We start from the raw sequence: 57,671 nt of genomic DNA, 5'->3' as shown, positions 1-57,671 counted from the left end.
TACCGAGCACCTCATGGCCTCATCTGCGATCCCATTAATTTTCCCCTCGATCAAATTAAAGCAGGGCTACTACGGCGATGGCTCAGTCCATCAATTATCACCATTAAGCAGTCCGATTCATCTTGGTGCCAATAAAATTATGGTGCTTAATTTAGACAGCCCGCATAAGTCAATGAGCAAAGCCATGTCACAGCACCCGTCATCTGCCGATATTGGCGGCCATCTGCTTGATACCATATTCTCAGATACGCTTAATAGTGATTTAGAACGACTGACTCGTGTTAATCAAACCCTCAAATACATGACCAAAGAGCAACAACAAACACATCATTTACGCCCAATTGAAACCCTCGTAATCAAGCCAAGTGAAGATTTGACTGATATAGCAAAACATTATTTTAGCGATATCCCACCTGCAGTACGTTTATTGCTACGCACCATTGGTATTAATAAAAACTCCGATTCCAGTATCATCTCCTATCTATTATTTGAGAAAAATTACACTGGCCAATTGATTGATTTGGGTTACCAAGATGCTATGTGTCAAATTGATGAAATAAAACAATTCTTCGCTATCGGTTAAACACGCTTCAGCGTTATTATTAACCAAAGTATTGTTGAAGGTTGTAAAGGTACTATGAACAATTTTAGCTATGAAAATACCACCAAAATATTTTTTGGTGAGGGTCAGATAAGTCAATTAGCTCAACAGCTAGATAAACAAGCAAATATCTTATTTATTTACGGTGGTGGTTCAATCAAAAGTAATGGCGTCTACCAGCAAGTCACTGATGCCTTAAAAGATCATCATGTTATTGAATTTTCAGGTATTCAGGCGAACCCTCAATACGATACGTTAATGCAAGCCGTTGCATTAATTAAACAACATAACATCGATTATTTATTAGCTGTTGGCGGTGGTTCGGTTGTGGATGGCACTAAATTCATAGCGGCTGCAGCATGTTATCAAGGACAAGATCCATGGGATATTCTAGCTAACCAAGCAGAAGTCGCTCAAGCCCTCCCTATTGGCTGTGTATTAACATTACCAGCAACAGGTTCTGAAACTAATGAGGGTGCGGTAATATCACGCGGCCATACCAAATTGTCATTTATGTCAGCCCATGTGCGTCCACAAATTGCCATTCTTGATCCAAGTACAGGATTTAGTTTATCAAAAACTCAAATCTCTAACGGTGTTGTGGATGCCTTTGTCCATATTTGTGAGCAATACTTAACCTATCCTGTTGATGCAAAAGTGCAAGACCGTTTTGCTGAAGGCTTGCTACTGACTCTTGTCGAAGAAGGTCCTAAAGCTTTAGTCGAACCAACTAACCTTGCGGTACGCAGTAATATTATGTGGGCTGCAACTCAGGCATTAAGTGGCCTAATTGGTGTTGGCGTGCCTCATGATTGGGCCAGTCATGCATTAGGTCATCAACTAACAGGTTTCTACCACATTGACCATGGTAAAAGCTTATCAATCATCTTACCTGCAGTGATGAAAATTAAACGTGAGCAGAAAGCACAAAAGATATTACAGCTAGGCGAGCGAGTATTTGCTATCACACAAGGTACAGATGAACAGCGTATTGATGCCACGATTGCGGCAACTGAAGCATTCTTTAAAGAGATGCAAATGCCAGTGCGTTTGAGTGATGTGGGATTAGCAGAAAAAGATATTGCGCCACTATTAGCTGAGTTGTCACGCCTACACCATACCAACTTAGGTGAACATGGTGATATTGATCTGGCTTGCTCTGAAATAATTTATAAGCAGGCACTTTAGTAAAAAGCACGTCACGACATCAGGTTGTGGCGTGTTAACTTCAAATTTCAGGCATAAAAAAAGCTGGCATAGCCAGCTTTTTATTAACTTTAAGGATAACCTTAAAATTAGATAGCAGTTACGTTAGCTGCTTGTAGGCCTTTTTGACCTTGTTCAGTTTCGAAAGAAACCTTCTGGCCTTCAGCAAGAGTTTTGAAACCGTCAGAAACGATTGCACGGAAGTGAACGAATACGTCAGCGCCGCCATTGTCTTGAGTGATGAAACCGAAACCTTTCTCTTCGTTGAACCACTTAACAGTACCAGTAGATTTAGACATAATAGTCTCCTAGATTTTCAAAAAATAATCCGCAATAATGCGTTTGTAGCCGGAAATAGAATTATTTATTGGAGTGATAACTTATGATAGGAAGGCTTCTGACATTAACTGGTGAAACAGATGTAACAACGAAGTATTTCTAAAACATAAAATATTTACAGCAAATAAATAGGTCTGCTTAACAGGCCGACATGCATAATACCAACAACTCTGGCAATGTCTACAATTTTTTTTAGCTTGCTTTTAGCCGTGGCACAAATCTACCCTTGTAGCAGTATAGATTCAGCTTTTCAATACGTCTAGGCCGTCCCTGCAACAACAATATGTCTCCTTCGTTAAACTGCCAACTCGCATCAGGTGACTCCACCTCTTCGCCAGCACGCCTCACGGCTCTTAATTCAACTCGCATCGTTTGCCATGGAATATCTGCCACCTGTTTATCAACAACATTAGCCCCCTTAGGCAATAACACGGCATGTAGTAACTCAGGCTCATCTCAGTTTCAGTGCCTGAAAAGAAGCCGTGTAAAAACTGGTAGTGATTACGTCGCTCTAATTCAAGTCGCTTCAAAATTCTTGATAATGGCACCCCTGACTTATACAGCACTTGCGAGACCATCATCAAACTCCCCTCTAATCGCTCCGGGATAACTTGGCTAGCACCGGCTAGCTCTAACTCTGCCATATTGACGTCATCATGGGTACGTACCAAATTTTGGTTGCAGGGGCTAACTCTCGACAGATGGCTAACGCATTATCTAAAAAACGAGGCTCATCAATGGTCATCACAATCATACTGGCGTGTTTAATGCCCGCTTGCTTTAAGATTGCACGCTTACAAGCATCACCAAAATAGACGGGTTCTCCTGCTGTACGCGCCTCTGTAACACGAGTTGGATCTAAGTCTAGTGCGACAAAAGGAATCGCTTCTGCTTTTAAAAAGCGGCTGATCGTTTGCCCTACACGGCCATAACCTAAAATAAGTACATGTCCAGCTTGTGGGGTCAACATTGCCGAACTCATTTCATTTGTTACCGTTAAATCTGGACTCGATAATAATTTAGCTAAATTAACACTGTGACGAACTAACCAAGGTGCCAGTGCCATTGAGAGCACTGCAACCATCACAAACATGGTACTTATTTGAGTATCAAGCAATTGATAACTAACGGCTAAAGATAATATTACAAAACTAAATTCACCAACTTGAGCAAGGCTTAAAGCAGTGGCAATGGCAACCACTTTAGGCTCTTTAAATAAGCGTAAAATGAAATAAATTGTCAGCGATTTCCCTAATAACACCACCACCAAAATCGCAATAATTTGCCACCAATAAGCGAGTACTAATTGGAAATCGAGCATCATGCCTATTGAGATAAAAAACAATCCCATGAGTAAATCTCTAAAGGGTCTAATATCCGCTTCTAGCTGGCGTTTATACTGACTTTCACCAAGTAGCATACCTGCCATAAATGCCCCCAGCGCCATTGACAGTCCTAACCACTGCGTCAGTGCGCCCGTAATTAAAGCCACCGCAAGGGTCGATAATACAAACAACTCACTTGAACGCGCGCGCGCCACTTCATCAAAAATTCGAGGTAATGCCCATTTACCGAAAGCCATTAATGCCACAAAAGCGAGGATCCCCTTTAAAGTATCAAACACGATATTATTCAGTTCTACACTGACATGGGTATCTGCCAATAATGGCAGCACAATCAATAACGGCACGACCGCAATATCTTGAAATAACAACACACTGACAGACAACTCACCATGTCTTTGTTTAAGCCAATCAAGCTCATTTAACAATTTTAAGACAATAGCTGTTGAGGATAGAGCAATAGCTGAACCAAGCACCAATGCTTCTGTTAACGTCATTTGTAACATCAACACCACCGCGCCACTAATCACTGCGGTGACAAACACTTGCGCAAAACCAATACCAAATACAGTACGACGCATGGCCCATAAACGAGGTAAGGAGAACTCTAACCCGAGGCTAAACATCAACAACACGACCCCGAGCTCAGCCACTGAATGCATTTGTGCCGCGGTAAACCAATGGAACACACTTGGACCGCTAAGCACGCCAGTAAATAGATAAGCTAAGATGGCGGGCAAACCCACGCGGCGTAGCACTGCGATAGCAACGATAGCGACCAATAACATCAGTAGAATTTGTATTAACGCATTATGTTCCATCTCAGTATAATTACTCTAATCAAATAGGTAGCAGGCAACATATCTACCCAAACAGTTTACATAACATTAACGATAAAGTGAATTTGTAATATCGGCATGTTTTTTGCTAAATTATTAATAATATTAAATTTCATCAAAGGAATGGTGAGTAATCAATGCAATTTCCCGGCAATATTTATGTGGATGATGCCTTAACAACAAATGATAAAATTATGTTTGATAGTGACCGATTAATCGCATTTTCTATATCCTTACACCAGCAACTTTCTGTTGCGGGTGTTTTTCATGCGTTGACCCATATCCTTACCCAGCTCTACCCTTTAGAGGGGATCAAATTTAATTGTAATAACAATGAAATGCTCTGGGGTAAAACCCACCAATTCAATCATACGACCACTTTTGAACTTAACTTTAGCCAAGCTATAATTGAGTTTAATTTTAGGCCATCATTAAATAGTGAGAAGCAAATTTCGCTTGCGAAATTGCAAACGATTTACCAACTTGCATTCAATAATGCAGCAAAATTTGAACAACTTAACCACCAAGCCTTATTTGATGCATTAACGCATTTAGGTAACCGTCATTTTTATCAACAGTCCATCCAACACGCCTTAGCTAAAGCGAATCGTTATCAAGACGAATTATCACTGATTATTATTGATATTGATGATTTCAAACAGTTCAATGACCATTATGGTCATAATACTGGAGACGAGATATTGACAAACTTTGGCCAAATACTGTCAAAGACATGTCGAGATTCAGACCAAATATTTCGTATTGGTGGTGATGAATTTGCCATCATTGTCCGCGGAGATGTGCATGCGGCGCAGCAGCTCTGTAACCGCTTAAAAAATACGATTAAACAAGACAAAATGGCGATGGCATTTGGAGTGCATTGCAGCATGGGTATCGCACAATGGTATATTGGCTTAAGTTACGACGAACTATTTAATCAGGCAGATAAAGCGCTATATCAAGTCAAAGCCAATGGCAAAGATGATTTTAAATATTTTAGCCAAAGCAACCACTGACACAACGCACAAATAGCATACTCACTGAGCAAGCTTAAATTGACATAACCAAGCAGGATCATTGTCATTTACTTGATATGGTTTTTCAACCCAAATACCAGCAGCGCCCACTAATCGCTTGCCGCTCATCAACATAGGTACAATTGGCCTTAACCAGGGCGCAATTGCAAACTCCTGCCATACTTTTTTAAGCTCGCGAGATTTACTACGCTGCACTGGTTGTACTTTCATTTGCCCAGATAATTGATAATCAACAAATAACTCAGTTCCAGCAGCCAATTTCATTCCCTGACCGTAACAAGGGCTAAAGCGCAATTCCCCATGGGGTAAAACAATGGTGAAAGCCTGTCTATCATCGGGCACAGTGAAGGCTTGCGATGACAATTGGTAATCTGTCAGTGTTGAAAAATAAGCGAAATGTTGAAAGCGTCTAATCTGTATTTGACCTAGTACCAGATTTATTTTGGCATCATCTTTAGCATAAAAGAGTTGCTGCAGTACTTGTTCAAGCTGGACCTCACTTGGCGTTGCCATATTGAGCGACTGCATATAACTGCGTACTAACAATTTTTGCCATTGCAGCGACTGCAACGATAACTTATCCAAATCTAATCGCACTAAACCAAATTGACGATCGATATCAATTAAATCAGGTAAGCGCTCTGTTAATTGCTGTTCAATAATTTGCTGCTGCTCAGCGCATAGGCGCGCACTACGACTTGCTGTCGTTGCTATAGCTGGCCAGCGTTGCTTTAGCTTTGGAATAATCTCAAGCCGTAAAAAGTTTCGATCAAAACGGGTATCTTGATTACTTTCATCTTCAATATGACTTAATTGCCAATGCTGAGCATAGCCTTCAATCTCTGTCCGACTACAGTTTAATAATGGTCTAGCTAACCATTTATCAGCATCAAAAGTTTGAATTTTGCCCATTGCAGCTAAACCTTTCGGCCCTAAGCCACGTTTTAACGCTAATAAAACGGTTTCTAATTGATCATCAAGATGGTGAGCAGTCAATAATAAATCGCCAGCTTGCATATGATCTTTAAATGCTTGATAACGAGCATTACGCGCTTCAGCTTCAATACTTAAACGCGCACCACGAGCAACGTTAACCTTTACCACGTCACAAGTTAACCCATATGCCAATGCCTGTTGCTTGCAATGTAACGCCCAGTCATCCGCATTTTTGCTCAAACCATGATGAACATAGATAAGTGTAGCTGCTATGCCTTTTTGTTGTTTCAGCAAGGATAAACCATGTGCAAGAACTTGCGAGTCAACACCGCCACTATAAGCCAAAAATAGCTGCTGTTCGCGGCTAAAACCAGCTTCATCTAATAACTGTACTATCGCTCGATAAACATCAATCACACTCTTATCTATGCTGACTTGGCTCATTTAAAATAAAATCCTAACATTATTTGAACCTAGCATACTCTCTAATGCGAGCATTAGCTCATCAGTTGGATTGACGCGCCAATCATCTGCCAACACAAATTGCCCTTTTGCATGAGCTTGGCTGTAATTAATCATCACTGGCACACTACCACCTCGCCATGGGTTAATCACTTGATAAAATTGATCTAACCATTGCGGATTAACCTGTTCACTAGCAACATCAATTTCAACCCCATGGGCAAAATGGCTACGCGCCTCACCCATGTCAATAATATTGCGTGCCATCATGCGATTGCCGCCAGAGAAATCATCAAAGCTGACCTCTCCCTCACAAATCAGAATACGGTCTTTTTCAAGCAGATGACCAAACTTTTCAAATGCCTCAGTAAACAACATAACTTCTAAGCGCGCACTCTTATCATCTAGAGTTACTAGCCCCATTTTGGCACCACGTTTAGTTAACATCACTCGGGTTGCGACCACGAGTCCTGCCGCTTTAACGGTTTTACCGCGCTCTGTAGGATGAATATCTTTCAATCGACCTGAAGTGTAATGTTTTAATTCCTTCAAATACTGATTAATTGGGTGACCCGTTAAATATAAACCTAATGTTTCACGCTCACCCTCAAGCCACACTTTATCTGGCCACTTGGTGCACTCAACAAACTGCTGCTTGTTATCTTCTGGCTCACTGTTTAATAAACCAAACATATCGCACTGGCCAATCGCTTCGGCTTTGGCATGTTGATCGGCAGCACGAATAGCCTCTGGTAAGGTCGCCATCATTGAAGCGCGATGCGGGCCTAATTTATCCAGTGCCCCCGCAGTAATGAGTTTCTCCATTACCCGCTTGTTTAATTTCTTTAAATCTACTCGGGCACAGAAATCGAATAGGTCAATAAATGGACCGTCTTTACGAGCCTCTAGAATAGATTCAACGGGGCCTTCACCGACCCCTTTAATCGCACCAATACCGTAAACGATATTCAGTTCATCATCGACGTTAAAGTGGAATAGGCCTTATTCACATCAGGTGGAATAATCGGGATCCCCATTCGATCACATTCATCAACTAGGGTCACAATTTTGTCGGTATTATCCATATCAGCCGACATTACCGCAGCCATAAATTGTGATGGATAATGGGTTTTTAACCACAGTGTTTGATATGAAACTAACGCGTATGCCGCTGAGTGAGATTTGTTAAAGCCATAACCCGCAAACTTTTCCACCAAGTCGAAAATTTTCATCGACAATGGACCATCAACACCATTAGCAATAGCACCAGCTTCAAATGTACCACGTTGCTTGGCCATCTCTTCAGGCTTCTTTTTACCCATAGCACGACGCAACATGTCCGCGCCACCAAGGTATAACCAGCAAGCACCTGAGCAATCTGCATCACCTGCTCTTGGTACAAAATAATACCGTAAGTTGGTTCAAGTAATGTCTTTAAAGATTCATGTTGATATTCGCTATCAGGGTACGATACTTCTTCACGACCATGCTTACGCTCAATAAAGTTATCTACCATGCCCGATTGCAATGGACCAGGGCGGAAAAGTGCCACTAATGCAATCATATCTTCAAAACTGTCAGGCTGTAGACGCTTAATCAAATCTTTCATACCGCGCGATTCTAACTGGAATACTGCAGTAGTTTCATAGCGTTGCAACACTCTAAATGAAGCAGGGTCATCAAGTGGGATGGCTGCAATATCAACATCATCTAGATTCTTTTCACGGCGCACACGGTTAACCATCTGTAATGCCCAATCGATGATGGTTAAAGTACGTAAACCCAAGAAGTCGAACTTAACGAGACCCGCCGTTTCTACGTCACTTTTATCAAACTGGGTAACAGGGTTTTTACCCTCGCTATCACAATACAGTGGCGCAAAATCAGTAATTTTGGTCGGTGAAATAACCACACCGCCGGCATGTTTACCTGCGTTACGAGTGACCCCTTCAAGCTTCCGGCACATGTCGATAAGATCTTTAACATCCTCATCACCATCATAGCTCTCTTGTAGACCAGGTTCAGCTTCAAATGCTTTAGCGAGCGTCATACCTGGTTCTGCTGGGATCATTTTTGAAATACGATCGACAAAACCATAAGGATGACCCAAAACACGACCTACATCTCGAATTACCGCCTTTGCCGCCATCGTACCAAACGTGATGATCTGTGAAACCGCATCACGACCATATAACTCTGCCACATGGTCAATCACCTCATCACGGCGATCCATACAGAAGTCGACGTCGAAATCGGGCATGGATACACGTTCTGGGTTCAAGAAACGTTCGAACAGTAGATCAAACTCAAGCGGATCAAGATCGGTAATTTTAAGTGCATAAGCGACTAATGAACCTGCACCCGAACCACGACCAGGTCCCACAGGAATACCGTTATCTTTACCCCACTGAATGAACTCCATTACGATAAGGAAGTAACCAGGGAATCCCATTTGGTTAATCACTTTCAGTTCAATTTCTAAACGCTCATCATATTCAGGACGTTTTTCTGCGCGAACTTGCGGATCGGGAAACAAAAACTCTAAACGTTCTTCTAATCCATCCACTGAAACTTTTACTAAAAAGTCCTCAATAGAAAGATCGCCAGTAGGGAAATTAGGTAAGAAATACTCATGCAAACGAACCGTCACATTACAACGTTTAGCTATTTCTACGGTGTTCGCCAATGCCTCAGGAATATCCTCAAACAAGTCACACATCTCTTGTTCTGTTTTTAGATATTGGTCCGCACTGTACTTTTTTGGTCGACGAGGATCTGCAAGGGTAAAACCATCATGAATCGCCACTCGAATTTCATGGGCATCAAAGTCAGATGCTTGCATAAATACGACTTGGTTGGTCGCAACTACGGGTAATTGATACTGCTCAGCAAGCTCAACCGCCATATGTAAATAGCGCTCTTCATCAGGTCGACCAGTTCGCAGCAGCTCTAAATAATATCGGTCAGCAAAATGCGTTTGGTAAAACTCAACCAACTGCTCAACTTGGCCTTGGTTGCCTTTTAGTAAAGCTTTACCAATATCGCCTTCACGGCCACCTGACAGTAATAAAATACCTTTGTTATATTCCAGCAGCCATTCTTGATCGATAGCAACCCTACCATGGACTTCACCACGTAAATAAGCATGACTAATTAATTGTGTCAGGTTTTGATAACCTTCATTGTCCATCGCCAAAATTGTTAATGCACAAAACTCTTTTTCAAAGCCAGGAACCTGCATAAAAAAGTCTGCACCGATAATGGGCTTAATGCCCTTATCATGACAGCCAGAATAGAACTTAACCAAACCACAAAAATTTGTATGATCCGTTAATGCAAAAGCCGCCATCCCAAGTTCTGCAACTTTTCCTAAAATGGGCTTAACTTTAGCGACACCATCAATCATGGAATAGTCACTATGAATTCTTAAATGGACAAAACGAGGATCGGACATAATATTTTGGATTATCTATGATGAGGTTAACAACAAGAGACTAGCAAAAATGGCGCCTAGCGGCTAGCGCCATCGACTATTTTGAATTAGCTATTTTGTGCGAGCCATTCACGCACTGGCTTAAAACTTTTACGATACTCAGGTAATACGCCGTATTGCGCTAATGCTTCAAAATGGGCTTTGGTTGGGTAGCCTTTATGCTTAGCAAAGCCATACTGAGGGTACAGTGCATCTAACTCAGCCATTTCATGATCACGGGTCACTTTAGCAATAATAGACGCTGCACTGATAGCAGCAATAAGACCATCACCTTTAATCACCGCATCAGCACTAATACCAAACTCGGGAGTACGATTACCGTCAACCAAAATATGGCTAGGCTTAATTGATAAACCAGCTACCGCACGTTGCATAGCAAGCATCGTCGCGTGCAGGATATTGAGTTCATCAATTTCAGCAGGCGAAGCACGTCCCACACTGACCGCTAACGCCTTTTCCATAATTTCAGGATAAAGCAAATCACGTTTTTTCTCTGATAATTTTTTAGAGTCATTCAAACCCGCTATTGGATTATTAGGTCTAAAATAACAGCGCAGGTCACGACATCACCCACTAATGGGCCTCGGCCAACTTCGTCTACACCCGCATAATGACCCACACAAAGCAGCTCTACTTGCTCTGGCGTTATGTTCTTAATTACTGCCACTTGATTATCCTTCAATCAACTTCGTCACGGCATCGGCAGCGCGGGCGCTGGCATCTCGTCGTATCTGTTGATGTAAATCAGTAAAACGTTCAATCATCTCACTGCAATCATTATCCAATTGCTGCATCACCGCCGCCGCAATTTTTTCAGGGGTACAGTCAGTTTGAATAAGCTCAGGTACTAAATCTTCACCAGAAAGCAAATTAGGCAATGAATAACGCTCAATTAGCATCATTCGCTTAGCAATACTGTAAGTAATGGGACTAACTCGGTAAGCCACTACCATTGGTCTTTTAACCAACATAGCTTCTAGCGTTGCCGTACCGGAGGCTAATAAAATGTGATCCGCCGCAGCCATAACCGTTCTAGATTGACCATCAATCATGGTTAATTCAAGATTAGGTGCAAATTCGGCTAAAGCAGTTTCAAATTGATGTTTTCTGGCTTCATTAACCAATGGCACCAGTAGCTTTAGTTGCGGGTGTTTGGCTTTAATTAATTGCGCAGCCTTAATAAAAGGTTCAGCTAATTGCTTAAGCTCACCACCACGCGATCCAGGTAACACCGCAAGATATTGACCTTCAGTATCAAGGCCAAGTTCGACTCTTGCTTTTACCTTGTCAGACACCATCTCAATATCATCAGCTAGTGTATGCCCGACAAAAGTACAAGGTACCTGATGCTCATCATAAAATGCTTTTTCAAATGGCAATAATGACAACACCATATTGGTCGCTTTAGCTATTTTGAAAATACGTTTTGGTCGCCAAGCCCATACTGATGGACTGACATAATGAACAGTTTTAATACCACGTTGTTTTAATTTGAGTTCTACCCCGATATTAAAATCAGGCGCATCAATACCAATAAAACATGCAGGATTTAGTGCGGTAATCTGTTTGACTAAACTGGAGCGGATTTTAAGTAGCGTTGGTAATCGTGATAGCACTTCGGCGATGCCCATTACCGCAAGCTCTTCCATTGGAAACAAAGATTCAAAACCAAGGGCTTGCATTCTAGGGCCGCCGATACCAACGTAACGGGCGTTAGGATATGTCTTTTGCAATGCAGATATTAATCCTGCACCTAAAATATCGCCGGAGATTTCCCCGGCGACTATTGCAAAGACTAAAGAAGTTTCTTTGGTCATTGTTATCGAATAATGCCTCGATTAGATGTGGTCACAAAATCAACCAACATTTTTACGTTTGCGTCATTCTGCGCTTCTTCAGCTAAAGCGGCAACAGCCTCTTCAACGGTTAAGCTACTGCGATAAAGTATCTTGTAAGCACGGCGAAGTGCATGTAAAGATGCCTTTTCAAAGCCACGACGCTTCAAGCCTTCAAGGTTTAACCCTCTAGGTACCGCAGCATGACCTGATGCCATCACAAATGGAGGGACATCTTGCAACACTAATGAACTACCACCAGTAAAGGCATGGGCACCAATGTGCACAAACTGGTGTACCCCAGTCATACCACCAAGAATAGCCCAATCACCTACATGCACATGACCCGCAATAGAGGCATTGTTCGCCATAATGACATTGTTTCCTACCACACAGTCATGTGCAATATGAACATATGCCATAAATAAGTTGTTTGAACCAATACGTGTTTCACACTCATCTTGAGTCGTACCACGATGAATCGTCACTGATTCACGAATAATATTATTGTCGCCAATAATTAATCGAGTAGGTTCGCCAGCATATTTCTTATCTTGACACTCTTCGCCCACTGACGCGAATTGGAAAATGCGGTTATTGTTACCAATCACAGTTGGGCCTTTAACCACCACGTGTGAACTTAACCAACAATCATCGCCAATCACCACATCAGCACCAATATAGCACCAAGGTCCGATAGTGACATTGTTACCAATTTTGGCATCTGGGTGAACAAAAGCTAATTTGTCTATCACTTATTAATCTCTCTGCGAGCACACATGATATCAGCGGAGCATACTACTTCACCGTCAACTTTGGCTACGCCTTGGAATACACCGATACCACGACGCTCTTTAATCATTTTCACTTCAAAATGAATTTGATCACCCGGTTCAACTACACGCTTAAAACGTGCATTATCGATACCAGCAAAATAATACAGAACATCTGGAGATGGCTCTGTACTCATGGTTTTAAATGCAAGTAAACCAGTTGCTTGTGCCATTGCCTCTAAAATCAATACACCAGGCATCACGGGTTGTACTGGGAAATGACCTTGGAAAAAAGGCTCATTAATGGTCACATTTTTAATCGCATGTAAGGTTTCACCAGGAGTGAAATCTAAAACTCGGTCGATTAATAGGAATGGATATCTATGGGGCAGATACTTCAATATTTCATGAATATCCATAGAATTCAGTTGATTAGACAAAATATCATCCTCGACTACTCTTTCGAGTAGTTACTTTTCGTTTTTAATGTTCTTTTCTAGCGATTTCACACGGTCAAAAAGATCATCTAATTGACGTAAGCGAACAGTATTTTTCCGCCATAGGCGATTGTTCGTAGCAACTGTAGCAGAAGAATACACTCCCGGCTCACGAATATTATTCGTAATATTCGTACTTCCAGTCACATGCGTACCGTCACAAATCTTAATATGACCTGAAATCGCACTATTGCCGCCTATTATACAATGTTTACCTATGGTGACACTACCCGCAACGACAGTGCAGCCTGCAATTGCTGTGTTTTCACCAATAATATCATTATGGGCAATCTGAACTTGATTATCGAGAATAACGCCATCGTGAATCTCGGTATGCGCAATGGCACCACGATCTACCGTAGCTCCAGCACCGATTTCAACCCGATCACCTACACGAACACCGCCCGTTTGTGGGATCTTAATCCATTGGCCACGCTCATTAGCATAACCAAAACCATCAGATCCAATAACGGCACCTGAATGTACTAAACACTTCATTCCAAAGTGAACATTATGGTAAACAGTCACATTTGCCCATAGTAGGCTATCACTGCCAATAATGCTGTCTTCGCCAATAAAGCAACCTGCACCAATCTGCACATTATCGCCAATAATTACATTGGCAGAAATTACCGCATTCGCACCAATAGCAACACCTTCACCCAGCTTAGCACTCTCATCAATAACCGCAGTTAGATGAATGTCATAAGCCGCTTTAGGGGTTGAATCAAGTAACTGTGCAATTCGGGCAAATCCTACATAAGGATCTTTAAGAATTAACGCATTACCTTGGTAATCTTCAGCATCTTTAGGGCTCAAGATTACCGCACCAGCTTGAGTTGCCTCAAGCTGGTTACGATACTTACTATTCGCTAAAAAGGTAACCTGATTAGCAGTAGCATTTTCCAATGTGGCAACACTACTGATAATGATAGTGTCATCGCCTTTAACTTCAGCTGACAATAATTGGCTAAGTTCTTTTAACGTATATTGAATCATTTGCTTAGTTGCCTTTGCTTAAGGCTTCAACCACTTTACCGCTGATATCAGAACCAGGCTTAACATAAATAACTGCACCACGTTGTAGCACCATATCTAAGTTGTCTTTTTTAGCAATCTGGTCGATTACTTTCTGAACTTTAGCAAGTAGTTTGTTTTGCTCTTCACCTTGACGACGACGCATGTCTTCATCTAAAGCTTTACCTTTAAGTTGTAATTCTGCTTTAGCTGATTCCATTTTGCGGATTAAATCAGTCTTTTGTGACTCGCTCATTAATGCACCATCACGTTGCTGCTTTTCTAGCATGCCACGTAAATCTTCTTGCATCTTTTGAACTTGAGCAACACGATCACCAAACTCATGCTTAAGTTCTTTACCAATTTGCTCACGCTGTGGAATTTGCTCAAATACTGTTGCCATATCAACTACAGCTAAGTTCTCAGCTTGTGCTGCAATAGGCGCAGCAAAAAGAGCAAGTGCAACGAGTGCGTGATTTACCATTTTGTTCAAAGTAGACTCCTTGTTAAGTCAGCTAATATTGCTTGATTTTATTAAAATTAGAAGGTTTTACCAATATTAAATGAGAAGATCTCGGTCTCATCATCAGCATATTCTTTTAACGGCCATGCTAAGTTAAACACCATTGGTCCCATTGGCGATAGCCACTGCACACTCATACCCCATGAGGCACGAATACGCTTAGGATCACTATAGTCTTGTAACTTATCAAACTGATCCGCAGGAAGCGAACGATATGAGTCATAATTAAACTCAGTATCCCATACGTTACCCGCATCAACGAAGAAACTGGTACGAATAGAATTGCTATAAGCTTCGTCAAGGAACGGCGTTGGAACAATCAGCTCTAAGCTGGCAGTTGCCATTGCGTTACCACCGACAGAGCGACCATCATCAATAAAGACTTCGTTTGGCTCACCCGGTAAGCTACAGCCGTTACCCGTCACACTTGGGCCACATGGCTCACTGCCACGGTTTACGTAGAATGAGCGAGGACCAACTGAGTTAGAGTCAAAGCCACGAATAGAGCCACTACCGCCAGCATAGTAATTTTCCCAGAATGGTAAAATCTGATCATTATCGTGGAACTTACCATAACCATTACCGTAACCAAGACGGGCACGAGTTAACACCACAAAATTATGACTACGTGTCAGTGGAAAATAGAAGCTAGTATCAAAATCAGTCTTAAAATATTGTAAGTCTGAACCTGGAACAGTCATTTTACCGGTTAAACGTTGCGATGAACCCGCTGTAGGGAACGTGCCACGGTTAAGCGTACTGCGGTACCAACCCAAGCTTAATTCGAAATTATCAAAACTTAAGTCAGCATTTGGATCATCACTTTCACGATAAATATTGTAAAAACGCAATGCCTGTTCATACGATGAAATATCTGAAATAGTGTTATGACGATAACCTACACCCGCGTTAATACGGTTATATTCATTAATTGGGAAACCGGTATTTAATGCCACACCATATGAACTATTTTTATAGCGTTCAAGGTTTGCTTCATCTGCATCAAACTCGTTCCAATAGATGCTACCACCTAAGCTTACGCCATCCTTTGTAAAGTAAGGATCGGTATAAGATAAGTTAACATTTTTAGAGTACTTATTGGTACTTAAGCTAATACCAGCTTCATTACCTGTACCAAGGAAGTTACTTTGTTGAACACCAAACTGTAAGCTTAGGCCTGATTCAGTACCATAACCTACGCCTGCATTAAATGAACCAGATGGTTGCTCTTTAACGGTAAAGTCAACATCCACTAAATCATCACTACCTGGTACAGGCACGGTTTGGGTATCAACAGTTTCAAAGAAACCTAAACGATTTAAACGCGCTTTAGACTGCTCGACTTGCGCAGAGTTAAGCCAAGCACCTTCCATTTGACGCATTTCGCGACGTAACACTTGGTCTTTAGTGACTTCATTACCCGTAAAATTAATATTACGCACGTAAACACGTTTACCTGGGTCAATATTAATATTCAGAGTAACTTCTTTAGTCTTGTCGTCAATTTCAGGATAAGTAGTGACTTTTGGATAAGCATAACCAAAGCGACCTAAATATTTGCTATACATCTCTTCAGCAAACGTCACGTCACTACCGTTATACATATCACCAACTTTAATCGGCAAGATCTTCTCTAACAGTTCTTTACGACCCATTAAGTCGCCCGTTAAATTAACAGCTTGAACTTTGTATTGAGCGCCTTCGTCCACATTAATCGTAATATATAAGCCTTTACGATCTGGAGTCATTGCGACTTGAGTAGATGTGATCTTAAAACGAATATAGCCATGATCATGATAGAAAGTTTTGATTGTTTCGAGATCGGCTTGTAGTTTTTGTTTTTGATAACGCTTCTCGCCAAACAGATCCCACCAAGCAACATAATCACTTAGCTCTAACATGCCACGTAATTTAGCATCAGAAAACGCTTCATTACCAACAAAGTTAATTTGTTCAATTTGAGCCGCTAAGCCTTCAGTAAATTTAAACTTAAGCTCAACACGGTTACGCGGTAAATTAACAACTTGTGCTTGAACTTTCGCACCATATTTACCCACACCGTAATAGAAATCTTGTAAGCCTTTTTCAATACCAGTCAACATAGTGCGATCTAAAGATTCACCAATTTTGACCCCTGAACCATTTAAGCTTTCTTGTAACTGCTCATCTTTAATGTCTTTATTACCTTCAAAGGTAATTTGGCTAATTGTTGGTCGTTCTTTTACGTTAACAATTAATACGCCACCTTCATGACTGACTTCGATATTTTCAAAGTTAGTCGATGCATATAGGCTTTTAATTGCTTGTTGCAATTTAACTTGATCAACAACATCACCTACCTTCACAGGCAAGTTTAGCAATGCCGCACCTAGTGCAACACGCTGTAGACCATTGACTTGAATGTCAGTGACCTTAAATGGTTGGAATGTATCAGCCCAAGCTGTCCCTGAAAAAGACGCACCGACTAATAACATCGAGGCAAAAAGTTTATTCAATCTCATAAAGCACTTCTTATTATTTGTCTGTCCTTGCTCAGAGTCGGGCAAAATCGTTAAATATGGCAATACTCATAAAAATAAGTAGCATCGCCGCCCCAAATCTGAATCCAATATCCTGCACCTTCTCAGGTACAGGGCGACCTGTAATCACTTCGATAAAGTAATATAACAGGTGACCACCATCTAACACTGGTAGTGGTAACAGGTTGATAATACCTAAGTTAACACTAATTAATGCTAGAAAACTTAAAAAGTATACAAATCCAATATCGGCACTGTGTCCAGCACCTTGCGCGATTGAAATTGGTCCACTTAAATTTTTAACAGACACATCACCAGTAAAGAGCTTGGCAATCATCTTGCCACTCACACTAATCAATTGCCACGTTTTATCCACAGCCATGGTCGCTGATTCCAACACACCATAACGAATGTCTATTTTTAAATTTTCAGGCCAAGCTAATTGTTTAGGTGCGATACCAATAACACCTTCAACTTGTCCATTACGACCTTCACGGCTTTGAGGCGTAAGCTTAACATTGAATTGCTCGCCATTGCGACGAATTGTCAACTCTAACGGTATATTTGCTGATGCTTTAACCACATCGACAAAAGATTGCCACGTCGTATAAGGCTGACCATTAAGAGCGACTAAAGTATCGCCAACTAAAAGCCCAGCTTTATGACCTGCTCCATCCTCACTCACCAAGGCTAAAACAGGTTCTATTTTAGGTTGAAACGGCACTAAGCCAATGGCGGTGATAGGTAACTGCTTATCTGGATCAAAATTCCAATGACTAATATCTAATTGATAAGTCTTGGCACCAATATCGTCACTGCGATCAAGTGGTGCAACGGTCACACTCACCTGTTTATCACCTATATGGCTGACTAAGGCTAAATTAACCTCTTCCCAGTTTCTAACACTCTGACCACCCACACTGATGATTTGTTGTGGTTGCTTGACTTGAATCGATGCCGCAGGCGTATCCAATTTTGTTTCGGTAATAACAGGCTTAATACTGTTAACCCCAATCAAATACATCACGTATAAAGCAATAATCGCAAAAATAAAATTAGCGATAGGTCCCGCAGCAACAATCGCAATGCGTTGCCATACTGTTTTACGGTTAAAGGCTTGAGATTTTAATTCATCTGGCACATCTTCAACGCGTTCATCAAGCATTTTGACATAGCCACCAAGCGGAATAAGTGCCAGCACATATTCTGTACCGTCTTTACCTACTTTGCGCCAAATTGCTTTACCGAATCCAATAGAGAAACGTTCGACTTTTACGCCACAACGCCTCGCTACATAAAAATGTCCAAATTCATGAGCCGCTATCAAAATGCCTAGGGCAACAACGAATGCAGCAAAATTCCATATAATATCTACCATGCCTCTCCTCGGCGTTAACTTAAGCCATTGACAACTTGAGCAGCTAGTCGACGTGTATCCCTGTCTAACGCTACGATATCTTCAATTGATGTTAATGAATGCTGACTTAACTTAACTAAGCAAGCCTCATTCACACGCGCTATATCAGTAAATTTAATCTGTTGCTGCAAAAAAGCTGCAACAGCAACTTCATTGGCAGCATTAACAACGGTCGTCGCCTCTTGCCCTTGCATACACGCATCAATCGCCAATGCTAAACAAGGAAAGCGATTAAAATCTGGTTCACAGAAGCTTAACTGTCCGACTTTAAAAAAGTCTAAAGGTTCCACACCCGATGAAATTCGTTGTGGATAAGCCATACAATGGGCTATTGGAGTACGCATATCTGGATTGCCCATTTGCGCAATCACAGAACCATCAAGGTACTGCACCATTGAGTGAATTACACTTTGTGGATGAATCACTACTTTAAGTTGCTCTTGAGTCGTATTAAAAAGCCATCTCGCTTCAATAAACTCAAGCCCCTTGTTCATCATCGTCGCTGAGTCAACTGAGATCTTAGGCCCCATTGACCAATTAGGGTGTTTACATGCTTGACTTGGCGTAACTTGCGGAAGTAAAGATAAATCAGTAGTTAAGAATGGACCACCTGAGCCAGTCAATAAAATATGTGACACACCATTTTTGGCAAGATCACAATAACCAATGCTATGCTGGGCATCGACAGGTAATGACTGAAAAATTGCATTATGTTCACTATCAACAGGTAACAATGTCGCACCGCTACGTTTGGCCGCCTCAATAAATAATTGACCAGACATCACCAGCGCTTCTTTGTTAGCAAGTAGTACACGCTTACCAGCGTTAACCGCAGCCATAGTAGGCAATAAACCTGCGGCACCAACAATGGCAGCCATAACCGTATCGACTTCAGTTCTAGCAACTAAATCAACTAACTCATCGACACCTGAAATCACTTCAATCTCAAGCTTACCCTGTAATTGTTGCGCTAGGCTTTTAGCAGCTTGAACATCCATCATATGAGCAACTTGTGGCTGATGCTTTAAGCAAAGTTGCAGCATTTTATCAACACTAGCGTTAGCAGCTAAGGCATACACTTTGTACGCTTGAGGATTACGTTCAATAACATCTAACGTGCTGCTGCCTATTGAGCCAGTAGCACCTAAAATCACCATGTTTTGCATATCGTTACATCCAGAATGCGATATAGATCAAAGTAAAGATGGGTAGCGCGGCAGTTAAACTATCAATGCGATCTAGAACACCACCATGACCCGGTAAAATAGTGCCCGAGTCTTTTATTTTAGCGGCTCGTTTAAACATACTTTCGGTTAAATCACCTAAAGCAGATGCTAAAGCAATAAAAATTGTTACTGCAATCACCAGACCCAATTCCTGTTCTGGCGATGACAACATCACTCCAGCAGCAACAACCATTGTGGTTGCAAGACCACCAAGTAAGCCCTCAAGGGTTTTAGCTGGACTCACATTAGGCATTAATTTAGTTTTGCCGATTGCCTTGCCAACAAAATAAGCACCAGAATCTGCAGCCCATACCACTAGCATAACAAACAATACGAGGCAGCCACCAAAATATGGATCATTGGTCGTACTAAGTGTTTTTAATGAAATCAGGGAGATAAAACAAGGAAGAAGTGTTAGCTGACCGAAAAATGATTTAAGCATTGGGCGGCTTTGCCAAAAGTTAGCACTTTTTGGGTAAAAGATAACTAGCAGTAATGAACATGCCCACCAAGCTGCACCAATGAGAATCGCAGCAAGGAATAGTGGGTGTAGGTGACCGTTTTGCCAAACAATATTAGTTGGCACCAATACATTCATTGCGACCAATAAAATGGCCATGGTTAATGTAAAGCTCCACTGGGTCACATTACATTCACTATCAATAATACGGCCCCACTCTTTAGCCGCAATCAAAAAACAGGGACAAGTGCCCAAGCAAAATATTCATTAGGGAGTAGAAAAATTGCTCCCAAAACTAAGGGGATTAACCAAAGTGCTGTTATAATACGTTGTTTTAGCAAAAAAAATTCCTCTTATCTTATGATAAATTCCGCGCTAACAGATACGTTATACTGGAGTACGTAGCTGTTCAATTTGACTCCCAGTCAAACCAAAGCGGCGCTGGCGGCTTGAAAAAACTTCTACCGCACTTAAAAAAGCAGCCTTATCAAATTCAGGCCAAAGTAGATCAAGAAACACTAATTCCGCATATGCTGCTTGCCACAATATAAAATTACTGATGCGACAATCGCCACCGGTTCTGATCATTAAATCAACTTCTGGTTGATTTTGCATGCTTAATTGTTCACATAATGCTTGTTCTGTAAATTGACTGCTGTTGATTTCACCAGCTTCAACTTTTTGTGCTAATTTTTGCGCAGCCTGTAAAATATCCCAACGGCCACCATAATTAGCGGCCACATTCAAAATCAGCTTATCGTTGTTTGCAGTTTTTTGTTCAGCGATTTGAATTTGTTGTTGTAGTCTGTCTGAAAAGCGGCTGGTATCACCAATGATATTTAGCCTAACACCATTTTGATCAAGCAATTTTATTTCACGGGACAACACCGTAAAGAACAATTGCATAAGTAAAGTCACTTCATGATCCGGACGGCGCCAGTTCTCACTTGAAAAGGCGAATAATGTTAGACTTTGGATACCTAATTCTCGTGCCGTGCTTACCGCACGCCGAACAGCCTTAACACCCGCTCTATGGCCTAAAACTCGAGCTTACCTTTAAGTTGTGCCCAACGACCATTGCCATCCATAATGATAGCCACATGCTTAGGTAATGTCTGATTAACTAAATCAGGCAATAACTCGGAAAATGCATTATTGTCGGCATTATCAGTCGATGTTTGAGATTCAATGTCGGTACTAGATGACATCTGATACAACCCTTAAAATATAGAAACGCCGTGTAGTATAACTCCACACGGCGTCTCAACTCTAGTATTTGCAAACGATGCTTAGATTTCCATCAACTCAGCTTCTTTTGCGACTAGGATTTCATCAATCATCTTGATATGAGCGTCAGTCGCTTTCTGAATTTCATCTTCACTACGACGAACATCATCTTCAGTACACTCTTTTTCTTTCTCAAGAGTCTTAACATCAGAATTAGCATCACGGCGTACATTACGTACTGCAATACGACCATTTTCTGCTTCTGCACGTACAACCTTGATTAAATCACGGCGACGTTCTTCAGTTAGCATTGGTAATGGAATACGGATTGTAGCGCCTGCAGACATAGGGTTTAAACCTAAGTCAGAAGTCATAATTGCTTTTTCAACAGCACTAATCATGGTACGGTCAAAAACAGTAACTGCTAGAGTACGAGCGTCATCAATAGATACGTTAGCAACCTGCTTCAACGGCGTCATTGAGCCATAGTATGAAACATAAATTGTATCTAATAAACTTGGGTGCGCGCGACCTGTGCGTACTTTTGCCATTTGGGTCTTAGTCGCTTCAACGCACTTACCCATACGCTCTTTTGCGTCTTTTTGAATATCATTAATCACGATAACTGTCCTTTTCGGTCACTAAATATTTTTTATGCTTTTATCAGTGTGCCTAACTGCTCACCCATGATGACACGACGAAGTGCCCCTGGTGCATTCATGTTAAACACAAGTATAGGCATGTTATGGTCTCGAGCTAAAGTGAAAGCAGCCAAGTCCATTACTTTTAATTCTTTTTCAAGCACTTCATTGTAACTCATTTGATCGTACTTGACTGCATCTGGGTTTTTCATTGGATCGTCAGAATAAACACCATCAACTTTAGTGCCTTTTAACACAACTTCAGCTTCGATTTCAATACCACGCAAGCAAGCTGCTGAATCTGTTGTACAAAATGGATTACCCGTGCCCGCAGCAAAAATAACTACTCGACCCGTTTTTAATAAACTAATCGCTTCAGCCCAGTTGTAACGATCACATACACCATTTAGTGGGATAGCTGACATTAGACGAGCATTAACGTAAGCACGATGCAGTGCATCACGCATTGCTAAACCGTTCATTACCGTCGCAAGCATACCCATATGATCGCCTACAACACGGTTCATACCAGCTTGTGCTAGGCCTTCACCACGGAATAGGTTACCACCACCAATCACTACGCCGACCTGAATACCCAGTTCAACAAGCTCTTTGATTTCCTGAGCCATACGGTCAAGCACTTTAGGATCGATGCCGAAGCCTTCGGCGCCCATTAAAGCTTCACCACTTAGTTTAAGAAGAATGCGTCGAAATGCAGGTTTTGGATTGGTGCTCATATTTTTATCCTGATTATAACAAGACCGCAGCAAAAGCTGCGGTCTTGGCGGTATATATTAAGCGGCGATTAAGCCTTTTTAGAAGCTGCGATTTGTGCTGCAACTTCAGCTGCAAAATCTTCTTCTTTCTTCTCGATACCTTCACCAACTTCTAGGCGGATGAAGTTAGAAACTGAAGCGCCTTTCTCTTTAAGAATTTCGCCAACAGTTTTCTTAGGCTCCATGATGTAAGCTTGACCAGTAAGAGAGATCTCACCAGTAAACTTCTTCATACGGCCAGCAACCATTTTCTCAGCGATTTCCTGAGGCTTGCCTTCGTTCATTGCGATTTCGATTTGAACTGATTTTTCTTTTTCAACTAGTTCAGCAGGAACGTCAGCAGGAGTAACGAATTCTGGCTTAGAAGCAGCAACGTGCATTGCGATGTGCTTTAGAGTTTCTTCGTCAGCATCACCAGTTACAACAACACCGATACGGTCGCCGTGACGGTAAGAAGCTAAGTTAGTGCCATCGATGTACTCAACACGACGTACGTTGATGTTTTCGCCGATTTTAGCAACTAGTGCAACACGAGCTTCTTCAAACTGTGCTTTTAAATCGTCGATAGTTACTTTAGATGCTGCAGCAACATCTAGTACTTCGTTAGCGAATGCTAGGAAGTTACCGTCTTTAGCAACGAAGTCAGTTTGACAGTTTACTTCTACTAATGCAGCGTAACCTTCGCCATTCTTAATAAGGATTGTACCTTCAGCAGCGATGTTACCCGCTTTTTTAGCAGCCTTAGCAGCACCACTTTTACGCATGTTGTCAATCGCTAATTCGATGTCACCATTTGTTTCAGTTAATGCTTTTTTACAGTCCATCATACCAGCGCCAGTACGATCGCGCAGTTCTTTAACTTGGGCAGCAGTAATTGCCATTGTTAAATCCTCTATTAGATAAGTCGAAAAATTTGTAGATATAAAACAGGGGCCTGATGGCCCCTGTCAACCAATCACTTGGTTAATAAGGGAGATGAAATCATCTACCTTATTAAATTACTTAGCTTCTACGAAACCGTCTTGCTCAGCTTGAACAGCTAGATCTTGACCACGGCCAGATTTAGCAGCAGCAGCTACAGACTGAGTGTACAAACGGATTGCACGCATAGCATCGTCGTTACCAGGGATAACATAGTCAATGCCGTCTGGAGCAGAGTTAGTATCAACAACAGCAACAACTGGAATACCTAGGTTGTTTGCTTCTTTGATAGCGATATGCTCATGGTCAGCACCGATAACGAAGATCACGTCTGGAAGACCAGCCATGTTCTTGATACCACCTAAAGATTTTTCTAACTTCTCAAGCTCGCGAGTACGCATAAGAGCTTCTTTCTTAGTTAGCTTGTCGAAAGTACCGTCGATAGACTGGCTTTCTAGATCTTTAAGACGCTTGATTGATTGACGAACTGTTTTCCAGTTAGTCAACATACCGCCTAACCAGCGGTGATCTACGTAGAACTGATCACAAGAGATAGCAGATTCTTTGATTGCTTCACTTGCAGCACGCTTAGTACCAACAAATAAAACTTTACCTTTTTTAGAAGCAACGTTGCTAATGAAAGCTAATGCTTCATTGAACATTGGCACAGTGTGCTCTAGGTTGATGATGTGTACACCGTTACGAGCGCCGAAGATGAATGGCTTCATCTTTGGGTTCCAGTAACGAGTTTGGTGACCGAAGTGTACACCAGCCTGAAGCATATCGCGCATTGAAACTGTAGTCATTTTAATACCTTAAAAAATTAAAAAGGGGTTAGACCTCCACATATCCCATCACTTCGACCCTAAAACAATGTTTAAAGCACCCCGAAGTATGTGTCGATACGTGTGTGATTTAGTATTTAACAAAATGCCATGTATAATGGCTGTCATCTTTTACTCCAATCGCTCTTTGCATTGCATCGAAACAGATAAGGAGTTAAAACATAACGGCGCGCTTTATACCATATTTAAGAGTAAAGCACAAATTTTTGCATTATTTTAGCGCTTGCTAAATCGCCTAACGTAAGAAGAGAAATACCCATGAGTATTGTCATTAAAACGGCAGAAGAAATTGAAAAAATGCGTGCTGCAGGTCAGCTAGCTGCAGACGTACTAACCATGATTGCCCCCCATGTTAAAGTCGGTGTGAGCACAGATGAACTTGATCGTTTATGTGCAGAGTTTACGGCAAGTCAGGACGCTATTTCAGCACCACTTAATTATCACGGTTTTCCTAAATCGATTTGTACTTCAGTAAACGACGTGATTTGTCACGGTATTCCTGGCGGTTATACCCTTAAAGATGGTGACATTTTAAATATTGATATTACCGTAATCAAAGATGGTTATCATGGTGATACCTCAAAGATGTTTTTAATTGGTGATGTTAGCGCCAAAGATAAGCGTCTTTGCCGTATCGCACAAGAAAGCCTTTATGCCTCAATTCGTAAAGTTCGCCCGGGCATGAAACTCGGTGAAATTGGTACCATTATTGAAAAGTGTGTCAAAGCCAGCAAATCTGGTTTAGAAAAATACACTATCGTTAAAGATTACTGTGGCCATGGTATTGGTGCAGGCTTCCATGAAGAGCCGCAAGTTGTTCATTATAAAAATAATGATAATACTGTACTACGCGCAGGTATGTGCTTTACTATCGAACCAATGATCAACGCTGGCCGTCATAACACCGTTCTTGATGATAATGATGGTTGGACAGTAACGACAATTGATGGCAAGAAGTCAGCTCAGTGGGAACACACTTTATTAGTTACCGCTAAAGGTGTTGAAGTGCTTACCTTACGAGATGAAGAAGAGTTACCTCGCATCATCAATCACTAATCTTATATTGAGCCCATAGGGATATCATGAACAAAGCACGGAGCGCCAAGTTGGCTCTTGCTGAACAAAATGACTTACTGGCTAAGTCATTTTGTTCAAAACAACCCATCTCAGAGTTAATTAAAGCTCGTTGCACGTTTGTCGACAAACTCATCAAACAAGCGTGGTGTGATATTGGCCTCGATAAGCATAATATTGCACTCATTGCTGTTGGTGGCTACGGACGTGGTGAATTACACCCCCACTCTGATATTGATTTACTGATTTTATTACAATCAGCACCATCAGATACGATCGCTAATCAACTTGGACAATTTATTGCTTTCTTGTGGGATGCCAACCTAGAAGTTGGGCATAGCGTACGTACGTTAAGTGAAACACTCGTACAAGGCAGACAAGATATTACGGTTGCCACCAACCTACTTGAAGCTCGCCATTTAATTGGTTCATCCATTCTATTTAGTGCACTTTACAATGCCGTCAGACAAGCTGACTTTTGGCCCAATGCTGAGTTTTTTCTCGCTAAACGAGATGAGCAAGTTGCCAGACATTTAAAAGCCAACGCCTTTGATTTAGAACCAAACATCAAAACATGCCCTGGTGGATTACGCGATATTCAAACCATTGTATGGGTTGCAATGCGTAAATTCAGCGCAACTACCTTGACCGAATTAGTCGAACACGGTTTTTTAAAACAGTATGAACTCGATGAGTTATTAGCGAGTCGGCAATTCTTATGGCGCTTACGTTTCGCGCTACACATCGCCTCTGGTCGCGATGAAAACCGATTATTATTTGATTTACAAAAACAAGTTGCCAGTTTAATGGGTTATCAAGATCAGACCCAATTAGCAGTAGAGCAAATGATGAAAAAGTACTACCGCACGGTCCGCCGTGTATTAGAACTGAATGCGATGCTACTACAACTATTCAAACGCGCGACTCAAATTGATGAACGAACTCTTGCGATAACAGCCATAGATAATTGCTATCAGCGCAGAGGTAAGTTTATTGAAGCGATAGATGAAACCTTATTTGACCGAGAACCAAGTGAAATTATTCGTTTGTTTCTTATTGTCGCGCAAAACTCTAACATTAAAGGCATTTTTGCGGCGACGCTACGAGCTCTACGACGCGCTCGACGGGCACAGTTACAGCCATTAATGGAACATGAACGGTGCCGTGAACTATTTATTGAAATTCTTCATCATCCGCGAGCAATCAATGCTTTATCACTAATGCATAAACATGGGGTGCTTTCAGCCTATCTTCCTGCATGGCGAAAAATTGAAGGACAAATGCAGTTTGACCTCTTCCATGCCTATACCGTTGATGAACATACACACCGATTATTACTGAATATTGATCGATTTGCCCAACCAGAACAAAAAGAAGAATTTCCACTTGGATCAGTATTAATTAATCAATTACCTAAAATATGGCTACTGATTTTAGCGGCCATTTTTCATGATATAGCCAAGGGACGCGGCGGAGACCACAGCAAATTGGGCGGTAAAGACGCTTTAGACTTCTGTAAATTACATAATCTAAGCGATCATGATGGACGCCTTGTGAGTTGGTTAGTTGAAAATCATCTATTAATGTCCGTTACCGCGCAACGACGCGATATTTCAGATCCCGATGTGGTTGCTGAATTTGCTGATAAAGTCAGAGATGCAGTGCATCTAAGCTACCTATACTGCTTAACCGTTGCTGATATTTGTGCCACTAACGAACGGACTTGGAATAACTGGAAAGGTGCCCTATTACGGGATCTCTATTTTTCAACACAGCGAGTATTAGCTCGCGGCAAAGAAAAACCCGTAGATATTCGTGCCCGCGTGCGAGAGCACCAAGCTAAAGCTAAAAAAGAGCTGTTACGAAGTGGTATTAAAGAGAAAGATTTAGATGCAATCTGGCAGCGGTTTAAAGCTAATTATTTTTTACGCCATCTGCCTAATCAACTCATTTGGCATGCCGAAGCGATTGCTAAACATAAACAAAATGTACCATTAGTATTAATTTCAAAACACACCACTCGTGGTGGTACTGAGCTATTTGTTTATTGCGAAGATAAGCCCAAGGTCTTTGCTACAGTCATGGCTACTTTAGACAATAAAAACTTAATGGTGCATGACGCAACCATTATGATGACCAAAGATGGCTATATTCTAAATACATTTGTGATGATGGAACAAGATGGTAAGGCGGTCACCCAGCTATCACGGATCCAAAGTATTCGTAAAGCGCTCGAAAAAGCACTCACTAACGATACCAGTAAATTACCAAGATTTAGAAAGCTGCCCCGTAAAATGCAGCCATTCAAAGTCGCCACTCAAGTGACTTTCTTGCCAAGTAGTAAACAAGGCACCAGCATGATGGAATTACTCAGCTTAGATAGTCCGGGTTTATTAGCAAAAGTGGGTGACATTCTATATCGCTGCAAGATAAGCTTAGTGGCGGCCAAGATCACAACCATTGGTGAACGCGCCGAAGATTTCTTTATGCTACAAAATGCTGATGGTGAACCGCTTGACGAACAACAGCAGCAATTATTACGACAATCGCTAATAGAAGCATTGTCGCAAACCAATTAATTAAGACAAAATTGGAGATACAGATGGAGGCTTTACGCCAACGTATTGAGGCAGCTTTTGAAGCTCGCGCAGAAATTAGTCCAGCAACAGTTGAGCCAAGCTTACGTGCTGACGTACAAACCGTTATCGATATGCTTGATAAAGGCGAAGTAAGAGTTGCTGAAAAAATTGACGGTGAATGGCAGGTCAATCAATGGCTTAAGAAAGCAGTTTTACTTTCATTCCGTATTTTTGATAACAAAGTGATGGAAGGCGGCGAAACTAAGTACTTTGATAAAGTACCGATGAAATTTGCTGATTACGACGAAGCTCGCTTTAAGCAAGAAGGCATCCGTGTTGCGCCACCAGCAAGCGTGCGTAAAGGTTCATTTATCGCACGTAATACCGTACTTATGCCGTCTTACGTTAACTTAGGTGCTTACGTTGACGAAGGCACTATGGTTGATACATGGGCAACTGTAGGTTCATGTGCACAAATTGGTAAAAATGTACACTTATCTGGCGGTGTAGGCATTGGTGGTGTTTTAGAGCCACTTCAAGCTGGCCCAACCATCATTGAAGATAACTGCTTTATCGGTGCACGTTCAGAAGTTGTTGAAGGTGTAATTGTCGAAGAAGGTTCAGTTATTTCAATGGGCGTTTTCATTGGTCAAAGTACTCGTATTTTTGATCGTGAAACGGGTGAAATCCATTATGGTCGAGTACCGGCAGGTTCTGTTGTTGTTGCTGGTAGCTTGCCATCAAAATGCGGAACTTACAGCTTATACGCGGCAATTATTGTGAAGAAAGTTGACGCTAAAACTCGCAGCAAAGTAGGCATTAACGAATTACTACGTATTGTTGATTAATATCAGCAAACAATAAAAAGGTCAGCATTATTGCTGACCTTTTTTATATGTAATACCCATTCAAGCTGGCACAATGCCATCTAACCAGACTTTTGCATCAACCTCAGGTTCCATGGTTTCGCAAGCATCTATCTTTAAAGTTTGATACAAGGGCTTCGCACCTAACTCTTGTAATAGCTCTTCAAACTGAATTATCGCACCACAGAAATGCTCATAACTCGAGTCCCCAAGTCCAACTAATGCATATTGTAAGTTTGGTAGATAAGGCGCTTTATCTTTTAATTCTGTAAACCAAGGTAGGATATCGTCGGGCAAGTCGCCATTACCCGTCGTTGCGCAAACCACAATCAATAATTCATCTTCAGCTGGCTGCCAGCCGACTAATTCATTAGGTTGCCAAAGCTGATGCTCCATGTTGCGCTCAGCAAACTCAGTTGCAAAAGTTTCTGCAACATATTGAGCACTGCCATAAACCGTACCATAAACTAAATTTATTTTTTGCATTTACTAAGTATCCTTACTTAAACAACATGTTACCAAGATACGATCAGTTCGCTAGCAGGACAAGTCTGAAGCTACTAAAAAATCTGGTGAGCCTTGTAAATCTTGCTCACTCCAACCAAGTCCTGCAAAAACAGTCAACCATTCAGATTCAAGCTCTGTCTCAACCGAAATGCGTTCACCCGTGACTGGATGCGAAAATACTAACTTTTTCGCAATCAGCCATAAGCGATTACAGTTAAAGTGTTCTCTAAAAAATCGATTTTGTTTACCATCACCGTGCGTAGTATCCCCTAAAATAGGATGTCTTAAATGCGCTAGATGGCGACGAAGTTGATGTTTACGGCCAGTATGAGGCATTAAATGCACTAACCCAAAACGACTGGTAGGATAACGACCTGAACTATAAGGAATTTCACTATTCAATAATGGCCAATATGCAGTTACTGCTTCTTGCGCAGCTTTATTGGGATCAACATCTTTATCACCAAGCGCATCAAATTCTTCTTTCAGTGGATAATCTAAAATAGCAGCTTCGTGCATATTGCCGCGAACTAATGCTAAGTAATGCTTTTCAATGGTATGTTCAGCAAACTGCTGGCATAAATTCTTAGCGCTCTCACTGCTTTTAGCAAATAATAATACGCCTGACGTTGGTCGATCGAGCCTATGGACAGGAAAAACATGACATCCCACTAGATCACGCGTTAACTGCATCGCAAAAAAACGCTCTTTACGTGCTAAATAACTACGGTGTACCAATAAACCAGCAGGTTTGTGAATAACAACGACATCGTCATCTTCGTAAAGCACCTTAATTTCAGGTGCAATTTCTAGTTCAATATCGTCATCTTCAACAGAGATTTGATCATTCATTTAGCAATATATCCAACTCATTAATTTGCGTAATTAGTAACGCTTTATCCATCGCACTCGCCCATACATGTTCTGCCATAGGGGCAATAGATATTTTGTTTGGTAAAGGTTGTTTAGCAATAATCAATTGCTGCATTTTAGGAATAAAAATAAATTGTAGCCACTGCTCTAATGGCATTAAGTCACATGCAAATGGCATCGTACTCATCAACGCTTGCGAGCTTGGTGCGGTATCACTCCAGCAACCTATACGTTTTAGTTCATGCTCAATCAATAACAACTGTTGCTGAGTTTTTTGGTATAACATCGATCGTCTCGCTTTTAGCAGTTACAAACTGAAGTCGTCAATTATACCATTACTTTTTCGCCTACACTCAATTTCTACAAAGTGCTAGTAATGAAGTTTGATCTTAAATATCTGCGATAGGTCACTTGAAAATCACTCAATCAATAACCAATTTAAGTATAATAGCTGCGATTAATATAACTAAACTGGTATCCAATGTCTGAAATCACCACCTTAAGCCAATTTCTGACCACCGCAAATACGCAATTTCAAGTGTATGACTTAGGTCGGCGTGTAGTAAATATTGATATGATGGCTTTTCATCAAATTGAATCTTTAATGAGTCCTTACCCTTATCCAATTCAAGGACACGCTCAATTTGCCATCGTTTTCTGGCAAAAAAGCCAGATGCCTTATATTTGGTTCTTAAAATTACCACTTGATGAAAAAGGCCTACTAAGCCCTGCTCCTCGTAGCCAATTTATAAAAATGATACTTGAAGCTCTTGGTAAAGATTTAACACAACCACTAAATGATGAAGAACAACAAAAGTTAGCTAATCACCCTTTTAGCTTTAAACCTAGTCAAGAAAAGCTTGCATTCTTTAACGCTCTTGTCCGTCGTCATTTAGGTCAAAATACAAGTCAACAATATGACTTTGCATACCAGTATTTAACTCAACAAACTGATAATTGGCAACACGTCGGATTACAAGGCATTGCAGATATTTGTGCCAGATATGATCAATTAGATCATGCGGATATCATTATGAACGCATTTAAATTTGCACCAGATCAAGTTCAAATTGCGCTATGTCAATGCTTGGAAAATATTCAGATCACTGTAGAGTTGAGCCAGTTATTACTCAAAAAAATCAAACATGCTCATGATCATAGTATGTATTCATACTGGTTACGTGGTCTTGCATCCAATGCAGAATGCACAATACAAGCGATTGAATATCTTGAACAACAACAGGTTTTAGATGAACATGAATTAATCACTATTGCCGCCAGAAATTGGATTGCTCTAAAACACGATCAAACTCGCACAATTTATTTAGAAGCATTAGCAAAGCAACCACAACACTTTTTCAATCAAATTTTTGCTGATATTGTGGCGATTCCATTGTTAAGAAACTGTATTTTAACTGAATTACGCAACCCTAATCGGAGCCAACAACTTAGTATGAGAATTGGCGGATTATTTAAGGCGACTTTATCATGATGACAGATGTATTACTCATTCTAGCCGTTGGTGTCATAGCCGCTTTCTTTTGGCAGTTAAGACAGATGGCAGAGATCAGTCGACGATTTGCAGAAAGAGAATGCCAAAAACAAAAAGTACAATTATTAGCCATTGCGATGGAGTCTGCACGTCCTTCGTTTGGCGGACATTCAGGTATCTGTTGGCAAGCAAAATATATGCTTGAATTTAGCACAGATGGTATTAATCAATTTAAAGCTACAATTACCATGCGCGGTAAACAGATCCAAAAAATTCAATGGCCTATTTTTCCAGAGCCCGACTGGTTAGAAGCCCCTATGACTAAAGGGTCTATTGGTGGTGGATGTGGCTCAAGGGGCAGCTGTAACTCAGGTTGTAAAAAGTAATACCGTCTATGACAGTTAGGTTTACCGCACAGGAAACCTAACTTCTTATCTTGCTCTACCACTTCTCATTCTTAAAACTTCATTTCAACAGACGAACACTAAAGCAAGAAGACAAAGTAACTTGTACAAAACGGAAAAAGGGCACAGCTTCTGCTGTGCCCTTCTTGACTTAGTGTAAGCTATCCCGCTATTTCTCGTGCTCCCTGCACCATCCATGCGTATAAATTCGGCGTCCTGCCTAATATTTCCATATTTTCCATTTTCAACTGATAAATCATTTATCAGGCTTGCTTATCCTTAAGCGTGTCCTTAAATCCATCCCTGAGCTTTCCATCGCAACTTTGTTATCCATAACTCTGTTCACCATCCTAGTAAACAGGCAATACACTCAAGTATTGTGTCCAACAAGTCCCTCTGTAACTATCCATAATGACTAAACATCCTGTTTAATCAGCTAATCATCCTGATTAGTTCCCTTTTGTTTCTCTAGCTCTTCCTAAGCTATGGACTCATTTTATACAAAAACGAGCATCAATGTCGACAACTTATTTAAATTATTTCAACCTAACATTAACAACTACACTACATTTTGATTTAATCACTTAAATATCAATATGTTACAGATTGGTATTTTGTAAGGCATATGCTTATATCTTACATATTTGTAAGATATCTCTCACAAAATTTGTAGCAATATGAGTAAGCAAGTAAAAGCTTAACCATTGTTTATCAAAAGAAAAGGGCGCGATAAACGCGCCCGACTAACTCTAAACAATGTGTGCTATCCAGCTCAATGAATGCTCCCTGCACCATCCTTGCGTAAATTTTCTCCTGCACCCTGCTTGTATGTCCTATACATTAATCCTTAAGCAATATCCTATTGCAGGTTCAAATCCATATTGGAACTCCATCCCCGCTACTTAATCCATCAAGCAATCCATTTAGATATTCCCTAATGATGTCCCTAAAATAATCATGCTAGATTATTTTGCTATCCAATTGCATTCCATATCCCTTTGTCACCCTGACTAAAGAATACTTCCAGATTCTTATTTCTTTACTAACTCTAAATAGCTAATAGTTCGTCCCTGATTTCCGAGATAAATTTTACCAAATAAAAACATTTTTTATACATGGAATATTAATTAAAAGAAGACTTCAAACTCTTAATAAAAATAACGAAATAATTTATTTATATTTATTATTAGACACTTACAAGCAATCCCGCAACCAACAAGTACCTAATGAGTAGCCATATTCCCACACTGTAAGCGAGATATTTCTCACAACCAGCTTCTCTAAATCTTCAATGCCACCACTTTATTAAAATGGCTTAATTAAACGAATTAGAAACATAATGATACAAACCACCAGCAACATCGCCAATCGTGATCTCTGAAATAAATCCGAATCCTTGCTGCTGAAATAATGTCACATGATTATTATCACTCACAAAAACCCCAATACCATCAATATTAGGTTGTTCATCACACCAGCTTTTCACTACAGTCAGTAAACGACCACCAACGCCCTTATGCTGTTCTGTTGGTGCTACGGCAACAAATTGCACAATGGCACAGTGCTTTTCCGGTAAATGTTCAAGTATCGATTGTTCTTTTGCTATTAATGCCTGAGTACTTTTCCATCCCGCGGCTAATAACATCTTTAAACGCCAATGCCAAAATCTTGCATCCCCAATTAATTGCGGCATCACAATCGATACAACGCCCACGAGACGAGAACCTTCAAATAAACCAATAAGCGTCTGCTCCTCAAGCCATAATTGATTTAATTCTTCTCGAATACTCGCTCTTAATTTTTGTTGATAATGACTTTCGTCAACAAAAGTTAAGCTGCTTTTAAATAAGGGATCATTGAGGTAGGCGTTATAAAGTAACGAGGCTGCCGAACGAAGATCTTCTGCAGTTAAATAAACAGCCCTGTAAGGTAATAATGATTCAGATGACATGTTAGCTCCCAATGGTTGATAACAGTAGCTAACGCTATCCTTGCTATCCTTGCTATCCTCCATTGAGCGCCACTGAAATAAATCCAGCCTTTATAGTAACAACTATTTAACAATATTCCAGTTTTTTAGAACATTGCCATTTGTTGATAAGCTGTATCTCCCCAACCCATTAAATTACCGTTTTCAAAAATTAAAGCAGTACATTCATCTTTAGTCGTTTGCCCATCACCATGTTGCCATTGGGTACGATAAAATAAGATTTTCATTGCTTGTCCTTTTTTATTGTACGCTTCGGTTAATTCTGGCTTCCCCATTAATAACTGAACTTGCTCTTGCGTCATCCCCATGTTTAATTGAGTAATATGCTGCTTATTTTGACGCTCTATTTTATGAAACTTATACTGGCCGCTATCGTCATCATTGCTTGCAATATTAATGGAGCAAGCACTAAGTCCTGCGATTATAGGTAAAACAAGTAGGCTTTTTATCATTTTTGGCATTTTATCTTCCTTGCAGTTTGTTACAATACACCATTGCTTCAAAAGCAATAGTTATGCCAAATCAGAAATGCAGATATTTATATGATTTAATTAATTATTTTTGATTTATTTAAAACAATTTGTTGTATAGATGGTGAGATTAGTTATCAATGAGTCAAATTAACCAAGTAATGATTACAGCTAAAGCGTTAATGTTAGCCGGTAAAACCCCAACTCTAGCCTTAATTAAAAATAAGCTTGAAGCTCAAATTCCAATGCCTGTAATCATTAAAGGCTTACAACGATTTAAAGCTTTATCACCACAAGAACAGTTAAATTTAACCGCTAATTTCACGACGGCGTCTACGCCGATAACATCGACTAAATCACCTTTAGAAAAGCAAGTCGAACAACTTGAAATGCAAGTGAAGCAATTAATGTTAGCGCAACAGGCATTACTCGCTCGTATTGAGGTTTTAGAGCAGCAAGGATCTTAGTCATATGTTTGTCACTGAATTAAGATTTGAGTGCTATGCAGATACCACGATTACTGCTGCGGAACAGGCGATTAACCAATTGCTCGAAGCATGGCGTGCTAATGGCCAAATTTTAGGTCGAGAATTTGCAGTTGCATTTAATGATGGCGAATTTAAAGTTCGATTACTGTTACCTGAAAAAAATAGCCTATCGCATAAATTCAATAGTGCTTGGGCTAAACAAGCTTTGCTGCAATTAACGCAAGCAAAACTGTTAACCCCAAGAGAAAAGTATATCGGCCAAGACATCAACTCAGAAGTGAGCTGTATCGATACACCAAGCTGGCAGGTTCTTTATACAAGCTATGTTCATATGTGCTCACCTGTACGCAATGGTGATAACTTGTTGCCCATTCCACTATATCGCCTTCCAGCAACATTCAATGGCGATCATAAACGAATTATAAAATGGCAAACGGAATGGCAAGCTTGTGATGAACTACAAATGGCGGCGGCAACTCAAGCTGAATTTGCAGCACTGACGGAGTTATCTACCGTTGAAAGTGACTTATTTAGAAGAGGCTGGGATCTTAGAGGCCGTATTGAGTTTTTAACTAAAATTCCAACCTACTACTATCTTTATCGTGTGGGCGGCAACAGCAAACAAGATGAGCTTGATAGAGTTTGTCCAAAATGTGGCTCAGCCAATTGGAAATTAGCTGAGCCGCTATTAGATATGTTCCAGTTTAAGTGTGATCACTGCCGAATTGTATCTAATATATCTTGGGATTACTTATAATCGAGAGTTAAGCACGACCACGTAAGTTGCGCCACATTATCTTCATACGCTCAATAATACCAGGATGCTCGTAATGAGTCGGTGAATGAGATTGATGCATAACAGGTGGCGCAATCACCACAGATAACTCATCCATAAATAACGATAAACTATCTGCTAACCGAATTGACTGTATTTCACCAGGTACTTCAATCCAAACACTACTGTCATCATTATTGACAGTCACCATCTGTTCATCATCACCAATCACGCCAATAAACCAAGTTAAAGGCTGTTTAAGCTTTTGCTTCATCATCAAATGACCAATGATATTTTTCTGCAAATACTCAAAATCATCTTCACTATACACCTGCAATAATTCACCTTGTCCCCAAGGCGAATCAAATAACATTGGTGCAGCAAAATATTGACCGTAAAAAGCGTCTATTTCAGAATGTAGTTCGAGATTTAACGCGGCGGCAACATTGTCAAATTTACCTGGATTATCTCGTACAACCAATTGCCAGCCTGACGCAATATCTTCTGCCACTATTTTTTCACAGCATGGGCTTTGCTCACCCATAAAGTAATATTGAGGCAAGTCACCCAAACTAGTTTGGTAGTCATTAATATAGCGCTGAATAAATTCTTCTAAAGATAAGCTACAAGACACTGAGCAGATTTCCAATCTTTGGTATAATAGATAGATATTTTGACATGGAATTAAATTTGATGACACAAAATCATGATCCTTACCATGATGCAGCCGAATTAGCGGGTCTTACATTAGGTAAAGCGACTGAGTATCAGGCAACTTATGATGCCTCTTTACTGCAAGCGGTTCCAAGAAAATTAAATCGAGATGCGATTGGGCTAACCCAAGAGCTGCCATTTACTGGTGCAGATATTTGGACCGGCTATGAATTATCTTGGTTAAATGCCAAAGGTAAGCCTATCGTTGCCATCGCAGAATTCACACTTGATTTCTCAACTAAAAACTTAGTTGAATCAAAGTCTTTTAAACTGTATCTCAATAGTTTCAATCAGACAAAGTTTGACTCAGTAGAAGCCGTCCAACAAACACTTACTGCCGATTTAAGTCAATGTGCACAAGGCACCGTAACCGTCAAAATCATTGAAGTTAAGCACTTTGCAACGATGCGTATTGCGGAACTTCCAGGTCACTTACTTGATGATTTAGATATTGAAGTGGATAATTATCAATTTAATGCTGATTTACTGCTCGACAGTACTGATGAAAAGCAAGTTGTAGCAGAAACACTCACATCAAACTTGTTAAAGTCAAATTGCCTAATACCTCTCAACCTGATTGGGGGAGTGTCATGATCCGTTATCAAGGGCCTAAAATTGATAGAGAAAAGCTACTACGCTATCTCATTTCATTTAGACAACACAATGAGTTCCATGAGCAATGTGTTGAACGTATTTTTGTTGACTTAAAACGCTTCTGTCAATGCAGTAAACTCACCGTTTATGCGCGCTATACTCGCCGTGGTGGCTTAGATATCAATCCATATCGTAGCGATTTTGAGCATTTACCTGAAAATCATCGCCTTGCCAGGCAGTAAAATATCCGTCATAGAAATAGGCGCAATCTGCGCCTATTTCTATTTAAATAAGAGAAACAACCTGAAGCGGTTAGGCTATAGCTGTTAAAGAATGAATATCAAGCCAATGACAATCTAATGCATCCATCACTATTGGTGTTTGAGCACATAATGCAAAACAATAGTGACTGTTAATAATACCAGCAATGGTTGACCAATGAGTTTCACTTACGGAGCTTGAGAAAAATCTTAACTGATTATTAGCTAACTGACGTACATTAATTATTTCAGCTAAGCTCACATCAACCTCAAAACTTGCAAGAGACTGACTTAGACCTTGCCCAGTTGCTTTTAACCTCGCCTCTTTTAAACACCATAATTGAAAAAAATATTGCCGTTGCAATGCGCTTGGTAAAACCTCTAATTTCGATTGCTCATTAGGGTGAAAAAAATGAGATGATATTTCATTAATGTTAGTTCGTAATTTTATCTGCTCAATATCCACCCCCAATGACGCTGATTCGTTTGTACAAGACACACCAACAAGTAGGTAATCACCACTATGGCTGATATTAAATTGAACATTATTTGATAATGGGTTTTGAATTAATTGAGGCTTACCGTTTATGTCATACAGAAACAGCAGCTCTTGTGGTAATTTATGGCAATATAAACTTAATATATAACGAACGAAAATACGTACCAATAATGCTCGCTGCTGCTTACCTTGAGTCGCATAAGCGTTAACTTTAGTGATTTCCGCAGCAGATAACCAGTGCCGATATTGCGGTGCCAGTTGTTCAATATCAACTAATGAACAAAGCCATAATTGGTAATGAGATTGTTTGTTTTGATCTGGAATATTCAATGGCAAAACCTAATCCGAAAGGACCTCAGCAAACAGTTAATATTTACTGTTCAAAATGCAAACAGCAACTTTATAAATATCGAAAAGGTGGTAAAGGTGCGTTAGTCAAATGCTTCAAAGAACGTATCGTTGAGGATTACACCTCAACTACTGCAGTCTGTCCAGTATGCCAGCAGACTTTTGCCCGCGAAACACTCATCAGAGGCGTTCCCGCTTTTAAAATAATCGGCGGTAAGGTTTATCAAAAGTAATTGCGATCCAATATTTGATTAGCCCATGACATTACCCCAAATTATTTAAACAAGCCATTTAGGCTTTAATGCCATCATTACTATAAAGTCTGCTAAAATAACGCTAATTCCAGTTTTAGCGTATTTTAACGCATTTTATCTAGGTTTATTTGATGGCAACAACAACCCCCATCCTCAATTATTCACTTACAATCGATCCAATCATTGAGACGCAAAATGGTAACGAAAAAAGAGCGCTAAGTTATGCTAATACTATTTTTTCATTATTCAGCTATGTGTTAAATGAACAAAAACCTGCAGATAAAGTGATTGCTGAGTATTTCAGAGAGCATAAAAAGCATGGTTCAAAAGATCGTAAAGTGATCAGAGAAAGCTTGTTTGCACTATTCAGATGGTGGGGATGGCTGCAACAGGTTGGTCAATATCAGCAAAGCCAAGATTGGTTTAAATTACTGACACTAGCAGCGACACTCGAACAACATCAATGGCACAATATTATTGAGTCATGGCAACGTTTCGCCCAAATTGAGCAATTACCACCAGCAGCTAACTTAACTCAAAAGCAGCAACTGGTAGAAATTGTAGCGGGTGTAAAGGTCACTGCCGAATCACTTATGCCAGCTTGGTTTTGGCCTATGGTTGCCGATAACTGCGATAAAACAGCATTAATCGAATCTATGTGCACTCGCCCACCATTATGGCTAAGAGCCCAAACGAGCCCAAGCACTGAAATAGTAAAACAGCTGAATCAGGCTGGATTTGATGCAGATATCAATCCATCGATTTCAACCGCTATTTCACTTGGTCATCAAGCGATTAATTTAAATGAAATTGATTGTTATAAGAAAGGCCAAGTTGAAGTTCAAGATTTAGCATCACAAGTTATTGGCTATATTTGTCAGCCACAAACTAATGAACAATGGTGGGATACTTGCTCAGGCGCTGGAGGCAAAACGTTACAGTTGGCTTCAATCCTTAAACAACAAAATGCAAATGCTAAGATAACAGCATCAGATATTAGGCCTTTTGTGTTACAAGAATTGCTTAAACGAGCCAAACGAGCTGGATTTAAAGGTATTACAACCAAACCTTGGACTTCTGAAGCATTACCCGTTGATACACAATTTGATGGCGTATTAGTGGATGCTCCTTGTAGCTGTACGGGGACTTGGCGTCGTAACCCGGATATGCGTTGGCTGGACACCCCAGAGTCACTGCAACACTACCCAGAACTGCAATTAGACATTTTATCTCGTAGTGCCAAAGCCGTTAAAAATGGGGGCAAATTAGTTTATGCCACTTGCTCATTAGCCAGTAATGAAAATGAACAAGTTATCACTCAATTTTTGGCCAACAACCCTGAATTTGAGCTTATGCTAATAATCGATCCATTAACTCAAACTCAGCAAAAAATGTTAACCGTATATCCTTATACCCAAGACAGTGATGGCATGTTTGTGTGCTGTATGGTTAAACAAAAGTGATACGTCAAATTTTTAGTCACTATCGATAAAAATTTTTCACTTTTCACCATAACTAATTTTGATAAGAATAGGCATGTTCACTCAATCTGTATACGGATATAGAAAATGTCTTATGACTATGATTTTGAAGATGATTGGTCTTGCGAAGATCAAATTAAGGATAAACAGAAGGACAAACGTTTAAAGCAACGTCGTCAAGATAATAAACGTAAGTACTCTGAAGACAATCAATGTCAATCCACTTCAAAAAAATGGTAGAAAAATGGCAAGCCTAAAGCTTGCCATTTTTATTTACCTGTTTCAGAAACTAGCAAGCTAACTTACTGATATTAAGCCACTAATGAGTGATGTCGCTTCAACCATTTATATTCATATAAACTATTTTCAGCATTTCTAAGTAAGTCATACACATTAGTATTTAACTCAGTATCTGTTTCACCAATACCTAAATTTACATCATCAAAATCAGCATTATCTATACCAAATTTCATCACTTTTAAATAAGCAATAAATTCACGCTTATTATCTACCGGTAACACAACTGCAAATTTCCACGTCGATAGCCTAAAACTCTTAAGCGGTAGTGATATCTGTTGCAGTTGTCCGACGAAACATCCAACTAACTCATGTTGTTGTTCATGCTCTAAATTATCGGTCAAATCATTATGTGAGACTATCTCAACCAAAATGAGTGACAATTTAGTCGCATCTTCGGTAAAGCTAATATGGTTATTAATATAATCATCAAATGCATACTTATTAGCTAAACGACTCATAGGATCACGCCTAAAGTTTTGCCAAGATTCAGCAAACATCTGTAAGCGTTGTTCTCGTTTATTATTATTAATATTTTGTTTATCCACTAAAGCTAATGCTAAAAATAATGCATCTATTGCCGAGCCAACTAAAAGCGCTATCTCTGCATACTGAATAATGTCAGGTAATATCGATAAATTATGAGGTAATATTGATAGCAGTGGAATAAAAACTAAAATAAAAGCCATTAAAAAATAACGACTTGGCATAAAACCATTTAAGAAGCACACATTGCCACAAATCAATGCTAATAATAACCAGAGTAGTAAAACCGTCGCAACAATCGCCGAACTGTATTCAATTTTAATGCAAACACAGACAATCGCAGCACATGACAGTACTAATAACCATTTGCTATAACACCAAAGTTTTGGGGCTATTTGTGGTAATCCTAAAAAATGCTTATACAGTAAGACATTACAAATAGGCAACATCAAAAATAAAATGGGTATAATTTCAAACCAATATATATTCCAATACTGTGAGGGTATATGAAATGTAAATGCCCAACCCAATGCTAAAAATAAAACGTATAAAGAATAATATCCGTAGGTTTTATCATGATTAATCACAAATAAGCTAAAGTGATAAAGCATTAAAAAAAGTAAACCGCCAATGATAACCTGTATAAGTAAAGAACGTTCGTGGGCATCAATAACATGCTGATTTAATTCTTGAATTTCAACAATTGGAGATACTTTAAAATTACGACTACTCACTTTGATAATAATGTAGTATTCAACATAAGGATTAATATCAACACTGCGAGCATAATTTAAGCTAAACTGTGGCTTCGCATAAAAACCACTTTGCTTATGCTGCACGCTACCATCACTGCCATATAACCAATAATCAATATGTTCAATCAAAGGCTTACGAAGATTCAAAGTCCATGCTTTAGCCTCCCCGGCTAACATCAATGATGTAACTAAATAAAACTCTCCACCCGTTTTTTTTACACCATTAATCCTTGTTTGCTTATGCAACCAAGTGGGAATTTCATCATAATAATGAGGCAGCGGAAATTGCGCATCAACATGATAATAATCTACATGCTCAAGGATCTGTATTTCATTAGCGGCTTTACTTGAAAAGCTAAAAATCAGTATTAAGCAAACTAATGTATATCTTAACCACTGCCAACGTTGAGAGCTCATCACTTTTAGAACTTAAACTTAGTACCAAGATACCAAGCGGCATTGATAGTACGATCATGACCAGATTCATATTTGTAGTGCATATATTGATATCCACCATACACAGCAAGACTATCATTTAGTCGATATTGTAATCGTGTATCAAATTCGTATTGTCTTTTTATCGCGTCAAATGCTAATACACTTGGTGTGTAGTAACCACTGACTTCTGCACTAAGATTTGAACCTAAATCAAGTTGATACAATCCACCTAAACCGATGATCGTGCCATGTTCAGCATGAAATGCCCATAAGTGCGATAACTTACCACCAATTTGAATTTTTTGGGCACCGGCGTGATGCTGGAAATAGACGCCAGCTGCGGCATAATAACCACCGGTATCTGAATAGCGATATTCGAAACGACTTGTTGCTTGATCGGTTAAAGCAATATCTGTAGCCGCTAAAATGCTGTCATCATTAATACCAACATCTAATTCAGCAGCCTGTGCGGCCATTGAAATGCTTAACCAACCAAACACGACTAACCATAATTGTTTCATCATATGTATGCTACATTAATTAAATAAGATGTAGCATACACAGACTCAAATTATTCATCTATATCTATATGTTTAATTAAGATTTTTTTGTGAAATGAGTAACTTTTTTCGATATTATTTAACGGTGATTCGATCGCCAACTAACGAACTCATCATTTGATCTACATTTGTTGCAGCGTCAAGTGCAAAATAATACCAGCCCACAACATTGCCGGTACCACGTATACTTAAAAAGTTTGCCCAAAAATGCCAACCCGCTTTTAATAAATTGGCTTTACTTGCTTGATTTTCGTCTCTAATCGTTGCAAACAGCAATTTGATCCCTAAATCCTTAGCAACTTGGGTTCTTTTCTCTGTTAATCGCTGAGCAATACCACGGCGACGAAATGCAGGAGCGACAACTAAATAACCAAATTCAGCGACATCCCCCTGCCCCTCTTTAATCGCGGCACAGCCAATAACAGTATTGTCAGGCGTCAAAGCAACTATCACAGCTCGAGAGCGAAAAAATGAAGCATGATCTAATGGGTGGGCGTTATCATCGCGATGATCGATCAGTGCGGCAGCTTGGCTTAACATATCTACCTGCTCACTGACCTCAATCCGAATAGATTCAATACAATGATCCATAACGAAACTCTTTAAAAACCATGAAAAATTAAATTTTACCTGTTACTGATTTAACTAGCGAGTAAAACATGTGCTTTAATACGGCTAATACCAATAAGAAAAACCAATAAGGATCAAGGAATGAGTAATGATATTTATCAATTTGTAGTCGATGACATCCAAGGAAATAAAGTTGAGCTATCACAATTCAAAGGTCAGGTTTTACTGATTGTAAATACAGCTAGCAAATGTGGTTTTACACCGCAATATGAACAGTTGGAACAGCTCTATCAACAGTATAAAGTACAAGGATTTTCCATTTTAGGTTTTCCTTGTAACCAGTTTGCCCATCAAGAACCTGCAGATAATCAACAAATTGCTCAATTCTGCCAATTAAACTATCAAGTGTCTTTCCCACTGTTTGCCAAAGTGGACGTTAATGGTAATGATGCAAGTGAACTCTATCGATTCCTCAGCATGCAAGCTAAAGGCTTATTGGGAAGCAGTAGCGTAAAATGGAATTTCACCAAATTCTTAGTTAATCGCGAAGGAAAAGTGCTAAGTCGATTTGCCCCAACCACAACGCCATTAAGCCTAAAACAAGCCATTGAATCTTTACTTTAAAAATAAATATACAACTTTTTATAAAAGCAGTGAACTTATTAAAAGAGCCGTGCTCTAACATAGTGAACAAGATTTTCGCGTTCATCATTCTCCCAAGGACTTCTAGCGCAGTCCCTTAGATCAAACAGATCTCCAGGCAACTTTATTGAGTTGCCTTTTTTTTACCCAAAATAAACAACAGAAATAATAATCTTTAAAATCAAACACTTATAAATTAATTAAATTATTTTATATGGTAGAGTGAACTAAACTGAGTTTATGGCGTCTGATATTATGAAACGAATTTATATTCACTTTCATCATCATACTCCCTTATGTGGTGTTTAATGCTAGCGCTTTTTAAACACTCATTTCAAAGGCTAAAATCCTTTTTGAGCAACCTTAATATGGTTGCTTTTTTTTATCTAAAAATTGATGAAATCCCACTAAATGCCTAATTGTTGCAACTCTTTTAAGACCACTTTTTGGGGTAATGGTACATAGCCATCTTTAGCAACAATTTGCTGTCCTTGACCAGATAGAATAAATCGAACGAACTCTCTATCCATTGGGGTTAATGGCTTGTTGGGGTGCTTATTAATATAAACATACAAATATCGAGCCAGAGGATACTCACCGGAAGCTGCATTATCAGCTGTTGCGGCAATATATTGTTGTTGTTCATTGGCTATTGCGACGGCTTTAACTCCAGCAGTTCGATAGCCTATCCCAGAATATCCAATTGCATTAAGTGATTGTGATACTGATTGCACCACGGATGCCGAACCGGGTTGCTCATTCACATTAGCCTTAAAATCACCGTTACATAACGCTTTTTTCTTAAAATAGCCGTAAGTACCCGAGACTGAGTTTCGGCCATATAATTGAATATCTCTTTTAGCCCAGCGACCTTGTAATCCTAATTGTTGCCAGTGATTGATATTATGACCACCGCAGCGATAAGTAATTGAGAAAATATCATCAATTTGCTCAATCGTTAGCCCTGTAATCGGATTATCTTTGTGAACAAATATGGCTAATACGTCAATCGCAACTTTTATGGGTGTTGGTTGGTAACCGTAACGTTTCTCAAATGATTCGATTTCATTTGGTTTCATCAACCGACTCATTGGGCCAAATTGTGAGGTTGCTTCGGTTAAAGCTGGCGGAGCTGTTGATGAACCAGCTGCTTGAATTTGAATATTAACGTTAGGGTAAATATCTTTAAATTGCTCTGCCCACAGAGTCATCATATTTGCCAGAGTGTCAGAGCCAACAGATGAAAGATTACCAGATACACCACTGACTTTTTGATAACTTGCTAGCTCATCATCTTGTTCTGCAACTGCAAAAGATGAAGCGAAGATGCTAGCACCCAATAACAAAAGATTCAGCAGGCCTTTAAGTCTCATTACAAGCTCTCTTACTTTTGCAACGTCAAACTTAAAATGACGACGATTAATAGATTGATATAAAGCATGAATAGACTTAACTCGCATCAATCAATACGCTTTTTTTGTACAATTAATATTGAAGGAATCGTAAAGCTAAAAGTGCTGCCTTGCCCTAACTCGCTAGTGATCACTAACTCACTATGATGATGACTCAACGCATGTTTCACAATTGCCAGCCCTAAACCACTGCCACCAGTTTGACGTGAGCGCGCAGTATCAACGCGATAAAAACGTTCTGTTAATCGCGGTAAATGTTGTGCAGCAATACCTTCGCCAGAATCACTAACACTAAACATGGCACCATCAGAGACAGCTTGCCACTTCACGGTAATAGAACCTGACTCTGGCGTATAACGAATGGCATTAGAGATCAAATTTGAACAAGCGCTGATAATTTGAAATTCATTCCCCAAAATAGCAATCTGCGGATCACATTCAAACTTAAGTTGATAACGGCCCAGAGACAATGCTTCCGCTTCTATTTCTAAGCCTTTCATCAATAATCCCATATCGATTTCATGGGCCCAATCGATATCGTCTTCATCTTCAATACGAGAAAGCGCTAATAACTGCTCAACCAATAATTTCATACGTTGGGTCTGTTGTTGCATGAGTTCCACCGGTCTCGCGACCATAGGATCATCGCTTTGCATTGACTCCATCATTTCAAGGTAGCCTTGTAATACCGTCAATGGCGTCTTTAGCTCATGTGAAACGTTAGCAACAAATTCACGACGCATTCCTTCAAGTTGGCGAATACGGGAAATATCGCGAGCAATCAATAACAACTGGTGTTCACCATAAGCAATAATTCGAAATTCGAGTATTCGTCCTTCATGCACAGGAGAAGGCAGTTCAAGTGGCACACCATATTTGGCCTGCACTAAATATCGCGAAAAGTCAGGATGACGTAATAGATTGTCAATTCGTTGACCACTATCTTGCGGCCATAAAAAACCGAGTAACCTTTGTGCTAACTTATTGCACCATAAAATATTATATTCACTGTCCAATACCACTGCAGCATCAGGTAATGCCTCGGCGGCAAGTCGAAAACGCGCAAGTAAATCTGCTAATTGATTTAATCGTTTACGATTTTTTCGTTGTAGTCGATAGACACCATTGAACACGCCTTCCCAACTCCCCTGTCCTTGAGGGGGGGTTAATTTCTTCATTTGCCAAAGCCATATTTGTAATCGAATTAACTGCCGATAATGCCAAGCTAATAGGACTATACTCGCGACCAATAATGACAAAGTCACCTGACCCACTAATAAGCCAATGATTGTCGCTAAAGCAATATATAGGACTAATCTAGATATCAACTTATACCTAGTATGTGGTTCAACCATGAAGTAGCCTCAGCAACAACTAAGATAAATTATAAACGAGTAGAAAAACGATAGCCTGCACCTCTAACAGTTTGAATCAATCGATCATGTCCTGATGCTTCAATTGCTTTTCTTAGTCTTCTGATATGTACGTCAACAGTACGGTCTTCAACATACACATTGGTTCCCCATACATTATCAAGCAATTGTTCGCGACTATATACTCGCTCAGGATGGGTCATAAAAAAGTGCAGTAATCTAAATTCTGTCGGCCCCATATCAAGCACACTATCAGCAACACTCACTCTATGACTAACAGGATCTAATGCTAACCCCTGCACTTCAATCACTTCTTCTAGACGTGTTGGTGCACTGCGTCGCAATACCGCTTTAATTCGTGCCACTAACTCTTTTGGCGAGAATGGTTTAGTCATATAGTCATCGGCACCAACTTCTAGCCCTTTGACCTTATCCTCTTCTTCACCGCGTGCAGTCAGCATAATAATCGGAATTTGACGAGTAAACTTATCCATTTTTATCTGCTTAGCAAACTGAATACCACTTCCGCCAGGAATCATCCAATCGAGTAAGATTAGATCAGGATATGGCTCGTTCATCTGCGCTAATGCTTGCGGCATCGTCTCTGCGGTTTTAACATTAAAACCATGCTGTTCCAATACAAAAACCAGCATCTCTTGGATGGCTAACTCATCTTCAACAATCAATATCCGTGCGGTCATAGCTATTTACTTCACTCATGATTAATAACGCTAGTATCAAACAATTATATTACAGAAATATTAAAGTAGTCTGAGTACGATCACTCGTGCTACCACTAAGAACTAAAAAGGAGGCAAAAGCCTCCTTAAATGTCTAGAACAACACTCATTAAAATTTATGTTCGATTCCTAACCCGAAATATTTATCTTGTAACTCTGCCAACACCACCACATCTTGTCCCATACCGTCTTGGCTTGCATACGCCATTTTGTCGTAATCACGCATTGTATAGAATGCGAATAGCTTGGTTGGCTTAGCTAATTTATAATCTGCACCTAATGACCACGAATCACCAAATTCATCCATTGTCTGGTACTGTGTCTTTAACGTTATATCATCAATGCCATACGCTGCACTTAGCATGAAACCAGAAACAGAGCTGCTATTACTGTTACTCTTTTGCTGTTGTTGATACATACCACCTAACTTAAAACCAGCCACTTTACCTTGTACTGTCGCACGCACAATATCATAGCCTTTAACTTTTGAATCATAGGCTACAGAAGCAAATACAGGCGATTTTTTAAGTTTACTATCACCATACATGGCTGCAACACTAAAACCATTTTCATCATTTTGTGAAGATGCACCATCAGCAGCATAAGTCACCCCAAGTTGCACTTGACTAAATACTGGCGTTACATAAGTTGCCGTCTGTTCGATACGATTCTCGCCTTTAAATAAGTTTTTAATATCACCAGCTAAATCACCAAACAAGTCCACTTTACCTTGTGACTTTTTTAACATTGTGTCATTACGACCAACGGATACGGCACCAAAATCACCACGTAACCCGACAAATTGATTACGCGCTTCAAAGTTATCTTTCGCGGCATCACCAGTATCAACTTCATATTCAATCATATAGAAAGCTTCTAACTGTGATGATATTTGATAAGCACCTTTTACCCCTAAGCGTGACGAGTTGCTCTGAATAGTGGTATCACTGTCACTCATTATTTGGGCGTTATTAACCGTCTCTGCATCATTATATTGTGCAGTAACATTTAATTTACCGTAAAAATTAACAGCATCTGCAGCGTACACAGGTGTTACTAGCGCGGTTACTAATGCAGTTGCTAAAACAGACTTTTTAAACAGGCTCATCATTTCATCCTTTTTATTGAACTTGACTATAAATTGTCAATCTGAGCTTAGTCTGCAACAACAATGTTTCAATTTTATTTCATTTTTTAGATGTTTTTACTACGTACTAAATCCTAACCAGCATTAGCATGATTTACGGCAAATATACCTGCAATAATGCCAAAGGCTGTTTACGCTCATGCGCCAATCCCGTACACTTCACCTTTATTTTTTGATTGGGCACAGCTTACATGTGGTTTAAAAATCTTACTGTCTATCGTTTTAATAAGCCTTTTTCAACTGACACAGAATCTTTAGAAAAAGCATTATCAGACTTCACATTTTCACCTTGCTCAAGTCAAGATATCAGCAAATTTGGTTTTTCTAATGCATTAGGAAAACATGGCGAGACTTTGGTTCATACCGCGAATAACCGCCATCTTATTTGTGCAACTAAAGAAGAGAAAATTCTCCCTGCCCAAGTTGTAAAAGAAGCACTAGAAGATAAGGTTGCGCAAATTGAGCAAGCCGAAAATCGTAAGCTTGCTAAAAAAGAGAAAGATTCATTAAAAGATGAAATCACGACCACCCTATTACCACGTGCTTTCTCACGCCGTAGTCAAATTAAAGCTTTGATTTTACCTGAGTTGGAAATGATTTTAGTAGACAGTTCAAGCGCTACAAAATCAGAAGAGTTATTAGCATTATTGCGTAAAGCAATTGGCAGTTTACCGGTTATTCCACTGAGTTTTGCAACGCCGATTGAAAAACAACTGACTCAATGGCTATTAGAAGGCACAACTCCTGCGCCATTTATCATGCAAGATGAAGCCGAATTAAAGTCAATCAATGACGAAGGTGGCATTGTTCGATTTAAGCAACAAGACTTAAGCGAAGAAGAAGTATTGGCGCATATTGCGAATGACAAACTCGTACATAAACTTGCGCTTCATTTTGGTCAATCAGTTGCATTATTACTGCAATCAGATGCGACCTTAAAACGACTAAAGTTCTCAGAAGAGTTTAGAGCGGGTAATGATGATCTTGGTAATGAAGATCCATTAGCACGTATTGATGCAGATTTTGCGCTAATGGCAGGTGAGCTAGTGGCATTAATGCAAGCGACTGTTGAAGCACTTGGTGGCCTAGAAGCAACTGAAAAATAGTCAATTATACGATTAGTTCTATCATAAAAAATGGCGTCTTCATCGACGCCATTTTTATATCCATTAATAAGCTACTTTTCCGATTTCCACTTACCCTGTTTATCGAATGGCCAATCAATTCCCAACCAAGCTTTTAAAAAGGCTTTTTGAGATCTTGAAGGATTTTTTACCGCAATAATTTTTAATTTATCTTTGGGTTTATCTGTTAACGTTAATTTAAATTGCTTCATTTGCTGATTGTCAAATGCCGTTATCTCAATAGTATCACCCGCCTTAAAATCATTAATTCGTTTACTAAATCCAGCGGCTGTAACTTTTAAACCATTAATGGCAATAATTTCATCATCAGCATGAATACCGGCTACCCAAGCAGGACTATCGCGTTTAACGTGGGCAATTTGTAAACTATTACTATTTAATTGTATGCCAGTATCTGGCTCCACTTTATCACCGTAACTTAACTGTAAGCCAGCCATGTTAAGTAATGAGACAAAGTCGAGTGCTATCGGTTGATTGATATGCTGCTGCCACCAATCAACATAGGACTCATCCGTCAATTGTTGTAATATTTGCTGCACATCTCTTACGGTATAGCCTTTGGGTAGTGCATATTGCTGATACAATTGTCTATGAACATCCCGATAAGAATGTGCTAAATCGGTTTTATTAAGCAGATCAAAATCTAGTGCCAAAGACATTAGATAACCTTCAGAATAAATATTAACACTATGATTAATCGCATAGTCACCGCCTTGCGCAATCCAAGCGGTAGCACTAGCCTCAGCAACAGATTGCTGTAAACGTCCAGGGTTATTCTCGTTACGTTCAATACGTTTCGCTAAATCAGCAAAAAACTCTTTAGGCTGCATAATGTCTGCACGTAATAACAGCTGATTCTGAAAATAGCTAGTAGAGCCCTCTGCAAGCCACAGTAGCTGAGTTAAACTTTCATTTTGATAATCATAGGGTACCAAGCCTTGTGGACGGTAAGCTTTAACATTCCATGTATGAATAAACTCATGTGATGCGGTACTAATAAAACGTAAGTAATCAGTGCGCTCTCTAAAGTTGAAACGAGGTAACTGTATAATAGTAGAGTTTAAATGTTCAGTCGCACCACGTTCCCCACTTGTAGCATGCACCATATAAACATAACGCTCAAAAGGATAATTATCCCAAATAACATCGGCAGTGTGGCTTAACTTGGTTAAGTCAGTAACAATTTGCTCTAAATTATAATTACCCTCTCCCCATACCACTAACTCATACTCACGCCCATCTGCGCTAAACTGACGATGGTGACTGACACCTGTTTCAATAGGTGAATCAATTAAAATGTCATAATTATCGGCTATAAACGAATGAGGTGTATCACCTTGTTCCATACCTGAATAACTTTGCCAACCCTGTGGTACATTTAATTGAACCGCAATCGGTTGATCTCTATAGTCAGGGCTATACATCAACATACCACTGGCATCAATATAAGCATGGCTATCATCAATATGGCGTAGTCTCTGCCCAAGTTCATCTGCATATACTTGGTAACTAATATTAACAGTCGATGCTTGTGGCACATCAATGGTCCATTCACCACTCGCAGTACGTTGCCACCCTAATGGTTTTCCATTGCTATCAACAGCATTAAAAGTACGAATACCATCAGCAACAGGTAAGACTTTATATTTACCCGTACGCCAAATCGGAAGATTGACCACCAACTGTTCTGATTCAACAGCAGGGAATTGCACTTGCACATTAGCAAGTTGATGCTCTGGGTTAGATAAATCTATGGTGTAAGCAACGTCTGACATCGCATAAAAACTGCAGCAACTTCCTGCTACTGCCATAAAAATTTGTTTTAACTTCACTCGCAATCCCTTATTGTAAACTCATTGTTAAATTGATAGCTTGAGTATAACAATAGCAATAATATAACTCACTCAATTACATAAAAAATATGTTTTTGGGATACGCGGAGGCGAATGTGAAGCTGCTTATTTCAGTTCCTCTTTTAATATTAATGATGTTAGTCATCATTAATCCCGTGTATGCTGGCAACTTAACTAAAGAACAGTTAATTCAACGTGAAATTAATATTTACGAATTACCAATAGATGATCGATTAGCCATTCCCTCACCGATTAACGGCAGTGATAACATAACAAGCTACGATAAACTTCAGTTGGTTGCCAAAAAGCAAGGAAAAACAGAGCAAGAGCTGATTAACCAACTCGAATATTTTGCACTAACCATGGTTGAATATCGCGCCTCAATACTCAAATACCAACAACAATTAAAATCAATACAATTATTACTTGCCACGGTCCCCAACAACACTCGATTGCATGCCAATATGCTATATATCAAAGCACGCTTAAAGGCATATCTTGAAAAAGATTTTGATGGCGAACGTCAATATTTATTCGAGGCATTATCATTACTCGATAATGACAATTCGGTTGCAGCAAAAATTATTAAGCTCAGATTGTTAGATAAATACCTTGGTGTTCATGATCATATTCCAGGAAACAACACTGACATTTTATTATTTAACATTGAACGTGCAAGTATATTGGCAGATGAAATAAACAATGGTTACCTAACATCAAATATAAAACGAAAAATAGGTCATGTATTAAATAATAGAAATAGACCTAACCAGGCAATTAATTACTTATCAGAAGCGAATAATTTTGAACACATTGATAAATTTAGCCATCTTAAAATGTTATTAGAAAAAGATATTTCCGCTTCATATCTTCATCTACATTTATATAAAAAATCACTTCAACATGCTTTTAATGCCAAAGAAATTATTTTAAAAAATGAAAAAAATCATTCAGTTTACAAATATATTATATATAGCCATATTGCTGATATTTATGAGTCATCTAAAAATTACAATCAAGCCATGGATTATTATCTAATTGCATTAAATGAAGCTGAATTACTCAATAGAGTGATGTGGCAAGGGCTATCTTCGCTTGGTACTGCACAAATGTATTTTAAAATGAATGATTTAACGCATGCTTTGAAATATACAAATCAATCCATGATATTATTCAAGCAGTTAAAGCAAGAACGACATTTGATGCATAGTTACCATTTACAAGCTGAAATATTTCAAGTGCTAAATAATGATATCAAAGTAATTAATGCATCACAAAAAGCGCTTACTATTGCGGAACACTATAATCTACATGAGCAACAGCTGGAGCTACTTCTAATCAGTATAAAGTCAAAATCTAACACTGACTTAAATATTAGCAATGACTTAATGAAATTTGAAAGTGTACTAAAACTTTATATTGATGAAAACAGAAATAACAATGATAATCTATACAAGAGTGAAAATATATTAACCATTGAGATATCTAACTTAAAAAAAGAACTTAATTTTAAAAAACAAGATTACCAAACAAAAAAACAAATAAATGACATATATTTATATTGTGCAATCATATTTATTTTAACACTTCTCTTTATTTTAATTAGGTATGCTATTAAATCGAATAAAAATAAACAACAAGATATAACAAACCAGTCAAAACAACATCCAGACATACCATTAAATAGATGTTTAGAACATATTAATGATAGCCCTCTACCAAAAAAATTAACGCTATTGGCAATTCCAGAATTAGTTAACTTCGATATTAACCTAGGTTATATACAACATAATGATACTCATCGAAAAATTTTAGAAAAACTAAATGAATTATCAAGTGATATATATAATATTAGACCAGGTGTATTTGTTTTATCATCAACTATTAATCAAGCATCTATTAATGATGAAATAGACGATATAATAAATATGCTCAACCTAAAGTGTAGCCATAGTGCGACATTAACACTGCCCATTAAAAATGATCATAGGTTGAAATTTCCTATCAAAAACTATATCGATATACAGTACTATGTCATGTCTAATTTTCTAGCAGATAAGATCAGCCAACATGCAGAGATCATAACATTTAGCTATACGCCATTAACTATTTTCAATAGTCCATCTAAGCAATTGATACAAGAGGCAATATCAAAAGGAAGTATCAAGATCATGGTCAATGGCCGAAAATAGAGTTGCCACCATTTATTGCAACAATTACACAACAAATACATTGATTTAAAGCGATAAGATTGATAGCTTGAACTCAAATGATAAAAGCACTTTAAAGTGTGTTAACTTGGCCGTACTTATGATGACTACAAAATTTTCAATCATTAGATATACCATCAATTTGATAGCATCTGTCTTTTTATTATTACTGCCAATAACTGTTGTTGCACAGTTCACTGAAGAAAATGTCACTGAGTTTGAAATAAAAAATTATGAAAATAGTCAAAAACAACTGGAAACACAATACAATAGACTCAAAGGTGCGCTAGATTTCAACACTGAAGAACAATTCAAAAATAATGCTAACCGACTAAGACTAAGCCAGGAAGAACTATTTTTAGAACTTGTTTTCTTAAATATATTAATATTCGACAATAAAACAACATCATCTATTTCCTATTGGAAAAAAAATACGAAAGATAATATTGATGTCTTAACACCACTAGCCACTACTGATTTTGAAATTGGGGCAATTAAACTTTTAAATGGTTACTACCAATTTATGGCTAATAGAGATAAAGAGAGAGCACTTGCACAATTTAATCAATCTCTTAATTTATTAAGCAAATACAAAACAAATAGTGCAAAATTATTACAACTTAGAATATATTCTAAGTTAATCCCTATTTACCATTTAATGGGTGACTATCAGCAAGTTGAAGACATATCATATGATTTTCTAAGACTTGCTGAAGAGATTGGTCACCCTTATTTTATGGGGCAAACACAGACATTAGTGGGTGATGAATTAGCACTCATCGGCCAACCACAACTAGGCTTAACTTATTTAATTCAAGCCTTAGAAAATACTGCCATTTCTAATTCTAAGCTTGCTAATGCTAGACTCCAATTTGCATTAGCACGAGCTTACAATACACTAAACAGAAGTGATTTAGCTGTAAAACATGCGAATAATACTATAAAAATATATCAAAAAATGGATTATATCACTGGCCTATCAAGAGTATATACTTTTACAGCAAATCTATATCTTGCAAAAGAAAACTATCCTAGAGCATTAGATTACTTTTTAAATGCATTAGAGCTAAATAAAAAAATGGAAAGCCTAATATATATAAGTGTCAATGCGCATAATGTGGCATACATTTATAATTTAATGAATGATGAACAGCAAGCATTAAACTATATTAACAAATCGAGTAAAATATTCTCAGATATGAACAATGTGACATTTTTAGCTAAAAGCCACCTATTAAAAGCAGAAGTTTTCTATAAACTAAAGCAATATGATGACGCTATTATTTACATAAATAAATCAATAAATTTTTCAAAAGAAAAAAACCAAACAGATGACTACCACAAAGGAATAATATTAAAATCGAAAATATTATCAAACCTAAAACAATATAAAGATGCGATTAATTTAACCCCAATAATAATTGACAATTTTAAAGATAAATTAGCAGAAGCAAGCAATGCAACTACACAACAAATACTAAATAAACATAATTCACAATTAGACACAACAAAAATAAAACTAGATCTAAAACTAAGTGAAATAAAAGCAGGGAAATACGCTAACTACAATCAAATACTCATTATATTTATCGCTATTCTATTATCTTCACTACTTATTTTTTTAATATCGAATAGAATACTACACAAAAAAATTAACAAATTAACATCATTAGATAAAAATGAATTTGTAACACCTTTTAGCTCAGCTTCAAATTTTTTAAATTTGCTCTCAAATACAAAACAAACCAATCCACAAACCATCGCACTACTTTATATTGGGGATTTGTCCGATTCTGATATATTGTTACAGCAACAGCTTTGTATTGATAAACACCAAGAACTATTTGACAGGCTTAGAGTTAGAGATATTAGCGCTTATTATATAAAGCCTGGTTGCATCCTATTACACAGTGCAAGCATCATAGAGCAAAACGCGCTTACTCACATAGTTAATGAGATCGTCATAGAGCAGTTTAGTACGACCGTACAACTTGCAATGCTCAATCTGCCACTTAGGAATGATCCTCACATAAAAATTAGCGGAATCAACTACCTCACGCTACTTCAATTTACTCTAGCTCAAATAAGAGATAAAAATGTCTCATTGTCTCTGCAATTATATACCTATAATTATACCCCTATTAAATTAGCCCTATCATCGACACCAGAGCTTCTCAAGCAAGCTTTGGAAAATGGTTATATAAAAATCAGCACCAGGCCGTTCAACGCACCAAAAAGCAACATTCAATAACAATAACGGCTACTTTTTCGATATTTATTCTAGCATCTAAGTCAACATGCGTATAACATGGAATTATCTGTATGGAGCATGAACACAGGACGTTCTCCTAAATGCACTTCAGTTACTTAAGTTATGGATGCGATGATGGATCAAAATGCACAGACTTTACCAATACAAAAACTAAAACAAGAACTCACATCAACACATGATGCGCTTATTGCAATACAACATGATCGTAATGAAAAATTACAGATCTTGTCACGGCTTATTTCTCACCTTTGCACGGCAACAAAAGGCTTTAATCCTGATTTAGATAATAAACTAAACAAGCTTAGACACCAGCTTCATCTATTTGAAAACATTGAAAAAGCTTTGCCAGAAATTAATGATGTTGAAAAACTTTTGGCATTTCAATCTAACTATCTACAACAAATATTACAACAAAATAGAGATGAGCTCATTGAGATAGCTAAGTATTTAGACCGCGTGAGTCCAATTGGTGAACAAGAGAAGTCATCACTTAACTTCTACATTAAATCATTAAACAATCCGATAAGTAATGTTTGGTTATTCTTACCGAAAATAAATGAACTAATCACTATCTACCAGCAAATGATTCAACAACATATTGTTGATAACACTCAGTTCACTGTTGAACCTAAGTACATACAGCTTTCAGGTGAGTTACTCAATAAACTCAATCAATTTGAGTTTAGGGAAACTCAGCAAGACAAAGTACAGCTTTTAAAACAACAACTCAGTAATGAAATCAGTGTCGAAATCCTGTTGGATTCATATCAAAATGTATTGAATTTATTACTTGAAAATCTTGCTCAAGAAAAAAGTGCCTCACAAGAATTTTTATACTCTATCAATGATGCACTTGCGGCAGTAAAAAACGTTGTCAGTGATTCATTTAATAAATCACTACAAAGCCATAAAAATAAAGGCATCATTAATCAAGATATTAATCAAAAGATGTCAAATGTTGGTGAAGCGCTTAATGACACCCAAGATTTACAGCAGTTGAAATCAACATTAATGGGAGAATTAAGTGGAATTAAATCAGCTTTAAACAAAAAAGAGCAACTTGAAAAAGACGATTACCATTGTTTGCAAGAGTCGATGCAAATGATGCGAAAAGAGCTAAGTGAGATGACTAATGAAGCTAATCGTTATAAAGAGCAATTAGCTGAACAG

General features: G+C 39.0%; 46 protein-coding genes and 6 pseudogenes (2 of these 52 cut by a window edge). 18 read left to right on the top strand and 34 right to left on the bottom strand.

Annotated elements, in window-relative coordinates; translation table 11 throughout:
• Positions 1–583, top strand: partial view of a patatin-like phospholipase family protein gene (locus tag JCM15074_RS03715; protein ID WP_025819978.1) — the 3' portion only. Its footprint begins 542 nt before the window's first position; 583 of the gene's 1,125 nt are visible here — the last part of the coding sequence; its start codon lies beyond the left edge, outside the window; its stop codon occupies positions 581–583.
• 54 nt (positions 584–637) lie between these two features.
• Positions 638–1,789 carry an iron-containing alcohol dehydrogenase gene (locus JCM15074_RS03710; RefSeq protein ID WP_025819977.1) on the top strand — a complete coding sequence of 384 codons (1,152 nt, stop codon included), beginning with the start codon at positions 638–640 and terminating at the stop codon, positions 1,787–1,789.
• Positions 1,790–1,896: 107 nt separating this feature from the next.
• Here the strand turns inward: JCM15074_RS03710 and cspE are convergent, their stop codons facing one another.
• Positions 1,897–2,106 carry a transcription antiterminator/RNA stability regulator CspE gene (cspE, locus tag JCM15074_RS03705; RefSeq protein ID WP_025819976.1) on the bottom strand — a complete coding sequence of 70 codons (210 nt, stop codon included), beginning with the start codon at positions 2,104–2,106 and terminating at the stop codon, positions 1,897–1,899.
• 232 nt (positions 2,107–2,338) lie between these two features.
• Positions 2,339–4,310 (bottom strand): annotated as a pseudogene (locus tag JCM15074_RS20750) (monovalent cation:proton antiporter family protein).
• Positions 4,311–4,465: 155 nt separating this feature from the next.
• On the opposite strand from JCM15074_RS20750, the gene JCM15074_RS20745 reads away from it, so the two are divergent.
• The gene (locus tag JCM15074_RS20745; RefSeq protein ID WP_025819975.1) at positions 4,466–5,344 is read left to right on the top strand and encodes a GGDEF domain-containing protein; all 879 of its coding nucleotides are present in this window, start codon (positions 4,466–4,468) and stop codon (positions 5,342–5,344) included.
• Positions 5,345–5,365: 21 nt separating this feature from the next.
• Here JCM15074_RS20745 and tilS read toward each other — a convergent pair whose 3' ends face one another.
• From tilS to rpsB, 17 genes and pseudogenes are all read right to left on the bottom strand, one after another.
• Positions 5,366–6,745: a tRNA lysidine(34) synthetase TilS gene (gene tilS, locus JCM15074_RS03690; RefSeq protein ID WP_025819974.1), complete on the bottom strand. Its 1,380-nt coding sequence runs from the start codon at positions 6,743–6,745 to the stop codon at positions 5,366–5,368.
• Positions 6,746–10,217 (bottom strand): annotated as a pseudogene (dnaE, locus tag JCM15074_RS20740) (DNA polymerase III subunit alpha).
• An 86-nt stretch (positions 10,218–10,303) separates the two neighbouring features.
• Positions 10,304–10,923, bottom strand: a pseudogene (gene rnhB, locus JCM15074_RS20735) (ribonuclease HII).
• A 4-nt stretch (positions 10,924–10,927) separates the two neighbouring features.
• Positions 10,928–12,073 carry a lipid-A-disaccharide synthase gene (gene lpxB, locus JCM15074_RS20730; protein ID WP_037469008.1) on the bottom strand — a complete coding sequence of 382 codons (1,146 nt, stop codon included), beginning with the start codon at positions 12,071–12,073 and terminating at the stop codon, positions 10,928–10,930.
• Positions 12,074–12,075: 2 nt separating this feature from the next.
• Positions 12,076–12,846, bottom strand: coding sequence for an acyl-ACP--UDP-N-acetylglucosamine O-acyltransferase (lpxA, locus tag JCM15074_RS03670; protein WP_025819973.1), 771 nt, complete (start codon positions 12,844–12,846; stop codon positions 12,076–12,078).
• Positions 12,843–13,304 (bottom strand): 3-hydroxyacyl-ACP dehydratase FabZ, encoded by a 462-nt coding sequence (gene fabZ, locus JCM15074_RS03665; protein WP_025819972.1) that lies wholly within the window; start codon positions 13,302–13,304, stop codon positions 12,843–12,845. The genes lpxA and fabZ overlap by 4 nt, the downstream gene beginning before the upstream one ends.
• Positions 13,305–13,334: 30 nt before the next feature.
• Entirely contained in the window at positions 13,335–14,360 is a 1,026-nt protein-coding gene (gene lpxD / locus JCM15074_RS03660) for a UDP-3-O-(3-hydroxymyristoyl)glucosamine N-acyltransferase (RefSeq protein WP_025819971.1), read from the bottom strand.
• Positions 14,361–14,364: 4 nt separating this feature from the next.
• Positions 14,365–14,862: an OmpH/Skp family outer membrane protein gene (locus JCM15074_RS03655; protein ID WP_037469005.1), complete on the bottom strand. Its 498-nt coding sequence runs from the start codon at positions 14,860–14,862 to the stop codon at positions 14,365–14,367.
• Positions 14,863–14,918: 56 nt separating this feature from the next.
• The gene (bamA, locus tag JCM15074_RS03650) at positions 14,919–17,402 is read right to left on the bottom strand and encodes an outer membrane protein assembly factor BamA (RefSeq protein ID WP_025819969.1); all 2,484 of its coding nucleotides are present in this window, start codon (positions 17,400–17,402) and stop codon (positions 14,919–14,921) included.
• A 31-nt stretch (positions 17,403–17,433) separates the two neighbouring features.
• The gene (rseP, locus tag JCM15074_RS03645; protein ID WP_025819968.1) at positions 17,434–18,798 is read right to left on the bottom strand and encodes a sigma E protease regulator RseP; all 1,365 of its coding nucleotides are present in this window, start codon (positions 18,796–18,798) and stop codon (positions 17,434–17,436) included.
• Between the two features lie 14 nt (positions 18,799–18,812).
• Positions 18,813–20,003: a 1-deoxy-D-xylulose-5-phosphate reductoisomerase gene (gene ispC, locus JCM15074_RS03640; RefSeq protein WP_025819967.1), complete on the bottom strand. Its 1,191-nt coding sequence runs from the start codon at positions 20,001–20,003 to the stop codon at positions 18,813–18,815.
• A gap of 4 nt (positions 20,004–20,007) precedes the next feature.
• Positions 20,008–20,864 (bottom strand): annotated as a pseudogene (locus tag JCM15074_RS20725) (phosphatidate cytidylyltransferase).
• A 46-nt stretch (positions 20,865–20,910) separates the two neighbouring features.
• Positions 20,911–21,731: pseudogene (uppS, locus tag JCM15074_RS20720) on the bottom strand (polyprenyl diphosphate synthase).
• Between the two features lie 81 nt (positions 21,732–21,812).
• Positions 21,813–22,370, bottom strand: a complete 558-nt coding sequence (frr, locus tag JCM15074_RS03625) for a ribosome recycling factor (RefSeq protein ID WP_025819966.1) — start codon at positions 22,368–22,370, stop codon at positions 21,813–21,815.
• Between the two features lie 32 nt (positions 22,371–22,402).
• Positions 22,403–23,128, bottom strand: a complete 726-nt coding sequence (gene pyrH, locus JCM15074_RS03620) for a UMP kinase (RefSeq protein WP_025819965.1) — start codon at positions 23,126–23,128, stop codon at positions 22,403–22,405.
• Positions 23,129–23,196: 68 nt separating this feature from the next.
• Positions 23,197–24,048 carry a translation elongation factor Ts gene (tsf, locus tag JCM15074_RS03615; RefSeq protein WP_025819964.1) on the bottom strand — a complete coding sequence of 284 codons (852 nt, stop codon included), beginning with the start codon at positions 24,046–24,048 and terminating at the stop codon, positions 23,197–23,199.
• Between the two features lie 117 nt (positions 24,049–24,165).
• The gene (gene rpsB / locus JCM15074_RS03610; protein ID WP_025819963.1) at positions 24,166–24,894 is read right to left on the bottom strand and encodes a 30S ribosomal protein S2; all 729 of its coding nucleotides are present in this window, start codon (positions 24,892–24,894) and stop codon (positions 24,166–24,168) included.
• Positions 24,895–25,191: 297 nt separating this feature from the next.
• Here rpsB and map point away from each other — a divergent pair, with 297 nt between their 5' ends.
• Genes map through dapD form a run of 3 tightly spaced genes read left to right on the top strand, consistent with a single transcriptional unit; the run spans position 25,192 to position 29,434 of the window.
• The gene (gene map / locus JCM15074_RS03605) at positions 25,192–25,989 is read left to right on the top strand and encodes a type I methionyl aminopeptidase (RefSeq protein WP_025819962.1); all 798 of its coding nucleotides are present in this window, start codon (positions 25,192–25,194) and stop codon (positions 25,987–25,989) included.
• A gap of 26 nt (positions 25,990–26,015) precedes the next feature.
• The gene (glnD, locus tag JCM15074_RS03600) at positions 26,016–28,586 is read left to right on the top strand and encodes a bifunctional uridylyltransferase/uridylyl-removing protein GlnD (protein ID WP_025819961.1); all 2,571 of its coding nucleotides are present in this window, start codon (positions 26,016–26,018) and stop codon (positions 28,584–28,586) included.
• A gap of 23 nt (positions 28,587–28,609) precedes the next feature.
• Positions 28,610–29,434: a 2,3,4,5-tetrahydropyridine-2,6-dicarboxylate N-succinyltransferase gene (dapD, locus tag JCM15074_RS03595; RefSeq protein WP_025819960.1), complete on the top strand. Its 825-nt coding sequence runs from the start codon at positions 28,610–28,612 to the stop codon at positions 29,432–29,434.
• Between the two features lie 60 nt (positions 29,435–29,494).
• Here the strand turns inward: dapD and JCM15074_RS03590 are convergent, their stop codons facing one another.
• From JCM15074_RS03590 to JCM15074_RS03580, 3 genes are read right to left on the bottom strand one after another with little or no spacing between them, the layout of a single operon-like run.
• Positions 29,495–29,938, bottom strand: a complete 444-nt coding sequence (locus JCM15074_RS03590) for a flavodoxin (RefSeq protein ID WP_025819959.1) — start codon at positions 29,936–29,938, stop codon at positions 29,495–29,497.
• A gap of 51 nt (positions 29,939–29,989) precedes the next feature.
• The gene (truC, locus tag JCM15074_RS03585) at positions 29,990–30,811 is read right to left on the bottom strand and encodes a tRNA pseudouridine(65) synthase TruC (RefSeq protein WP_025819957.1); all 822 of its coding nucleotides are present in this window, start codon (positions 30,809–30,811) and stop codon (positions 29,990–29,992) included.
• The gene (locus JCM15074_RS03580; protein ID WP_025819956.1) at positions 30,804–31,118 is read right to left on the bottom strand and encodes a YqcC family protein; all 315 of its coding nucleotides are present in this window, start codon (positions 31,116–31,118) and stop codon (positions 30,804–30,806) included. The genes truC and JCM15074_RS03580 overlap by 8 nt, the downstream gene beginning before the upstream one ends.
• 195 nt (positions 31,119–31,313) lie before the next feature.
• Between JCM15074_RS03580 and JCM15074_RS03575 the strand changes: the two genes are divergently transcribed.
• Both JCM15074_RS03575 and JCM15074_RS03570 read left to right on the top strand, forming a co-directional pair.
• Entirely contained in the window at positions 31,314–32,324 is a 1,011-nt protein-coding gene (locus JCM15074_RS03575; RefSeq protein WP_025819955.1) for a DUF3549 family protein, read from the top strand.
• Entirely contained in the window at positions 32,321–32,710 is a 390-nt protein-coding gene (locus JCM15074_RS03570) for a DUF3301 domain-containing protein (RefSeq protein WP_025819954.1), read from the top strand. The genes JCM15074_RS03575 and JCM15074_RS03570 overlap by 4 nt, the downstream gene beginning before the upstream one ends.
• 1,333 nt (positions 32,711–34,043) lie before the next feature.
• Here the strand turns inward: JCM15074_RS03570 and JCM15074_RS03560 are convergent.
• On the bottom strand, positions 34,044–34,679 hold the full coding sequence (locus JCM15074_RS03560; protein ID WP_025819953.1) for a GNAT family N-acetyltransferase: 636 nt from the start codon (positions 34,677–34,679) through the stop codon (positions 34,044–34,046).
• A gap of 125 nt (positions 34,680–34,804) precedes the next feature.
• Positions 34,805–35,179, bottom strand: coding sequence for a DUF3192 domain-containing protein (locus JCM15074_RS03555; RefSeq protein WP_025819952.1), 375 nt, complete (start codon positions 35,177–35,179; stop codon positions 34,805–34,807).
• 149 nt (positions 35,180–35,328) lie between these two features.
• On the opposite strand from JCM15074_RS03555, the gene JCM15074_RS03550 reads away from it, so the two are divergent.
• Both JCM15074_RS03550 and JCM15074_RS03545 read left to right on the top strand, forming a co-directional pair.
• Positions 35,329–35,655: a hypothetical protein gene (locus JCM15074_RS03550; protein ID WP_025819951.1), complete on the top strand. Its 327-nt coding sequence runs from the start codon at positions 35,329–35,331 to the stop codon at positions 35,653–35,655.
• Positions 35,656–35,659: 4 nt separating this feature from the next.
• Positions 35,660–36,433 (top strand): Zn-ribbon-containing protein, encoded by a 774-nt coding sequence (locus JCM15074_RS03545; RefSeq protein WP_025819950.1) that lies wholly within the window; start codon positions 35,660–35,662, stop codon positions 36,431–36,433.
• Between the two features lie 7 nt (positions 36,434–36,440).
• Here JCM15074_RS03545 and syd read toward each other — a convergent pair whose 3' ends face one another.
• On the bottom strand, positions 36,441–37,085 hold the full coding sequence (syd, locus tag JCM15074_RS03540; RefSeq protein ID WP_025819949.1) for a SecY-interacting protein: 645 nt from the start codon (positions 37,083–37,085) through the stop codon (positions 36,441–36,443).
• 59 nt (positions 37,086–37,144) lie between these two features.
• Between syd and queF the strand changes: the two are divergent.
• A pseudogene (queF, locus tag JCM15074_RS20715) lies at positions 37,145–38,001 on the top strand (NADPH-dependent 7-cyano-7-deazaguanine reductase QueF).
• A 70-nt stretch (positions 38,002–38,071) separates the two neighbouring features.
• Here queF and JCM15074_RS20710 read toward each other — a convergent pair.
• Positions 38,072–38,848 (bottom strand): 4'-phosphopantetheinyl transferase family protein, encoded by a 777-nt coding sequence (locus tag JCM15074_RS20710; RefSeq protein WP_025819948.1) that lies wholly within the window; start codon positions 38,846–38,848, stop codon positions 38,072–38,074.
• Here JCM15074_RS20710 and JCM15074_RS03525 point away from each other — a divergent pair.
• Entirely contained in the window at positions 38,848–39,099 is a 252-nt protein-coding gene (locus JCM15074_RS03525) for a hypothetical protein (protein WP_025819946.1), read from the top strand. The two genes, JCM15074_RS20710 and JCM15074_RS03525, sit on opposite strands and share 1 nt — an antisense overlap.
• A 152-nt stretch (positions 39,100–39,251) precedes the next feature.
• A complete protein-coding gene (locus tag JCM15074_RS03520; protein WP_025819944.1) occupies positions 39,252–40,583 on the top strand; it encodes an RsmB/NOP family class I SAM-dependent RNA methyltransferase in 1,332 nt (443 codons plus the stop codon).
• Between the two features lie 329 nt (positions 40,584–40,912).
• Here JCM15074_RS03520 and JCM15074_RS03510 read toward each other — a convergent pair whose 3' ends face one another.
• From JCM15074_RS03510 to JCM15074_RS03500, 3 genes are all read right to left on the bottom strand, one after another.
• Positions 40,913–42,556, bottom strand: coding sequence for a 7TM diverse intracellular signaling domain-containing protein (locus tag JCM15074_RS03510; RefSeq protein ID WP_025819943.1), 1,644 nt, complete (start codon positions 42,554–42,556; stop codon positions 40,913–40,915).
• Positions 42,557–42,561: 5 nt separating this feature from the next.
• Entirely contained in the window at positions 42,562–43,101 is a 540-nt protein-coding gene (locus JCM15074_RS03505) for a YfaZ family outer membrane protein (RefSeq protein ID WP_084266947.1), read from the bottom strand.
• A gap of 111 nt (positions 43,102–43,212) precedes the next feature.
• Positions 43,213–43,728: a GNAT family N-acetyltransferase gene (locus tag JCM15074_RS03500; RefSeq protein WP_025819940.1), complete on the bottom strand. Its 516-nt coding sequence runs from the start codon at positions 43,726–43,728 to the stop codon at positions 43,213–43,215.
• A 120-nt stretch (positions 43,729–43,848) separates the two neighbouring features.
• Here JCM15074_RS03500 and JCM15074_RS03495 point away from each other — a divergent pair, with 120 nt between their 5' ends.
• Positions 43,849–44,331, top strand: a complete 483-nt coding sequence (locus JCM15074_RS03495) for a glutathione peroxidase (protein WP_025819939.1) — start codon at positions 43,849–43,851, stop codon at positions 44,329–44,331.
• A gap of 425 nt (positions 44,332–44,756) precedes the next feature.
• Here the strand turns inward: JCM15074_RS03495 and JCM15074_RS03490 are convergent, their stop codons facing one another.
• The 4 genes from JCM15074_RS03490 to JCM15074_RS03475 form a co-directional block, all read right to left on the bottom strand.
• Positions 44,757–45,722, bottom strand: coding sequence for a PstS family phosphate ABC transporter substrate-binding protein (locus JCM15074_RS03490; RefSeq protein ID WP_025819938.1), 966 nt, complete (start codon positions 45,720–45,722; stop codon positions 44,757–44,759).
• Positions 45,723–45,808: 86 nt separating this feature from the next.
• Positions 45,809–47,116, bottom strand: coding sequence for a phosphate regulon sensor histidine kinase PhoR (gene phoR, locus JCM15074_RS03485; protein WP_025819937.1), 1,308 nt, complete (start codon positions 47,114–47,116; stop codon positions 45,809–45,811).
• Positions 47,117–47,145: 29 nt separating this feature from the next.
• A complete protein-coding gene (gene phoB, locus JCM15074_RS03480) occupies positions 47,146–47,835 on the bottom strand; it encodes a phosphate regulon transcriptional regulator PhoB (RefSeq protein WP_025819936.1) in 690 nt (229 codons plus the stop codon).
• 148 nt (positions 47,836–47,983) lie between these two features.
• On the bottom strand, positions 47,984–48,985 hold the full coding sequence (locus JCM15074_RS03475; RefSeq protein WP_025819935.1) for a porin: 1,002 nt from the start codon (positions 48,983–48,985) through the stop codon (positions 47,984–47,986).
• A 227-nt stretch (positions 48,986–49,212) separates the two neighbouring features.
• Here JCM15074_RS03475 and rdgC point away from each other — a divergent pair, with 227 nt between their 5' ends.
• Positions 49,213–50,127, top strand: a complete 915-nt coding sequence (gene rdgC / locus JCM15074_RS03470; RefSeq protein ID WP_025819934.1) for a recombination-associated protein RdgC — start codon at positions 49,213–49,215, stop codon at positions 50,125–50,127.
• A 71-nt stretch (positions 50,128–50,198) separates the two neighbouring features.
• Here rdgC and JCM15074_RS03465 read toward each other — a convergent pair whose 3' ends face one another.
• A complete protein-coding gene (locus JCM15074_RS03465) occupies positions 50,199–51,998 on the bottom strand; it encodes a M61 family metallopeptidase (RefSeq protein ID WP_025819933.1) in 1,800 nt (599 codons plus the stop codon).
• Between the two features lie 116 nt (positions 51,999–52,114).
• On the opposite strand from JCM15074_RS03465, the gene JCM15074_RS03460 reads away from it, so the two are divergent.
• The 3 genes from JCM15074_RS03460 to JCM15074_RS03450 form a co-directional block, all read left to right on the top strand.
• Entirely contained in the window at positions 52,115–54,211 is a 2,097-nt protein-coding gene (locus JCM15074_RS03460; protein WP_025819932.1) for a hypothetical protein, read from the top strand.
• Positions 54,212–54,329: 118 nt separating this feature from the next.
• A complete protein-coding gene (locus JCM15074_RS03455; RefSeq protein ID WP_025819931.1) occupies positions 54,330–56,480 on the top strand; it encodes a tetratricopeptide repeat protein in 2,151 nt (716 codons plus the stop codon).
• Positions 56,481–56,612: 132 nt separating this feature from the next.
• Positions 56,613–57,671, top strand: partial view of a GGDEF domain-containing protein gene (locus JCM15074_RS03450; protein ID WP_025819930.1) — the 5' portion only. Its footprint extends 498 nt past the window's final position; the window shows 1,059 of its 1,557 coding nt (coding positions 1–1,059); its start codon is at positions 56,613–56,615; its stop codon lies beyond the right edge, outside the window.

Origin of the sequence: Shewanella marina JCM 15074 (assembly GCF_000614975.1) — a bacterium.
GTDB lineage: Bacteria > Pseudomonadota > Gammaproteobacteria > Enterobacterales > Shewanellaceae > Shewanella > Shewanella marina.
The sequence above is the reverse complement of the archived record's forward strand: the minus strand, read 5'-3'. Positions and strand labels throughout refer to the sequence as shown.

Bases quoted from the DNA above. Each gene is read 5' to 3' on its own strand.
- JCM15074_RS03710 (WP_025819977.1), top strand. From the start codon at position 638: ATGAACAATTTTAGCTATGAAAATACCACCAAAATATTTTTTGGTGAG.
- cspE (WP_025819976.1), bottom strand. From the start codon at position 2,106: ATGTCTAAATCTACTGGTACTGTTAAGTGGTTCAACGAAGAGAAAGGT.
- JCM15074_RS20745 (WP_025819975.1), top strand. From the start codon at position 4,466: ATGCAATTTCCCGGCAATATTTATGTGGATGATGCCTTAACAACAAAT.
- tilS (WP_025819974.1), bottom strand. From the start codon at position 6,745: ATGAGCCAAGTCAGCATAGATAAGAGTGTGATTGATGTTTATCGAGCG.
- lpxB (WP_037469008.1), bottom strand. From the start codon at position 12,073: ATGACCAAAGAAACTTCTTTAGTCTTTGCAATAGTCGCCGGGGAAATC.
- lpxD (WP_025819971.1), bottom strand. From the start codon at position 14,360: ATGATTCAATATACGTTAAAAGAACTTAGCCAATTATTGTCAGCTGAA.
- JCM15074_RS03655 (WP_037469005.1), bottom strand. From the start codon at position 14,862: ATGGTAAATCACGCACTCGTTGCACTTGCTCTTTTTGCTGCGCCTATT.
- bamA (WP_025819969.1), bottom strand. From the start codon at position 17,402: ATGAGATTGAATAAACTTTTTGCCTCGATGTTATTAGTCGGTGCGTCT.
- rseP (WP_025819968.1), bottom strand. From the start codon at position 18,798: ATGGTAGATATTATATGGAATTTTGCTGCATTCGTTGTTGCCCTAGGC.
- ispC (WP_025819967.1), bottom strand. From the start codon at position 20,003: ATGCAAAACATGGTGATTTTAGGTGCTACTGGCTCAATAGGCAGCAGC.
- pyrH (WP_025819965.1), bottom strand. From the start codon at position 23,128: ATGAGCACCAATCCAAAACCTGCATTTCGACGCATTCTTCTTAAACTA.
- tsf (WP_025819964.1), bottom strand. From the start codon at position 24,048: ATGGCAATTACTGCTGCCCAAGTTAAAGAACTGCGCGATCGTACTGGC.
- rpsB (WP_025819963.1), bottom strand. From the start codon at position 24,894: ATGACTACAGTTTCAATGCGCGATATGCTTCAGGCTGGTGTACACTTC.
- map (WP_025819962.1), top strand. From the start codon at position 25,192: ATGAGTATTGTCATTAAAACGGCAGAAGAAATTGAAAAAATGCGTGCT.
- glnD (WP_025819961.1), top strand. From the start codon at position 26,016: ATGAACAAAGCACGGAGCGCCAAGTTGGCTCTTGCTGAACAAAATGAC.
- dapD (WP_025819960.1), top strand. From the start codon at position 28,610: ATGGAGGCTTTACGCCAACGTATTGAGGCAGCTTTTGAAGCTCGCGCA.
- JCM15074_RS03590 (WP_025819959.1), bottom strand. From the start codon at position 29,938: ATGCAAAAAATAAATTTAGTTTATGGTACGGTTTATGGCAGTGCTCAA.
- truC (WP_025819957.1), bottom strand. From the start codon at position 30,811: ATGAATGATCAAATCTCTGTTGAAGATGACGATATTGAACTAGAAATT.
- JCM15074_RS03580 (WP_025819956.1), bottom strand. From the start codon at position 31,118: ATGTTATACCAAAAAACTCAGCAACAGTTGTTATTGATTGAGCATGAA.
- JCM15074_RS03575 (WP_025819955.1), top strand. From the start codon at position 31,314: ATGTCTGAAATCACCACCTTAAGCCAATTTCTGACCACCGCAAATACG.
- JCM15074_RS03570 (WP_025819954.1), top strand. From the start codon at position 32,321: ATGATGACAGATGTATTACTCATTCTAGCCGTTGGTGTCATAGCCGCT.
- JCM15074_RS03560 (WP_025819953.1), bottom strand. From the start codon at position 34,679: ATGTCATCTGAATCATTATTACCTTACAGGGCTGTTTATTTAACTGCA.
- JCM15074_RS03555 (WP_025819952.1), bottom strand. From the start codon at position 35,179: ATGCCAAAAATGATAAAAAGCCTACTTGTTTTACCTATAATCGCAGGA.
- JCM15074_RS03550 (WP_025819951.1), top strand. From the start codon at position 35,329: ATGAGTCAAATTAACCAAGTAATGATTACAGCTAAAGCGTTAATGTTA.
- JCM15074_RS03545 (WP_025819950.1), top strand. From the start codon at position 35,660: ATGTTTGTCACTGAATTAAGATTTGAGTGCTATGCAGATACCACGATT.
- JCM15074_RS03525 (WP_025819946.1), top strand. From the start codon at position 38,848: ATGGCAAAACCTAATCCGAAAGGACCTCAGCAAACAGTTAATATTTAC.
- JCM15074_RS03520 (WP_025819944.1), top strand. From the start codon at position 39,252: ATGGCAACAACAACCCCCATCCTCAATTATTCACTTACAATCGATCCA.
- JCM15074_RS03510 (WP_025819943.1), bottom strand. From the start codon at position 42,556: ATGAGCTCTCAACGTTGGCAGTGGTTAAGATATACATTAGTTTGCTTA.
- JCM15074_RS03505 (WP_084266947.1), bottom strand. From the start codon at position 43,101: ATGATGAAACAATTATGGTTAGTCGTGTTTGGTTGGTTAAGCATTTCA.
- JCM15074_RS03500 (WP_025819940.1), bottom strand. From the start codon at position 43,728: ATGGATCATTGTATTGAATCTATTCGGATTGAGGTCAGTGAGCAGGTA.
- JCM15074_RS03495 (WP_025819939.1), top strand. From the start codon at position 43,849: ATGAGTAATGATATTTATCAATTTGTAGTCGATGACATCCAAGGAAAT.
- JCM15074_RS03490 (WP_025819938.1), bottom strand. From the start codon at position 45,722: ATGAGACTTAAAGGCCTGCTGAATCTTTTGTTATTGGGTGCTAGCATC.
- phoR (WP_025819937.1), bottom strand. From the start codon at position 47,116: ATGGTTGAACCACATACTAGGTATAAGTTGATATCTAGATTAGTCCTA.
- phoB (WP_025819936.1), bottom strand. From the start codon at position 47,835: ATGACCGCACGGATATTGATTGTTGAAGATGAGTTAGCCATCCAAGAG.
- JCM15074_RS03475 (WP_025819935.1), bottom strand. From the start codon at position 48,985: ATGATGAGCCTGTTTAAAAAGTCTGTTTTAGCAACTGCATTAGTAACC.
- rdgC (WP_025819934.1), top strand. From the start codon at position 49,213: ATGTGGTTTAAAAATCTTACTGTCTATCGTTTTAATAAGCCTTTTTCA.
- JCM15074_RS03455 (WP_025819931.1), top strand. From the start codon at position 54,330: ATGATGACTACAAAATTTTCAATCATTAGATATACCATCAATTTGATA.